We start from the raw sequence: 57,320 nt of genomic DNA on the forward strand, positions 1-57,320 counted from the left end.
CGCCACCAACCCGACCCCGCCCGCCCCACACCCACAACCCCCGAACCCCCCACAACCCCCGAACCCGACCACCCACCACACCCCACACCCCACACACACAACACCACAGCCAACGCAGCCAACTCCTCATCCGTCACCCACCCCCGCTCAACACACCACACACCACCAAAACCACCAGAACCACCCACCCCAAACCCACCAGAACCACCCATCACACCCTCCTCCACACCACACGAAGCCCGCACAACCACGGACAGGAACCCACCCAGACAACAACCCCCACCTTGCACACCCCTACACCCACCCAACCAGACACGACAGACCAACCCATTTCGGAACCCTGTATCAACCCTTCGGCAGGTAGGTCACCAAGTTCACGACGACCCGACACCCCGTTCCCGCCACGAGCAGCGCCCCGTCGGACGGGTTATGCCCAGGTTCGACGGCCGGGAGCTGCAAGGCAGTTGTCGTGGAAGGTGCTGGTTCGACGACGTTAAGGTGGCGCAGGCCCGTCGCCAGGGCCTCAAGGAGACGAGGGGTTCGGTGAGTATGGACAAGGCGGCCAGGACCGAGTGGTGGGAGAGCCTGCCGGCCGGGATCCGCGACGAGATCGACGGGTACGTCCTCCAGGACTCCCTTCTCGGGGCGGTGAAGACCATCACCGACATCGGCCTCGTTCCCCACGGCATAGGAGTTGGCACCGCTCAACTGATCGCCGCCGACCGCTACCTCCACTACGGCAACCAGATCGCCCGCAAGCCTGAGAGCCCCCTCGACCTGGACTCACTGGCGTATCGGGTGGCAGGGTGCGTCGGCCGCGTCGTGGCGATCGAGGCCGTCTGGGACGGTGACACAGTCCACGACTGGTTCGTGGATCTACTGGCCATCACCACCGCCCCGGCAGGAGAGACTCGGGTGGCCACCATCTACCAGACAACAGCCGAGCAGTACCTCGGCGAGGACAAGGACCACCGCCCACGCCACCTCGCAGCGACAGCTGCCGAGCGGGCCGGTCGCGCCCTCGCAGCCCACCTCTCGGTTCCCTTCCACTTCGCCAGCCCGGACGTCCCCGACGACGAGGCGCCGCGCTGGCATCCTTGAGTGGCAGGCGGTGCGGAGCCTCTGCCGTCCCGCCCTCTCCTCCCTTGGACTTGTCCGGTCGTTCACCGTCCCGCCCTGCCCCGACCAGATTGATCAACCCTGTTATCCGCGTTGATCCGGCATTGGCAGGTCCTACGATCGGTCCATGACTGACACTCCGGAACATTGGACTGTGCGCCATTTCTCGCAGGCCAACCCCTTCGGCCCCGGTTGCGACAACGTTCCGGCCCTCTTGCGGCGACTGGCGGACTCCATTGAGGGGTTGGGCCCGGCCGAGATCCAGGACGTGGTGATCAGGTCGGAACCGACCGAGTACGGCTCCTGGTGTTCGGGGACCGTCTACTTCCACCTGCCCGAGGACGAGAACAAGGGGTAAAACAAGGGCTGGAACAAGAATGAGGGCCGGGGCAAAGGCCAGAACTGATTCCGGCCCCTCACGAATGGAACCGGACAACGAGAGTTTCGGCGGCCTCATGCCTGGCCCGGTCGTGGACCCGTACGCACCTTCGTCGGATCAGCGAAGTGATTCGAGCCGCGCGGCAAAGCAGGCGATCTCCTCGGTGGCGCCGCGGGGCAGGTCGGCGACCGCTGCCTCCGGCAGTGTCCCGATCACGTCGCGCAGCCGGGCGCCGAGGTCCGGCAGCATGGCCCAGGCCGCAGCCGGGGCGTTGACGGCGGCGAGCAGCAGGTCGCCCTCGTAGAAGCATGCGTCGAGCAGCGGTTCCTCGAGCAGCAGGCGCACTGCGAGTGGAAGGACGTACGGCAGCGCGACCTGTTGGGAGATGAGGGTACGCAGATCCGCCGGACCGAGTGCGCACAGCGGAACGCGTCGCAGCTCATGCACCTTGCGGACCAGATGGGTTGAGTCGGCGGCAGGAGGAGCCCAGTGGGGCGGGTCCAGCTCGTCGAGCGTGCGATCGAGGTGCAACCGATGATCCATGGGATTCATTCTCCGCCTTTGACCGGTGCGTGTCTGCCGCCGCCGACCACCGCCCAGATCCGCACCTGTCCGCAGTGTTCGAAAAATCGTCCCTGTTCCGCCGTGGCCAACGATCCGGGCCATGGCCACGGGTAGAGATATGGGACAGGGACAGGGGCAATGACCGGGCACGGCCCTACAGTGAGGGCATGTCAGACAGCCAACGCCACGTGATCGTGGAGGCCGACGTCGAGGTTCCCGTACCCGCCGACGGCGAGGTCTGGGTGGTCGGAGCAGTCGTCCTCGACCGGGACGGCAGGGTCTTCGCCCAGAAACGCGGCCCTGACCGGCGGCTCTTCCCCGACTGCTGGGACATCGTCGGCGGCCACGTCGAACCCGGTGAATCATTGCTGGACGCACTTGCCCGCGAGGTCGAGGAGGAGACCGGCTGGCGCCTGCGCCGCGTCCGGCGCCTGCTCGGGATCACCACTTGGACGGGCGACGACGGTGCCGGAAAGCGGCACGAGGCCGATTACCTCATCGAAGTGGACGGCAACCTGGACCGTCCCTCCCTGGAGTGGTCCGAGCACACCGCCTACGACTGGTTCGGCCCCGGCGGCCTTTCCCGGCTCAAGGAAAACCGGGCTCCCGGCGACTATCTCATCCACGACCTGGTCGCGAAGGTCCTCCAGGTTCACCCGGACGCAACGTGGCCCCGCGAGCACGAGTCACCGGCCGATGCCGCAGAAGCCGAGAAGGGGCCGGACAAGCCTCATGAGTGGTAGAGCACCCGGACGACCATGGTGTCGGCCGGCAGGGACTCCAGGTGCTCGTTGAACATCCGGAGGTACTCGGGGCCGCCGCTCTCGATCCAGCGCCCGTCCAGGGTGAGCAGCGTGGCCGTGGGCAGCACTTCGGCCACCCGCTCGGCGGCGAACGCCTCAAGGTCCTCGCCGAAATACGCGACCGGGTCGCCGGTGAACCGGCCCTTGAGGTCCGGGGCCTCGATGAGGGCCCGGACGAGCGGCTGGTCGGTGAACTCCTCGACGACCCGCTCGCGAGGATGGGTCACCGGGTCGACGTGGGCCCTGGTCGCGAAGAACCTGTACGGCAGGGCCGGTGGGTAGCCGGTCGCGAACTCCTGGTACTCCCGCCACAGAACGCGGGCCCGTACGGCGGCCTCGTCGCGGTCCACCGCGAGGTCGAGCAGCCCGCGCGGCCCGCCGTGGCACCGGGAGGGCGGAGGATCGACCGGCGGCTCCGTCCACTCGTCGCGACGGACGAGTCTCGGGTCCTGCTCGTTCCCGGGGAGCACGGCGAACAGGCAGTCGGCACCGGACACGAACCAGTAGTCCCACTCCCCCACCCAGTCCGGGTCGGGGTGGTCCGCGCGGTTGTAGTCGAACGGGGCCATGGCCCGTCCGATGGTCCGGTGGAGGTCCTCGGGCGCGCAGGACGGGACACAGACGGTGACTCGCTGTTTGGCCATGTCTTCAGGTTCTTTCGTTCGGTGCGGGTCCGACCGGGCGGGCCGATCGGACCGAATGTCCCGTGCCCCGGGCTCAGCCGCCTGTCCGGGCGAGGCGGAATCCGAGGTCGTCGATGCGGAAGGTGGGGTGGCTCTTGCGCCGACACGATGCCCGGCAGCCCCGGGGCGGATCGTATGCGCCGCCGCCGCGGAACACTCGGTACGGACCGTAGACCCGGGGGTCGTAGAGGTCCCAGCACCATTCCCACACGTTGCCGATCATGTCGTGCAGGCCCCATGCGTTGGGAACCCGGGTCCCGATGTCATGTACCTCGCCGCCGGAGTTCCCGCGGTGCCAGGCGATCTCGTCCAGTTCTCCGTAACGGACACCGGAGGTTCCGGCTCTGCACGCGTACTCCCACTCCGCCTCGGACGGGAGCCGGTAGCCGTCGGCCTGCCAGTCGCAGATCACGTCCAGCCCGTCGCGGTCCTCGCCCGTCGTGTAGCAGGGCCGGAACCCAGCCTTCCGCGAGAGGGCGTTGCAGAACTCGACGGCTTCCTTCCAGGAGATGTCGGTCATCGGCATGCACGGCCCGGCCGAATCGCCGGGCGTCCTGCCCTGAACGGCGTGGTACAGCTCGCGGGTCACGGGGTGCGCCGCCAGCCGGAAGGCACCGACCTCGGCATTCCATTCCGTTCTCGTGCCCTCGTCACGCAGGACGATCTCCCCGGCGGGGATGCTCCTCATGTTCTCGACATCCGTCTGGTGGAGTACCGACTCCGGGCTCATCACTGCTCCTCATGTGCTCCGGCACGCTGGTCCGGTACGTCGTCGGACTGCCGGTCGTGCGAAGGCATCCGTGCTCGTGGGACGCCCGCGCTTCTTTCTCCCGAAGAGCCGACGATACAGGCAGGCCTGCCGCCGCTCGTCCGGCGCCAACGCAGTTGTTCGGCAAGGATGTTGGAGTGCTTATACCGGACCGCAGTTGGGTTTCCCGGGGCCTTCCCAAGGCTTTCACGGGGCCTTTCCCATGGGCTGCGGGCTGGAACACGCCTGCGGGTCAGCGGGCCGGCGGGCGGCAGACCGGGTACGGCTCCGGCCATGGAGCGGCCGGCAGTTGCTCATGCACCGCCGCCGGTCGGGGTGGCCCCGCCGGGGTCGATACGGCCCAGCCAGGCGTCCTGCTCATCGGCGAGCGAACGCTCCGGCGGGAATCCGGGGTCCGGCCGCCGGCATCCCGACGTGGTCGAACACCAGCACTTCGGGAACCGGACGCTCTCTGATCACGTACGCGGCGACACGGATCCTCGGGCCAGTCATGGCCGCATTCTTCCTCACCGCCGCCACGGGACATCGTCGGCCATCGATATCGATCCCGGCCGTGGTCGGTGTCGGGGCGTTGGCGGAGTGCTGTCCAACGCCCGGCGAGATGCCTTGATCAGGCCGATATACAGTCACCACATGGCATACCAGTTCGACATGGTTCAGTCGCTCGCTTCCGTTGTTCACGGCGACGGGGCGGGCGGTGTCCGGGAGTTCGTCCGCGGTTTCGCGGCGCACTGGGCAAAGCCGCTCGGTGACGAGGACGGCCTGCCCGAAGCCGACCTCGTGACGGCGGAGGAGAGGCTGGGGCTCCGGCTGCCTCCGGCGCTGCGGGAGGCGTATCTGCTGTTCGGCCGCCGCACGGATCTCACCAGGAACCACGACACCCTGCTCGGCCCGTCCGAACTGTACGTGGACAACGGTCAGGAGGCCCTGGTCTTCCGGCACGAGAACCAGGGGGCCGTTTCCTGGGGCGTCCTCCTCGAAGCGCTGGGCGAGGAGGACCCTGCCGTGTTCGTCCGGACGGACCTGGCCGACAAGAGCGCCGAACGATGGGAGCCCTGGCTGGACCGGCTCTCCCTGGCGCTCGTCGAGACCGTTCTCTCGGAGTCCGTACAGGCGGATGACGAACTCTGCGACTTCCTGCTGGACTTCGACGAACACGGCGCCGGGCTGTTGGAGCAGAAGTGCGTCCGGCTTCCCTTCCCCTCCTACCCGGCCTGTGAGAATGGGTCCGGCATTCGCTGGTTCCTCGGCCCCGACGCCCTGCTCCGCGACGACGACGGGGCGGCCCTTTATGCCCGGGGCCGGACCGAGGAAGCCCTCGACGGCATCCGCGATCTGATCGCGGGCGACTGGCTGAACGACTTCCGCGACGTCACACCGGACGACGAAGGGTAAGACGGCACTTGCCCGTTCCGGACCGAATGGCCGGAGCCGAATGGTCAGGCCCGGGACGCCATCGTCCGACTCCGGTACGGAACGGTGCGCGGCAGTCCCACCCGCAGACGGCACTCGTCGCTCGTCGGTTCCCGACCGGTGGCCGGAGCCATCGCCCGGCCTCACAGGATTCGCGCTGCCCGCCCGCGCACCAGGGCCCGCCGCCCGCACGACGGGACCTGCCGCGCGGGCGGCAGAACCCGTGTCGTGGCAGGCTCCGGGCCCACGCGAGGGCCGGCCGCGGCCGGCCCTCGCGTACCGTCATCAGGCCGTGTGCAGTGTCAGCCCGTACCGGTTCAGGATCTCGTTGATCGGCTGGTGCCATGTCTCCCCGCCGCCGGAGCAGTTGCCCCAGCCGCCCGAGGTGACCCCCTGGGCCTGGTCCCCGCTGATGAAGGAACCTCCGGAGTCACCCGGCTCGGCGCAGACGCTCGTCTTGGTCATCTGGTGGACGGCACCCTGGCTGTAGTTCACGGTTTCGTTCTTGGCCAGCACGTTGCCGCAGTGCCAGTGGGTCGTGGAACCGGAACGGCATATCGAGGCGCCGACGGGCGCCTCCGCGGAGCCCCGTACCAGCTGGTCCGAGACGGTGCCCCAGCCCAGCACGACGGGAACGGTCCACCAGCCGTTGCCCACGCCGACCCAGGCGTAGTCGTTGTCGGGGAAGGACGATCCCTGGAAGTTGCCGATGGCCGACCGGTCCCATCCGCTGACCGCCGCGCCCGCCTGGCCGCAGTGCCCCGCCGTGACGAACCCGCCGTGCACGGAGAAGCCGATGGAGCACCGGACGTTGCCCGTGTAGTAGGGGTCGCCGCCCACCGTCCCGGCGGCGAAGGTCCTGGGCGCCTCGGGCGTCCGCTTCACCAGGACGGGACCGGCCTCGCGGGCCTTGGCCACGAAGGCGCGGACATCGTTGTCATCCTGCGCCGACGCGACGACGCCGACGACGACCCGGTTGGTCTTCGGGTCGACGTGCCAGCTGCTGACGCCGGCCGGTGCGGACATCTTGTCGATCCGGGCCTTGGTCGCGTCGAGCTGTCGGGCACTGTGGCGCACCACCCGGGCGGACGCGCCCGCCGCTTCCACGGCCCCGGCCCTCCGGCTGTCGGTGACGGCCACGTTGAGCTTGCCCGTGGCCGGATCGAACCAGGAGCCGGCGTACGAGGATCCTGCGGCCCGTTGCGCCTTGCCTTGTACGGCGGTCGCGGTCTTCTCCGCGGCCAGCCGCGCCCTGGCCCGGCTTTCCGTCAGTCCGAGGTCCCTCTGCATGGCGGAGAGCAGACCGGTGGACGCCGGCTCGTCCGCAGCCTCGGCACGGGAGGTGCTGGAGGAACCAGAGGTGCTGGAGGGCTGGTCCACGGCGACGGGCGAGGCCGATGCCGTGGCGAGTCCCACGGTCGCCCAGGCTCCGACGACGAGCGTGGCGGCCAGACTCGCGCGCAGCGCAGTCATGTGTCTCAAGGGAGTGGCCCTTCTGTTGTTCCGGCATGGTGGGGGAGGAACAGGGGCATGCGAGAGGCCTCGTCTGAGAGCGCTCTCAGGAGATGCCGCATCGGACTGTAACGCAGCCCACCCATCAGGTCCATGCCAATGGACAGGTTCCGGAACCATCACTCGCGAACCCGACCGCAGCGACACGGAATCCGGCCCGACGCGACCTTCCCGAGGGATCCCCCCACCCCGCCAGGCACGGGCCGTCGACCGGCACGTCGGCCGCGACCTGTCGGGTCACGTACAGGCGTGAGTGTGAACCCGCCTCAGCAGCGCCGCCAACTGGTCCTGTTCACGCCGGTTCAAGGGGGCGAGCAGCTCCTTCTGCACCGCCAGTGCCTCGGCCTGGAGTTCGGAGAGCACCTCGCGACCGGCCGGGGCGAGGGTGACGGTCACCCGGCGACGGTCGTCGGCGTCCCTGGCCCGGTCGACGAATCCGGCCACCGCGAGGTCATCCACGATCTTGACGATGTCGCTCCGGTCGATCCCGAGCCGGGACGCCAGCTCCCGTTGCACATGGGGGCCGAAATCGGCCAGCGCCGACAGGACGGCCATGTGCCAGAGTCGCAGCCCGCGCTCGGCCAGCCGCGCCGCCAGCCGACCGCGTGCCGTCTTTCCGGTCTTGGACATCAGATAGGTCGTAAGTCCCAGGAGGCTGGGCGGGGTCTCACTCATTGACACTATCTTAGGCGCACACCAATGATAGGTTTGCACCTACTATTTTGGAGTGGTTCATGGATGCCCTGCACCCTCGGCTGCTGGTGAGCGCGTTCGCCGCCTGCTTCCGCTTCTACGACGGTCTGCTGCCGGACCTGATCGGGGCGGACCGGACCAGTGGCAGCGAGTCCGGCCCGTACGCGCACTGGGACGTCGACGGCCAGGGGGTACTGGCGCTCTTCGACCGCGGCGTGATGGCCGCCGTCACCGGTACCGCCGGGCTGCCGGCCACGGCGCCTCCCGCCCAGGACCGGTCGATGTTCGTCTGCCGGGTCTCCGACGTCGACGCCGGGCTGGCCCTGTGCCTGGAGCACGGGGCCGGCCCGGTCGCCGGGGCGTGCGACCGGCCGGACTGGGGTCCGGGGCTCCGCACCGCGCATGTGCGCGACCCCGAGGGCCATCTCATCGAGTTGCAGTCCTACTGAACGGCCCCGGACCACACTCCCCCGTGCCCTGTTCGGCAGCTATCCCCGGGCCCAGTCGCGCATGGCGCTCCGCGAGGCGAAGTCGGCGACGTCCTTGTCGAGCGGCTGGTCCGTGTACTGGTGGATGCGCCAGGACGCCTTGATCCTGGGCTTTCCGGCGGTCACGTAGTCGGCGATCCAGAGACCGTCCCCCGCGTACGAGGTGGTGTCGTGGTTCAGCCAGAAGTGACGATTGCAGTACAGCAGGACCTTGTGATGGGGCCTCAGCCGTTTGACCTCACGGATGAAGCTGTCCTTCTCCGCGTTGCTCGCCCTCGTGCCCTCGCCGTTCTCCTCCCAGTCCACCGCGAGCAGATCGCCCGCCTTCTCCGGAGCCTTGCTCACGAAGTACTCCGCCTGGGCCTTGATGTTCCCCGGCCAGAGAAAGTGGTAGAAGCCGACCACGCATTCCGCGTCCCGGGCACGCTTCACCTGTTCCGAGAGGCGTGGATTGATGTACGAACGGCCCTCGGTGGCCTTGATGAGGACGAAGTCCAGCCCGTCCGTATCGAAGGACGGCTGATGGGAACTGACGTCGACGCCATGCAGCATGGGCACCGCCTTCCACTGACCCTGGTGGTTCCGGTTCTCTCCCTGTAGGTGCCCGCCGCCGCTCGTTCCCATCCTCCGGGTGAACGGGCGAATCGTTTTTCCATCGCTGCCGCCCGCCACCGTCCGCCACCGGGCCCGGTCGGACCGAGGGCCCGGTGGCGGGCGGTCGTCCGTCCGGCGTTACCGCTCGTCGTCCGGAGCGGCCGGGAGGCTGTCCATGAAGGAGCTGACGGAGAAGACCGCGCGCCCGGGGCCGGGCGGGCCGTAGCCGGGGGGCGAGCTGAGCCCGTACTCCTCCATCGTCGCGCGGTAGGCGTCCAGCAGGCGGATGTGGTACTCCAGCGGCGCTCCGTCCGGGTTGGTCTTCCCGAGCGGGGTGGTGGGTTCCGGGCACCAGGTGGTGAACCGCGGGGTGATGCCGTGCGACATGAAGAAGCGCAGGCCCTCGGTGGTCGAGGCGATGGCCTCGTCCACCGTGGTGAAACCGAAGGGCGCGGCCATCTCCACACCGGCGACGAAGTTGGGGATGACGTTCCGGGCGCCGAAGACCTCGGCGGAGTCCAGGATGCGGCGGTGCCACTCGTCGCGGCCCACGTAACGCTCCTTGCCCGGGCAGTAGAGCTCGAACAGCCTGCGGTCCCACACCTCGTAGTTGGGGTGATAGATCTGCACGCCGTAGTCGTGGAAGCGCTGCACGTCGGCCTTGGGCAGGGCCTGGGCGACGACCTTGCCGATCCAGCGGCCGGGGAAGCGCTCCTCGATGGCCTTGGCGTACTGCCCGTAGAAGTCGGCCTCGTCACGGCCGCCGATGTGGGAGGTGATGGCGCCGCCGGTGAGCGTGTAGGCCGTGGAGGTCTTCGCGGTGTCGTACTTGTCGATGATGGCCAGCGCCTCCAGGACCTCCTCGACCGGCTTCACCCCGGTGTACGGACGGCCCGCCGCCTTGTGCTGGCGCCAGTTGTGGTTGATGTCGCAGTACTGGCACTCCTCCTTCGCCCCGAAGTACTGGCAGACCCGGAAGACCGTCAGGTACACGAGGTAGCCCCACTGGATGGTGGGTGCCACCTCCATCACGGACTTGCCGTTCTCCAGGGTGTGGCGGTAGTAGTCCGGCATGGGCGGCAGACCCACGTCGGAGATCCGCCGGCCGTCGAGGTACAGCCCGAGCACGCCGCCCTCGTCGGCCGCGACCCGGTAGGGGGACGCGGGGTTGACCCGTACCGACACCACGGTCCTGCGCAGGTCGTACGGGCCGCCGGTGAGGACGATCTCCTCCGGCGGGCGGCGGAGCGCGGCCGCGCCGAGCTCGGGGAGCGTGCCGTGGTCGAACGAGAAGATGAAGTACGACTTCGGCTTGACGTCGCCGTCCTCGTTGTCGCTGAGCGCGGACTCGTCGAACGCCACGCCGCCGCGCAGGAGGTCCTCCTTGATGACGGCTTCCCGGGGGACGTGCGGGAACTGCTCCATGAGCCGCTCCACCAGGCGGGTGCGGCTCCCGTCCCGGTGGCTCGTGTCGGTGCGGCTGCGGTCGGTACTGCTGGGCATGTGCGGGACTCCTCGGTCCGGTCGGCGACGGCGCTCCGGGTACGCCACACAGTGCAACGAATCAGACACGTCGGCAGTGCCCCGCCGTGCCGGTCGATTCGTGCCGGTGTCGCGGGCTCGGTGCCCGGTCGCCGGCTCGCGGTCCGGATCGCCCGCCGTCGACGGTACTCGCCCCGGTGCTCACCCGGTCCAGTGGGCGGGGCGGTCGAGGGACCGCGGGAGTTTCGTCGCCGCATCGCCCCTGGCCGCGTTGAGCTGGGCCTGGGTGAGGAAGAGGCTCCCGGTGAGGTCCGCTCCGGACAGATCGGCGTCCCGGAAGTCGGCGCCGATCAGGTCGGCCAGGCGGAGATCGGCACCGGTGAGGTCCGCCGCGATCAGGTACGCACCCCGCAGATCGGCACCCCTCATGTCGGCGCCGCGCAGCCGGGCCCCGATCAGGTCGGCGCCCCGGCGGTGGCGCTTCTTCCCGCGCGGCGCCGTCGCCCGTACGAGTTCGCTGGTGCGGAGCAGGAGCCGGGCCGCCTCGTCGCGGTGACCGGACACGTCGAGGCCCGCGAGTTCGTCCGCCGGAAGACGGGTGAGGCGTTCCGTGGCGTCGAGGGTGCGCCGGAGGTCACCTCGCAGGGACCGCGCCGGCTCCAGGGACAGCGCCTCCGTGAGATACCAGAGGAGTTCGTGGAGCTGCCGCATCACCGGAAACACCTGGAACATCTGCCGGGCGGTCTGCGGCGCCGAGCGCCAGTCCTGTCCGCCGTAGGTCTCTGCGGAGACCTTCTGACCGGCCCCGAAGCAGTCGTACACGGTGCAGCCGGGAAAGCCCTGTGTCCGCAGCCGGGTGTGGATGCCGCAGCGGAAGTCCTCCTGGAGGTTGCGGCAGGGCTCCCCCGCGTCCTTGTCGATCGCGAAGTCCGCGGACCGGGTCAGGGTCAGCGCGACGCAGCACAGCCCGAAACAGTTCGCGCAGTCGGCGCGCAGCCCGGCACGGTCGATGGGGGCGGTGCCGGGGCCTTGGACGTTGTCGGGCACAGTGCGTGAATCCTCTGGGGTACGGAGCTGTCGGGCGTTCGAGCCTATCGGGCCATGTCACCCGCGCACACCGATTTCATGATCGGCTGCGTGCGCCGGGCCGCCGCGGGCCGGTTACGGGACGATGCGTCACATGGCGTGCGCGGCCCCGTCCCGGTCCCGGGCGGGCCGTTGCCTCGGCGGCCGGGGCGCGGCACCCGGGTCGTTGTCAGTGGGGCGGCGCACACTGTCGGCAGTACCGCAGGGGCGAAGGGGGCACTGATGGGCACCGAGCACGAGACCGGGTTCGAGCCGGCCACCGGGGACGGTCCGCCGGCTCCCGCACCGGACCCGGGGCGCGCGGCTTCGGTACGGACCGCGTTCGAGGGGATGCTGCAGATCCGTCGGCTGACGAACACCGGGCACGCCGCCCCGGAGGGGGTTCCCGCGTCCTGGGAGACGCACCGGCCGGTGCGGGCCGTGGCCATCGCCCTGGAGGCATCGGGCCTGGCCGCCTCGGCCGTCGACGGATCGGGGATCCGTACCGCGACCGGGTACCGCCTGGAGCGGGGCGAGGCGCCGGGCGGTGTCCGTGTCGAATGGCTCGGTGCGCCCGGCAGCGGAGCGGCCCATTCGGAGGCGGACGGGTTGAACCGGTGTGCGGAGGTGCTGCGGGAGTTGGGCTGGACGGTGCTGCTGTACCGGGGAGCCCGCCGCCGAAGATTTCTGGAGGTGGAGCCGCCGCCCGCCGTCCGGCGACCGAACGACCGATAGCGCGTGTCCGCGCGTCGCCGCGTCGGGCGTTGTCGGACCCATGGGGGATGCTGGTGCGTCCGACCCCTCTGACAGGGAGATGCTGAGATGCGCGATGACGAACTCGCCGCGGCCCAGGCCTACGTCCGACTGCTGGAGGCCACTCGGGCCGCGCTCGCGGAGCCGGACGACGGCCCTCTGTACGTGCCGTTGCTCGCATCGCCGATCGCGGAGGCCGACGGCGCACTGCGGCACGCGGGGCTGCGCGGCAACGAGTCCCGGTTCTTCGACCTGGTGCGTTCGCTCCGCCCGAGCATGCCCGGCGGTCACTGACCGGGCCCGTCGAACCCGTCGCCGCGTCCGACGGCCGGTGTTCCTGTCGCCTCCCTTGACGGATACCCTGCCCGGCGGCCGGTGGGCGCCGTCGCCCTCGGGCACCGTGAGGCCCTCTTCACCCGGCCGCCCCGATGCGTCACCATGCTGTGGGCGAGTCGGCGGACCGAGCGCTGCTCCGAGGGCGCTCACGGCCTGCTGTCCCGCACCGGCCCAACCCGTCGGGGCGATCAGCTCCTCCCCCGATGCGCGCCCTTTCGCACATGCGGTGAATTGATTCAAGACGGAAGAACAACCCGACCGGCCGATTGACCAGCACTATGGGAGAACCTACCGTACGACCGAACTGAAACGATTCACACCCTCTTCGGTCCGACCGGTTCCCGGTCGCTGGATCCCCCCTTGAGAGGTACTCATGTCCGATGTGTCGACCGTCAAGGAAACCCTGAAGTCCCAGGTGATCGAGACGCCTTCATGGGGTTACGGGAACTCCGGGACGCGTTTCAAAGTGTTCGCGCAACCGGGGGTTCCGCGCGACCCGTTCGAGAAACTGGAGGACGCGGCGCAGGTGCACGCGTTCACGGGCGTGGCACCGAAGGTGTCCCTGCACATCCCGTGGGACAAGGTCGAGGACTACACCAAGCTGAACCGGCACGCCGAGAGCCTCGGCGTGCGGATCGGCGCGATCAACTCCAACGTCTTCCAGGACGACGACTTCAAGCTCGGTTCGGTCACCCACCCCGACCCCGCGGTGCGCCGCAAGGCCACCGGCCACCTGCTGGAGTGCGTCGACATCATGGACGAGACCGGATCCCCCGATCTCAAGCTCTGGTTCTCCGACGGCACCAACTACCCGGGGCAGGACGACATCGTGGCCCGGCAGGACCGGCTCGCCGAGGCCCTGACCGAGGTCTACGAGCGCCTCGGCGACGACCAGCGGATGCTGCTGGAGTACAAGCTCTTCGAGCCCGCGTTCTACACGATGGATGTGCCGGACTGGGGCACGGCGTACGCGCACTGCCTGAATCTCGGGCCGAAGGCCCAGGTGGTCGTGGACACCGGGCATCACGCACCGGGCACCAACATCGAGTTCATCGTGGCGTTCCTGCTGCGCGCCGGGAAGCTCGGCGCGTTCGACTTCAACTCCCGGTTCTACGCCGACGACGACCTGATGGTCGGGGCCGCCGACCCGTTCCAGTTGTTCCGGATCATGCACGAGGTGGTCAGGAACGGCGGCCTGATGCCCGAGACGAACGTCAACTTCATGCTCGACCAGTGCCACAACATCGAGGCGAAGATCCCGGCCGTGATCCGATCGGTCGCCAATGTGCAGGAGGCGACCGCCAAGGCGTTGCTGGTCGACGCGACGGCGCTGGCGGCGGCGCAGCGGTCCGGTGACGTGCTGGCGGCGAACGGCGTCCTGATGGACGCCTACAACACCGACGTCCGTCCGCTGCTCGCCGAGGTGCGTGAGGAAATCGGCCTGGCCGGAGACCCGTTCGCCGCGTATCTGGCCTCCGGAAATCAGGAGCGGATCGCCGCCGCCCGGGTCGGCGGCGAGCAGGCCGGCTGGGGCGCCTGACCCCCGCCCCTCCCCCGTACGTCCGGCCTGTTCCGGTCTCCTCCCCCGTACGTCCGCCCCGTTCCGCTCCTCTCCCTCTCCGGACCACGAAGGAATTCCATGACCTCCGCGACGCATCCCGAAGTCGCCGCGCTGCTGGAGCGCGCCCACCGCATCGGCTCCGATCCCCGCAACACCAACTACGCCGGCGGCAACGCCTCGGCCAAGGCCACCGAGATCGATCCGGTCACCGGCCGCGAGACCGAACTGCTGTGGGTCAAGGGGTCCGGGGGCGATCTCGGCACCCTGACCGAGGCGGGTCTCGCCGTGCTGCGCCTGGACCGGGTGCGCGCGCTGGAGGATGTGTATCCGGGGGTGGATCGCGAGGACGAGATGGTGGCGGCGTTCGACTACTGCCTGCACGGCAGGGGCGGCGCCGCCCCGTCCATCGACACGGCGATGCACGCCCTGGTCGGGGCCGCGCACGTCGACCATCTGCATCCGGACTCGGGTATCGCGCTGGCGTGCGCCGCCGACGGCGAGAAGCTCACGGCGGAGTGCTTCGGCGACAAGGTGGCCTGGGTGGGCTGGCGCAGGCCCGGTTTCCAGCTCGGCCTGGACATCGCCGCGGTCAAGGAGGCGAACCCCCGGGCCGTCGGTGTGATCCTGGGCGGGCACGGCATCACGGCCTGGGGCGAGACGTCCCAGGAGTGCGAGCGCAACGCCCTCTGGATGATCCGCACCGCCGAGGCGTTCCTGGACGAGCGCGGCAGGGCCGAGCCGTTCGGTCCCGTGTGGGCGGGCCGGGAGCCATTGGCCGAGGAGCGGCGCCGGGAGCGTGCGGCGGCGCTCGCCCCGTTGATCCGCGGGCTGGTCTCCACCGACCGTCCGCAGGTGGGTCACTTCACCGACGCGGAACCGGTGCTGGACTTCCTCGCCCGCACCGGGCATCCGCGGCTCGCCGCGCTCGGCACCTCGTGCCCGGACCATTTTCTCCGTACGAAGGTCCGGCCGCTGGTTCTCGACCTGCCCGCGGACGCCCCGCCGGCCGAGGCCGAGGCGCGGCTGCGGGAACTGCACGCGGAGTACCGGGAGGAGTACCGCGCCTACTACGAGCGGCACGCCTCGCCCGACTCCCCCGAGATGCGCGGTGCGGACCCGGCGATCGTGCTGGTGCCCGGGGTCGGCATGTTCTCCTTCGGCAAGGACAAGCAGACGGCCCGGGTCGCCGGGGAGTTCTACCTCAACGCCATCCAGGTGATGCGCGGTGCCGAGGCCGTCTCCTCGTACGCCCCGATCGAGGAATCCGAAAAGTTCCGGATCGAGTACTGGGAGCTGGAGGAGGCCAAGCTGCGTCGGATGCCGAGGCCCAGGCCCCTGGCGACCCGGGTGGCGCTGGTCACGGGTGCGGGGTCCGGCATCGGCAGGGCCATCGCGCACCGACTGGTCGCGGAGGGGGCGTGTGTCGTCGTCGCGGACCGCGACGCCGAGAACGCCGCCTCGGTGGCGCAGGAGCTCGGCGGGCCCGACGCGGCCGTCGCGGTGACGGCCGACGTGACCGACGAGCGGCAGATCGCCGCTGCGTTCGGGGCCGCCGCGCTCGCGTTCGGCGGTGTGGACCTCGTCGTGAACAACGCCGGGATCTCCGTCTCGAAGCCTCTGTTGGAGACCACCGCACAGGACTGGGACCTCCAGCACGACATCATGGCGCGCGGCTCGTTCCTGGTGTCGCGGGAGGCCGCCCGGATGATGCGGGTCCAGGGCCTCGGCGGTGACATCGTCTACGTCACGTCGAAGAACGCGGTGTTCGCGGGCCCGAACAACATCGCCTACTCGGCCACCAAGGCCGACCAGGCCCATCAGGTGCGGCTGCTGGCGGCCGAGCTGGGCGAGCACGGGATCCGGGTCAACGGCGTCAACCCCGACGGTGTGGTGCGCGGTTCGGGAATCTTCGCATCGGGCTGGGGTGCCCAGCGCGCGGCCACGTACGGCATCGAGGAGGAGAAGCTCGGGGAGTTCTACGCCCAGCGCACGCTCCTCAAGCGCGAGGTGCTCCCGGAACACGTGGCCAACGCAGTCTTCGCGCTGACGGGCGGCGACCTCACGCACACGACGGGGCTGCACATTCCCGTCGATGCCGGTGTGGCCGCGGCGTTCCTGCGATGATCCGCGCCGCCGCCCCGGCCGGAAGGAGGTCGCCGTGTCCGTGACGTCAGGGAGCGGGGCGGTCTTCGCGGCCGTGGACCTCGGTGCGACCAGCGGCCGGGTGATCACCGGCCGGGTGGGGCCCGGGGAGCTCGTCCCGTCCGAGGCGCACCGTTTCCCCAATACGCCGGTCCGTTTGCCGGACGGGCTGCGGTGGGACGTGCTCGCCCTGTACCAGGGGATGCTGGACGGGCTGCGGGCCGCCGCCCGCACGGGTCCGGTCGCCTCGGTCGGCATCGACACCTGGGCGGTCGACTACGGCCTCCTCGATGCCGACGGGGTGCTGCTGGGGCCGCCGTTCCACTACCGCGACGACCGGAACGCCGAGGCCGCCCGCCGGGTGCTGGCCGAGTGCGACGGGCGGGAGCTGTACGCCGTCGGCGGGTTGCAGCAGTTGCCGTTCAACACGGTGTTCCAGTTGGCCGCCCACCGTACGAGTGCCCAGTGGGAGGCTGCGCGGACGGTGCTGCTGATCCCCGATCTGCTGACGCACTGGCTGACGGGATCGGTGGGTGCGGAGATCACCAACGCGTCGACGACCGGTCTGTTCGACGCATCCGCCGGGACCTGGTCCGATGCGCTGATCGGCCGGCTGGGGCTGGACCGTTCGTGGTTCCCGCCGCTGCGCGAGCCCGGTGATCCTGCGGGGACACTGCTGCCGCACGTCGCCGAGTACACCGGTCTGCCCGCCGGGACGCCGGTGACGACCGTCGCCTCGCACGACACCGCGTCGGCGGTCGCCGCGGTGCCCGCGACGGAGCCGGGGTTCGCGTATCTCTCCTGCGGCACGTGGTCGTTGGCGGGGCTCGAACTGACGGCCCCGGTCCTGACGGAGGAGTCCCGGGCGGCGAACTTCACCAATGAGCGCGGGGTGGACGGCACCATCCGCTATCTCCGCAACGTCATGGGGCTGTGGCTGCTGGAGGAGTGTCGTCGGACGTGGGACCGGCAGGGCGTCTCCCCGGGGCTGGACCGGCTGCTCGCGGAGGCGGCCCGGGCCCGGCCGTTCGCCGCGGTGATCGACCCGGACGACGAGGCGTTCCTCGCACCGGGCGACATGCCGGCGCGCATCGACGCCCACCTCGCGCGGACCGGGCAGGCACCGCCGGACGGTCCCGGCGGGTACGTGCGCTGCGTGCTGGAGAGTCTGGCGCTGGCACATCGCAGGGCGTTGCGCCTGGCCGCCGCCCTCGCGGGGCGGGAGCCGGTCCGGATCCATCTCGTCGGCGGGGGGTCGCGCAACGCGCTGCTGTGCCAGTGGACCTCGGACGCCACCGGGCTCCCCGTCACGGCCGGTCCCGCCGAGGCGACCGCGCTCGGCAACATCCTGTTGCAGGCCCGTGCCCACGGGCTGGTGGGGGGCCTCGACGACATGAGACGGCTCGTGGCACGGACCCAGGAATTGCGTCACTACACCCCGCGGGGCGATCAACGGGAGTGGGACCGGGCGGCCGCACGGCTGGAGCCGGTCCGGGCGCCCGGTGTCCCGCCCTCGACAGCGGTCCGGGCGCCCACGGGGGCGGACCGGACCCGGTACGGAAGACGGAGGAAGGAAACCCATGGCTGATGTCCCGCCCGCTGTGCCGGGCTCCGCACTCACCCGCGTCACACGCCGTCGTACCCGTGTGGGTCTGGTCTCCGGCGGGCTCGGCGCGTACTGGCCGCAGTTCCCCGGTCTCCTCGAACGGTTGCGGGAATCCGCGCGCTTCGTGACCGAACGGTTCGAGGAGATGGACTGCGAGGTCGTCGACGCCGGCTTCGTCTCCGATCCGCAGGAGGCCGCCGGGGCGGCCGGGAAGCTGCGCGCGGCCGACTGCGACATCGTCGTGACGTTCCTGACGACGTACCTCACGGCCTCGATGGTCCTGCCCGTCGCCCAGCGCGCCCACGCTCCGGTGCTGGTCATCGACCTCCAGCCGACCGAGGCGATGGACCACGCGAACACGGACACGGGGGCGTGGCTGGCCTACTGCGGTCAGTGCCCGCTGCCGGAGATCGCCAATGTGTTCCGGCGCGGCGGGATCCCCTTCCGGTCCGTGTCGGGCCATCTGCGCGACGAGAACGCCTGGGAGAGGATCCGCCTCTGGATCCGTGCCGCCCGGGTGCGCGGGGTGCTGCGCCACGGGCGGCACGGTTTGATGGGCCACCTCTATCCCGGCATGCTCGACGTGTCCACCGACATGACGCTGGTCTCCACCCGGTTCGGCGGGCACGTCGAGGTCCTCGAGTTCGACGATCTGCGGGTCCGGGTCACCGCCGTGACGGACGCGGCCGCCTCCGAACGCGTCGCGCTGGCGCGTGAGGTCTTCACGCTCGACGGTTCCGTCGACGAGGACGACCTCGCGTGGGCGGCCCGGGTCTCGGTCGGGCTGGACCGGCTGGTGGAGGACTTCGGGCTGGACAGCCTCGCCTACTACCACCGCGGTCTGGAGGGCGAGATCCACGAACGGCTCGGCGCCGGGATGATCCTGGGCGCTTCGCTGCTGACCGCGCGCGGCGTCCCGATGGCCGGGGAGTACGAGCTGCGCACCAGTCTGGCCATGCTGGTCGCCGACACCCTGGGGGCGGGTGGTTCCTTCACCGAGTTCCAGGCCCTCAATTTCCGGGACCGGGTCGTCGAGATGGGCCATGACGGTCCCGCCCATCTCGCGATCAGTTCCGGGGACCCGCTGCTGCGCGGGCTCGGCGTCTACCACGGCAAGCGCGGCTGGGGCGTCAGCGTGGAATTCGACGTCGAGCACGGCCCGGTCACCACGTTCGGCATCGGGCAGGAGGCCGACGGCACCCTCACCTTCATCGCCTCCGAGGGGGAGGTCGTGCCGGGACCGTTGCTGGAGATCGGCAACACCACGTCCCGGGTCGACTTCGGCTTCGATCCCGGCGAGTGGACGGACGCCTGGTCCGCGACGGGGGTCGGCCATCACTGGACGCTGTGCACCGGCCACCGCGCCAAGGACCTCAGAGCGGCGGCCGGGCTCCTCGGCGTGCCCTTCCGTGTGGTGGACGGCCCGGGAGAACTCTGAGTCCGTGCGTGCTCCGGGGCGGGTCCGTCCTGTCGTGACGGCTCCGCCCCGGGTGCGGGCGGCCCGTACCGGCTCAGTGCTCCGTCGGGGAACCGGTGGCCGGGCCCGTCTGCTGGATGGGGGCCAGGCCGAGTTCCCGGTCGCCCAGCGGGGCGAAGAAGAGCTCCACGTCCGCGTCGGTGACGTCGGCGAGGGCCGCCGGGCTCCACTGCGGGGAACGGTCCTTGTCGATGATCTGGGCCCGCACGCCCTCCACCAGGTCGGGCCTGGTGAAGGCGGTGCACGAGGTGCGGTATTCCTGGTCCAGCACTGCTTCCAGGCTGTTGAGTCCACGGGCCCGGCGCAGCGCGGCGAGGGTCACCCTGAGCGCGGTGGGCGACTTGGCCATGATCGTCCCGGCGGCCCGTTCGGCGGCTGGGACGCCGCTGCTGCGGAGCCGGTCGACGATCTCCTCGACGGTGTCGGCCCGGTAGCAGGAGTCGATCCACTCCCGGTGTTCGGCCAGCTCACCGGCCGGTGCGGGCGAGGCGTACCGCAGCACCGCCTTCTCGATCTCCGTGGCCGTGCCGCAGCCGGCGAGGTCCGTGACGAGCGCGGTGAGGTGGTGCGACGGGACGAAGTGGTCGGCGAGCCCGCACAGCAGCGCGTCGCCGGGACCGGCCGCGTCCGCGGTGAGGGCCAGATGGGTGCCCAGTTCCCCGGGTGCCGCGGCGAGGAGGTGCGTTCCGCCCACGTCGGGGACGAACCCGATTCCGGTCTCGGGCATGGCGACGCGTGAGCGTTCGGTGACGACACGGACGTCCCCGTGGGCCGAGACTCCGACGCCTCCGCCCATCACGATGCCGTCCATGATCGCGACGTACGGCTTGGGGAAGCGGGCGATGCGGGCGTTGAGCCGGTACTCGTCGCGCCAGAAGCCCGTCGACGCGTCGTTCCCGGCGCGGGCGTCCTCGTAGATGGAGCGGATGTCGCCGCCCGCGCAGAGGCCGCGTTCGCCCGCTCCGGTGATCAGGACGGCGATGACGGAGTCGTCGTGTTCGGCCTCGGCGAGCGCTTCGTCGACGCGTGCCACCATGACGTGGTTCAGCGCGTTGAGGGCGCGTGGACGGTTGAGCGTGATGTGCCGGACGCGTCCCTCGGTGTGCAGCAGAACGGGATCCTCGTGATTCATGAATGCGCTCCGGTCAGCCCCTGTGCCGTATCGACCGCAGATCACGGACGATCTTCCGCTGCCATTCTGCGGGGGTGGGACCAGGCCCGGTACGGCAGGGGTACCGGAGCCGCCGGGCGTGGTGCGCGGGCCGGATTTCGTCGGGCATCCGCTGTGGCAGCCTGCCGGAACCGGTTCGACAATTGAGACACCCGGCACGGGCCGCGCCGCCCGGCAGCCCAGCCCGGCGACCTCGGAGCAGGAATGACCGATCACGACCAGCAACCGAGCAGATCCGTCCCGCCCCGCCTGCTGATCGACCGGACGCACAACGGCGAGACCGCAACGGCTCAGCGGCTTGCCATGAACCGGACGGGCAGCTTCGAGTGGAACGTGGGGGCCGACACGCTCGACATCGACGAGGCCGGGCTGCTGGTGTTCGGTCTGGACCCCCGGACCTTCGATTCCCGGCCCGAGACCGTGATGGAGCGGCTCGAACAGTCGGAGCGGACCCGTCTCGAAGTGGCGATCGACGAGGCGATCCAGAGCGGGCGCAGTTCGTACAGCGTGCACTTCCGGGTGCCGCTGGACAACGGCAAGGAGCAGTGGACCCATATCCAGGCCCGGATACTGCGCACCGGGGACGGTCATGTGGAGCGGATCATCGGGGTGGTGCAGGACGCCACCGCCGAGGTCACCCATTCGGCCTTCGTGCTGGATCTGGAAAAGCGTCGGCAACGCCAGACCAGCATCGTTGAACGCACAACGAGCGCCTTGTCGCGGGCGGTGACCGTGGACGACGTGACCGCTTCGCTCACCGGGCCGGGCGGGCTCGCCCGGCTCGGCGCGGACGGGCTCTCGCTCGGGCTGGTCGAGAACACCTCGATGAACGTCATCGCGCTGAGTGGCGATTCGGTGGAGGCGATCGACGAGATCCGATCCGCGGGCCTGGACCGTGACTTCCCGCTGGCCGACACGACCCTGAGCGGTCGGCCCAGATTCCTGACCTCGGTCTCCGCGCTCGTCCACCGCTACCCGGTGCTGGCCCCTCACGCCGACCGGATGGAGTTCCGTGCCGCCGCCTATCTGCCGCTCGTGGCCCAGGCGCGCTCCCTCGGCACCCTGGCGCTCTTCTACCGTGAGAGAACGGCCTTCAACGCGGACGAGCGCAATCTGTGCCTGGGGCTGGCCGCCATCGTCGCCCAGTCCCTGCAGCGCGCGAAGCTCTTCGACGAGGAGCGCGAGTTCGCCACCGGCCTCCAGTCCGCGATGCTGCCGAGGCGGATCCAGGAGATCGAGGGCGGCGAGATCGCCGTGCGCTACCACTCGGCCTGGAGCGGCCGGCAGGTCGGCGGCGACTGGTACGACGTGATCGCGCTGCCCAAGAACCGGTTCGGGATCGTGGTCGGCGACGTGCAGGGTCACGACACGCACGCCGCCGCCACCATGGGGCAGCTTCGCATCGCCCTGCGCGCGTACGCCGCCGAGGGGCACTCGCCGTCGACGGTGCTGGCGCGGGCCTCGCGCTTTCTCGCCGAGCTGGACACGGACCGTTTCGCGACCTGCACGTACGCCCAGGTCGATCTGGCGTCGGGAACCGTGCGGGTGGTCCGTGCCGGGCATTTCGGACCGCTGATCCGGCACACGGACGGCCGGGTCGGCAGCCCCCAGGTACGGGGTGGTCTGCCGCTGGGCATCTCGACCGACTTCGGGGACGAGGAGTTCCCCGAGACCCGGCTCGACCTGGTGCCGGGCGAGACCCTCGTCCTGTACACCGACGGTCTGGTGGAGGAGCCGGGGGCCGACATCGACTCGGGCGTCCGGACGTTGATCAACGAGGTGAGCGCGGGGCCGGCTGGCGCCCAGGCGCTGGCCGACCATCTGTCGGAGCGGCTCTGGGAACGCTGGGGTTCGGGGGACGACGTGGCCCTCCTGGTGCTCCGGCGCAGCCCGGATCCCGGGTCGCCGCGGGCGCCGCGGCTGCACCAGTACATCCACCAGGCCGACCCGGAGGGGCTCTCCGACGCCCGTACCATCGTGCGCCAGGCCCTGACCGACTGGGACATGGCCGAGCTCGCCGACGACGCGGAGCTCGTCACCGGCGAGTTGCTGGTGAACGTCCTGCTGCACACGGAGGGTGGGGCGGTGCTCACTCTGGAGGTGCTGCCGGAGCCCGTCCGCCGGGTCCGGCTGTCCGTGCAGGACCGCTCCAGTGCCTGGCCGAGGCGTCGCAGCCCCGGCGAGACCGCGACGTCGGGGCGGGGGCTGCTGCTCCTGGACGCCGTCGCCACCCGCTGGGGAATCGAGCCCCGAGGGGAGGGCAAGGCGGTCTGGTGCGAGATCGGCCCCCCGGTGCCGCCCGTGTCCACCGCCCGGCCCGCGACGGAACCGGTGTGACGAACCGCTCGCCCCGACCCGGTCCGGACGAGCCGGAGGGCGGGGCCTTGGCTCCGTCGGAGACGTCGGTGCTTTCAGAGAGGTCGGTGCTTTCAGAGGCGTCGGTGCATGATGTGCAGCCCGACCAGGCCGCGCTCCGGGTGGTTGAACCCCTCGGGCAGGGTTCCCAGGATCTCGAAGCCCAGCGACTGGTAGAGCCGGACGGCGTGGGTGTTCGTCTCCACGACCGCGTTGAACTGCATGGCCCGGAACCCCGCCTCGCGGGCCCATTCCAAGGTGTACTCGCACAGGGCCCGGCCCACACCCTGCCCCGAGCGCTCGGGGTCGACCATGTAGCTGGCGCTGCCGATGTGCGAGCCGTTGCCCATGTGGTTGTTGTTCATCTTGGCCGTGCCGAGGATCGTCCCGTCGCCGTCGACCGCGACAACCGTGCGGTTGGGGGACTTGAGGAGCCACCAGGATTCGGCCTCCTCCTCTCCGAGGTCGAGAGGGTAGGTGAAGGTCTCGCCCGCAGCGACGATTTCGTGGAAGAACGGCCAGATGGCGGGCCAGTCCTCGGTGGTGGCTTCCCTGATCAGCATGGCAGCCAGGATGCCCGCAGCAATCTTCGTCCGCGACCTGTTTTCCCACCCGTCGCGAGCCGCCTGGCTGCGTGAGCGACGCTTTCATCCCCTTTCGCTCCATCACGCACCATGCGGCGCACGGCCCGGCCCGGGGCGCCGACCGCGCCCGGTCCCGGACGCACGCCTGCGCAGACGGAACCGGGCGAGCAGGCCGGACGCGGGCCCCACCGCGACCGCCGGAGCCGGAGCCGCACCCGGAGCAAGCGTCGTGGCGCATCCGGGCACCGAATCCGGGCCGGGAGCCGAGCCATGCGCCAAGGGCCGACCGGGCGCCAGAGCCGGGCGCGGCATCACGACCGGGCCAGGGGCCGGAACCGGGCGCGAGTCCGATGCCGGGAGCGGGCCGGGCACCGCGGTCGGATCGGACAGCGCGGCCGGGCCCGAGACCGGGGTTCGATCCGGGACCTGCGCCGGGGCCGATACCTGATCAGGGGTTCGAAAAAGGTCCGGCATCGGTACCGGGGCGGGCACGACCTCCGCGGGCGCTGTCCCGACGCCGGACCCAGGGCCCCGTTCGGGCCCCGAGTCGGGGCCCTGGTCGGTCTCCGCGCCGAGGTCGATTCCGGCTTCGGAATCCACTTCGGAATCCGCGTCGGCTTCGGGGCGGTGCTCCTGTCGCGGAGCGGGGAAGGGACGAGGGCGAGCACTCCATCCGGCGTCCGGGCGCGGAGCCGGGCGGACCTCCCGGGCGTTGTCCAACTCCATGATCAGGCCGACCCGCCGCCACAACATCTCATCCGGCTCGTCGGCCCGCATCAGCTGCGCCACGGTTTCCCGGGCGGACGGCGACGCCGTCGGTGCGAAGGCAGGTTCCGGCCTGATCCTGGCGAGGTAGGCGCGTTCGTACGGGTCGTCGACCACCTCCGCCAGCTGCACCGGATCCAGCGTCTCGGCGACCACCGCCGCCCGTGCCCAGGGATCCTCCGTGAGGTGCAGCAGCCGCTCGACCCGGCGCGAACGCCAGTTCCGTGCACGGTGGTCGGCGCCTTCCGCCAACCGGTCCCGCACCCAGGCCGGACTCCTGCCCGTCAGGAGTTCGGGTTGCCCGGCGGCGAATCCGGCAAGTTCCTCCGCGAGGTAGAGCCAGACAACCGCCCGGTACCGGTTGACGTAGAGCGCGATCGGGGTGAGGCACCCTGCGCGGGCGAGCCGGGTGAAGCGGTCGGGGCCGATGCCCAGCAGTCGGGCCCCTTCCGCGGTCCCCACCGCGCGCACCTTTTCCCGCAGCGCTTCCGGGAACCCTCCCTGGGACCGGAGCCGTTGGACCTCCGCGTGGTCGATCCTGGGCCTTCCCCCGCCCTGTCGCACCGTCAGCCGGATCAGTCCCAGATGCACCGCGATGGCGAACTCACCGCGCTTCAGCAGGAGTTCCCGCGCCGCCGTGCCCATGGCCATCGTGTCCGCGACGCCGACGGCGGCACCGGTGCCCGTGTCCCGCGCGCCGCCGACCCCGGTGCGCACGCCTTCTGTAACAGTCATGATGCTCTCCCCCGTACGGATCGATCACTCTCTGTGACCACCGTAACGCGGAGGAGGAATCACCCGCCCAGCCTGTGGATAACCTCGTGGCCGGGTCAGATCCCGTCGTCCTCCTCGCTCCCCGTCTGCCTCGCGGCAACACCGAGATGCTCCCCGACCCTGTTCACCAGCAGTGTCATCTCGTACGCGACCTGGCCGACATCGACCTCCGCCTCGCTCAGCACGCACAGACAACTGCCGTCCCCGGCCGCCGTCACGAACAGCATCGCCTCGTCGAACTCGACCATCGTCTGCCGGGGCTTCCCGGCCCGGAAGTGGCGCCCCGATCCGCGGGCGAGGCTCTGGAGCCCCGACGCGACCGCGGCGAGGTGTTCCGCGTCCTCGCGCGCCAGGTCCGTGCTCGCGCCCGTCACCAGTCCGTCGTTCGACAGCACCAGCGCATGCCGTATGTACTCGACCCGGCTCGTGAGGTCGTCAAGGAGCCAGTCGAGTCCCCTGTCAAGCGCCATTTCCCCGCTCCTCCCCGCTCATGCGTTCCCCGTGCCCCGTGCGCGTAAGCCTTGCGCACCGGTCACGCAGGGGCAAGCACTCCTTTGCCATGTGGCTGGGTCCGGGCCCCCTTGGGGGAGTTCGTCCCGCAGGGGCCGGAAGCGGTTTCGTCCGGGTGCGCCGAAGGGGCGGAACGGGGGGTCGAATCGTATGCCGAATCACTCGAATCCCCTGGTCACTGCGATCACGGCCGCCCGTTCGGCTCGTCCGTGCAGCCGGCCGGATCCCCCGCCCCGGCGAGGAGTTCCTCCGTTCACTGTGGCCGGATCTCATCGAAAGCGCTCAGCAATTGTCCGGCGCCTACACTGAACCCTTCGGGTGCGAGGAATCGGCCACGCGGACAGGGAGAGCAAGAGTGTCGACAGCTGCCGACGGCGGTTTCGAGGATCCGCCCGCCGAGGTACTGGCGGAGGCCGCGGCGGCCTTCGGCCTGCTGGCGACGCCCGCACGGCTGCACATCGTGTGGGCCCTGTCCCAGGGCGAGAGCGATGTGACGGGCCTCGCCGACCGGGTGGGCGGCACGCTCCCCTCGGTGAGCCAGCATCTGACGAAACTGAAACTGGCGGGCCTGGTCCGCTCGCGGCGCGAGGGCCGCCGCCAGGTGTACCTGGTCGACGACCCCGATGTGGTGACCGTCGTCCGGCTGATGGTGGGCCAGCTCACCGAACGCGCCGGCCACATGCCGGTACGGTCCATGCGCCTGCGTGAACTGGGCGCCTGAGAACGACGCCGGTGGGGACGCGGCGCGCCTGTCGTCGCACCGTGTCCCAGCCCCCGTTCCTTACCCACCCGGCGCAGTGCTCCCGCGCCCGCACCCGGTGGGAGGTCAGCCGTACGAGAGGTTCGCGCACGGGTCGTCGTCGGCCGACCGCACCTCGTCGGCGACGGCGGACGGGACACCGGAGGATGCCGGTTTCTCCGATGCGGCCGAGGGGTTGGCCGCGTAGGAGCTGCCGAGGATCACCTGGATCCCGGGGATGTCGGATGCCGTCGCCCTGGCTCCGGCGAAGAGCCGCGCCGTGGTCTCCGCCTCGTCCCGCAGTCCCGGTCCGTACTCGACGACGGTCGTGGCATGGTCCTGCCTGCTCGCCGTGGCCGTGGTGGTGACGGTGAAGTCCCGGGAGCGCAGGAGTTCGGCGGCGCGGGCCGCAAGTCCGGTGACCGTGGTGCCGTTGTAGACGGCGACATCGATGCCCTTGCCGGAAACCGGGGCCGCGGGCGGGATCGATTCCTTGTCCGTCTTTTCGTCCTTGCCCGATCCCTTGCCGCTGGCGTCCTTGCCGTCGACCGTCCGGTCGGCCTTCAGGGTGGCCCACAGCGCGTCGGCGTCCGGCTCGACGATCGCGACGCGCGCACCCTCGTAGCGCCAGGGAACCGTCACGAACTTGGTGTTGTGCAGGTCGACGTTCTTCATCGACATCGCGAACGACAGGAGCCGGTCGGCCGAGCCGAGCCCGGGGTCGACGGTCATCGCGTCGGTCGCCGACTTGGCCAGGGGCAGCAGCGTCGTGGGGTTCAGCCCCTGGGACTTGATCTTCTTGACGAGGGAGGCGACGAACGCCTGCTGACGCTTGATACGCCCTATGTCCGAGCCGTCACCGATGCCGTGCCGGAGCCGGACGTAGTCGAGCGCGCGCTGCCCGGAGACGGACTGCGGCCCCTTCGTGAAGATCAGGTCGCCCCGGGTGGGCCGTTTCGGGCTGAGGTCTCGCTGATAGATGTCCTTGGGCAGGCACACCGGCACTCCGCCGACGGCGGAGGTCAGTGCCGAAAATCCCGCGAAGTCGATGACCACGGTGTGGTCGACGCGCAGGCCGGTGAGCTGCTCGACCGTGTTCTGCGTGCAGGCGGGGTTCCCCTCTGGCGTCTCCCCCACCGAGAACGCCCCGTTGAACATCACGTCGTGCTGCGGCGCCGTCCACTCGCCGCCCGGCTTCTTGCAGGCCGGGATGTCCACGAGGGCGTCGCGCGGGATGGACACGGCGACCGCGTGCTTGCGGTCGCCGTACACATGGAGCAGGAAAGCGGTATCGGAGCGCCCCACCGTCCCCGTGCCGCCGCCCAGTTTGACGTTGTCGCCCGAGCGCGAGTCCGATCCGATGACCAGGACGTTCTGTCCGTTCGACGAGTCGGGCGGCCGGTTGTCGGAGATCCCGTCCGCGCTGAAGGTGGCGATGCTGCCGCCGAGCTTGAGGTAGCCCCACCCGACACCGGCGACGAGCAGCACGAGGAACGACAGCCCGAACATGGCTGTCCGCCGCAGGCGACTGCCCCTTCCCCTGCGCGTTCCCGCTGTGCGACTTCCCGTCATCGGCCACCCCATCCGTCCGGCTTCCACGGGGTATGACGTGCTCCGCCACCCCATGGTTGTACAGTTGCGCAATGTAGCAAGCATTGATGTTCGGGCGGATCCCCCGACCTGTCCGCAGTCACCCTGAAGCACTGTCCGCGGACGCCGAGCGGAAACGCCGGCCGAAGCACCGAAAGGAAGGGCGACACGCACATGTTGCGCAACGGCCTCGAACCCTGGCACCTGTTGATCGTGGCGATTGTGATGATCGCGCTGTTCGGCTCGAAGAAGTTGCCGGATGCGGCCCGGGCCCTGGGCAAATCCATGCGGATCCTGAAGAGTGAGGCGAAGGCCATGAAGGAGACCGATGCGCAGGAGCCCCGTACCGACTCACGTGTCCAGGGCGCCGGTTGACCAACGTACGTCACCTCGCCCCGACGTTCACTTCAGGGCTTGCGCAATTGAGGGAACCATGGCTGTCACGTCGTCGTTCCCTCCGGTGACGGCCGAAGGAAGCGCTGTTCACCACATCACCGAATCGCTGGACCAATTGATCGTTGGAGGATGTTCATGGGTGTGACCCTGGCCAAGGGCGGCAACGTCTCCTTGTCGAAGGAGGCACCCGGCCTGACCGCAGTGACGGTCGGCCTGGGCTGGGACGTGCGGACGACGACGGGCGCCGATCACGACCTGGACGCGAGCGCGCTGCTGTGCTCGAACACGGGCAAGGTCCTCTCCGACCTGCACTTCGTCTTCTACAACAACCTCACCAGCCCGGACGGTTCGGTCCAGCACACCGGTGACAACCTGACCGGTGAGGGCGAGGGCGACGACGAGTCCATCAATGTGGAGCTGTCGACGGTCCCGGCGGATGTGGCCAAGATCGTCTTCCCGGTCTCGATCCATGACGCGCAGAGCCGTGGGCAGAGCTTCGGCCAGGTCCGCAACGCGTTCATCCGTGTGGTGAACCGGGCGAACGGCGTCGAGCTGGCCCGTTACGACCTCAGCGAGGACGCCTCGACCGAGACCGCGATGGTCTTCGGCGAGCTGTACCGGCACGGCGCGGAGTGGAAGTTCCGGGCCGTCGGTCAGGGGTACGCCTCGGGCCTGGCCGGTATCGCGTCCGACTACGGCGTCAACGTCTGATCCGGAGGCGGTACGGACGACGGATGCGGGCCCTCCCGCCCCGGTACCGGGTACTCGGGAGGGCCTGCCGGGCCGCGACCGGGAGGGGACGCCGGTCCTCGTCGATGCGGCTCACCCGCCCTTCGGGGCACAGGCGTTCGACGCGGTGCTCGCAGCCTGGCCGGTCTCTCGCCTCTCGCGCCCCGGCCCGGTCCCGCCGTACTCATTCCGCCGGGGCGGCGGGACGGCGGTCGTGCGGGACCGGGCAGCCGCCGGCTCCCGGGCGCGGAAACGTACCGAGCGCGGAGAGCTCGTAGCCGTTCGGGTATCCCTTGATCTCCGGGTTCTGCCTGGCGTAGTGCGGTGCGGTGCGCGGCGGCAGGAGGCGTACCGCCCGGGCCCGCAGGCGCAGGGCTCCGTGGACGAGGCCGCAGGTCGCGGGCCCCGGACGTTCGTACCGGAATGCCCTCAGCAGCGAATCGTCGAGGAGCGCCAGGGCGGCCTTCCGTGCGGCGGGGGCGAAGGGGCGGGGATACCAGGAGGCCATCAGGTCGAGCGTGGCGTCGGAGACCCGGCGCCCTCCCTCGTCCCAGCCGAAGTGCTCGGCCTCGTAGGTGTCGAGGGTGTCCTCGAAGTCCTGGTACGACTGCGGCAGATCCTTGATGCCCATGTGGGTGCCCAGGGTCCGGTAGTAGGCGGCGCACGCCCGCAGTTCGTGATCGGACAGCCGGCGCCAGCCGTAGTCGTCGATCCACCGCTTCGGGGTGACGACGAAGGTGCACAGGACGTATCGCATGTCGTCGTTGGTGATGTCGTAGCTGCGGTGCATCTGGTTGATCCGGCGCAGGGCCGTGCGTCCCGGGTCGCTGTCGAAGCCGTGCTCCACGACGGCGTCGAGGAGCAGCGCGGTGTCGTCGTAGCGCTTCTGCGTGCGGTCCGTCATCTCGGCGGTCCGGGCGAGGAGGCGGCCGATGCTGGGCACGGCGTACGTGCGGTACAGGGCGAGTTCGAGAGCACGGGCGATGTCCCAGGGGAATTCGTACGTCGCCGTGATCCGGTAGATCCGGAGGAAGTCCCGTTCCGGATCGAGGCGCTGGATCTCCTTCAGCCGGTCGTACCGCTTCACTGCGCTGCCCCCTCGGCTCGGTCCGAAGGTCCAAACGTATCGCTGACGGGTGCACCACGAATACGTTCCGGCCAGTCATGCGTGCTCACGGTTCCATCGGGGGCGGTCCGTTCCGGAGGAGCCCCTTCACGGCCCGCTTCCTCCTTTGTCAGGGCCTCGACGAGCGGGTTACCGACTGGTTAGGGTGCGCCGACGGACAGGGATGACGGACGAGGAGGGTGCCGTGACCGGGACGACCGACACAGTCGCCGATGACGACGCGCTGTATGTGCTGACCGCGGCGCTGCTGACACCGGCGCAGTTCCCGAGCCTCCTCGGCGACGACTACCCGGCCGCGTGCGCCGCGTTCGCCCTCGAACCGTACGCCGAGGGCTACGGACTCGTCCTCGGCCAGGACGGCGCCGGCGCGCGGTGGACCGTCGTCGTCGAGGACGTGTCCCTGGTCGCCGTCGCCATCGCGGCCTGGGACTGCGGCATGGAGTACGACCTCTCCCCCGACGACCGTTCGGTGGTCTGCGCGCTGCCCGGCTGGCCCCTTCCGGTGGCGGTCGCCGCCCCGGGCGTGGCGGCCCCGCACGACCCGTTGCCCGACCCGGAGGCCGAGGGCACCGACCCCACGCCGTTGGCACCGCCCGACACGGATTCGTGGGGGCCCGCCCAGCGGCGCATGGGAGCGGACGAGATAGCTCACCAGTGGACCGCCTGGCGCGAGCAGCTCGACGGCGACCCGGCCTTCGGCACCCCGGCCGGAGCGGAAGCGGATTCCGTTTCCCCGCCCGATGCCGACGCCGAAGCCGGCTCCGACACCGACGGCGTCGGTTCCGATGCCGGAGCCGTTGCGGAGGCCGGAGCCAAGTCCCGGGCCGATGCCGGACCCTCCGAGTCCGCCGGGGCCGGCGTCGGCCCGGACCCACGGGCCGACGCCGCCGCCGGGGAACCGGCCGGTGAAATCCCCTCGGGGGCTCATCCCGGTGTGCGGCGGGCGCTCGCGGAGGCCCGTGGCTACCTCGATGCCCCGCCGCCGCCCGGCCGTGTCCGGTCCTCCTTCGCCTCGGGCGATGCCCGGATGCTGCGCGCCGACGGTCCCGGCTGGTCCCTGGTCGCCCGGACCGACGACATCGCGTTCATCCTGCTGGACGAGGAGCCGGGCGAGGTTCTGCCGGTCGGACGCGGCACGGAGCTGCCCGGCCTGCTGAAGGCCCTGGACGCGCTCGCGGTACGCCCGGCCTGAGCTCGGCTACGGGCACCCGGGCGGAGGGCCGGGACAGAAAGTCGGGGTCGAAGGGCCCGGGGGCTCGGACTTCCCGGCCCGTCGTACCCCTCGTCCCCGCACGCGCTCCAGCGCCCGATGCGGCCCCGTGGGCAGTTCGACCTCGATCGGGTCGCCCGGCCGGACCACCCCGCCGACCGTGACGACGCCCATGATCCCCGCCCTGCGCACGATCCGGCCCGATTCGTCGCGGCCCACGACATGCTTGAGAAGTCCGTCGCGGAAGTTGTCGATCTGCGGGCAGGGGTTGCGCAGTCCCGTGACCTCGACGACCGCCTCGTCACCGAGGCGCAGCAGGGCCCCGACGGGAAGGGCGAGAAAATCGATCCCCCTGGTGGTGACGTTCCCCCCGAGGTCCCCCGGGGAGACGTCGAATGCGGCTTCCCTCAATTCGCCGAGCAGTTCCTCGTGGATGAGGCGGACCTGGCGCAGATTCGGCCGGGTGGGGTCCCGCGCGACCCGGGAGCGGTGCTTGACCATGACCCCGCGTGCACGTCTCCCTCCACACCGAGTCCGGCGAGGAGCCTGATGCTCTCCCGGTTCGGTTTGGTGAACGAGTACGCCTCGTTCCTGCTCACCGTCGTCGCTGTCCCGCTCAATGCGGAACCCTTCTTGGTCCAGCCTTGTTCAGCGCCCTATTTCCTTGCGGGTGATCCTGCGGAGCCTGCGTCGCTGGGAGGGATCCAGCAGCAGGTACGCGACGGCCGGAACGCCGATCAGGACCAGCAACGACAACCAGAAACCGATGAACGGCATCAGGATCACCGCTACGACGACTCCCCCGATGGCGATCTTCGCGCTGTTCGACATCGTCCACGCCTCCTTCGCGGCCCTGAGCCGCTCCTGCTGTGAGAACGCCTCCGCGCGCCGATCGGTTCCGGCCCGCCCGGGGTGCTCCGCTCCGGGCCGGGGCCTCACCGCAGGGGCTCGCCGACCTCGTGCATGTGGCGCAGGGCCTGCCGGTAGGACTCGATCAGCCCGGTCTCCGTGTACGGCATGCCGAGCGCCTTGCAGTGGGCACGCACCATGGGCTGTGCCAGGCGCAGGTGCGGGCGGGGCATGCTCGGGAAGAGGTGGTGCTCGATCTGGTAGTTGAGCCCGCCGAGGAACCAGTCGGTGAGGATGCCTCCGCGTACGTTGCGCGAGGTGAGAACCTGGCGCCGGAGGTGGCCCCAGCGTTCGCCGTCGGGGTCGGGCATCTCCATGCCCTTGTGGTTCGGCGCGAAGGCCATGCCCAGGTGGAGCCCGAACAGCGCGTGGTGCACGAGTGCGAAGACGACGGCCTTCCCCGGGGACAGGACGGTGAGCAGCAGCGCCGCGTAGAGGCCGAGGTGGGCGACCAGGAGCAGCGCGGAGAGCGCGCGTTCCCGGGCGGGCTGTCGGCGCAGGTACTGGAAGCCGGAGATCTTCAGCGCGATGCCTTCGAGGAGCAGCATCGGGAAGAAGAGGCGGGCCTGGTTGCGGGTGAGCCAGCGGGCGAAGCCCTCGCGCTGGGCCGCCTGCTTCTGGGTCCAGACCAGGGCTCCGACGCCGACGTCCGGGTCCTTGTCGATGTGGTTGGGGTTGGCGTGGTGGCGTACGTGTTTGTCGTTCCACCACGCCTCGTTCATGCCGAGCAGCAGGTTGGCGTGGAAGAGGCCGATGGCCCGACCCGCCTTGCGGGCACCGGTTATCTGGGCGTGCCCGGCGTCATGTCCGACGAACGCGACGCGCGACCAGAACAGTGCCAGTGGCAGCGCGAGCGGCAGGGTCCACCACGTGTCGCCGAGAAGGAACATCCCGGTGACGACGGCACCCAGCGCGATCAGATCGGTAACTATGCGCACCACGTACCATCCGGTGCGCCGTTCCATGAGCCCTTGCCCCTTCACCGCCCGCAGCAGGGGTGCGAAGTCGCTTCCCTGGGCCGGGGCGGCCCCGCCGCCATCGGTGTCCGCGGTGCTTCCTCCGCTGTCACGGGTGCCTTCCACGACGGCGGCTACGGCCTGGGACATGAGGTCTCCGGTCTCTGAAAAGCTGGATTGACCTGTAGAAACGTAGGCCCGCCACGATGTGGCGACCATGGCGCCAGCACCCGGACCGTCCGGGGACAGCCCCCGGCGCCGCAGGGGGGCCTGCCCCACCTCCGAAGGGTGGTTGCACCCCCGGACGGTGTATGTCCGGGGGCCGGGCCCTACGAGGAGGAGCAGTCGGACATCCCGGAAGTGATGTGGATCACGACGATTCGTCGCGCGGCGGCGGTCATCGATGGAGTACCCTCGGCGACTCGACTGCCCACTAGTCAAATTTGAGGAACTCGGCGTCACTGTGCACAGACTTCCTGCGGCAACACTTTCGGAGATCTCCGTTCTCTCCTCCTGCTCCGTGGTCTTCCTGCCCGGCGATCCCGCGCGTGCCGGCCGCCTCGCCTTCTGGCATCCGGACGGCAGTGCTCCGCCGGACGCCCCCGGTTCCGTGGAGGAGCTGGACGTCGTCGGTGCCGATGCCAGGGTGTACTCCGTGCCCGCGCGGATGGTCCCGGTCCGCGACGCGCTGCCCGTGCTGACGCGGGCACGGGTCGCGGCGCACGCCTCCGACGCGGCGGCGTTCTGGGGCGCGGCGACGCTCCTCGCCCTCCACATCGCGGCCCGGGGGCTGCTGTTGCCGGGGCTCAGCGCCACGGACCACGACGCCTGGCGGGTCGGACCGCTGACCGCCGACGACCAGTCGCAGATCCGTACCCTCGCGGCGTCGATGCCTCCCACCGCCCACGCGGTACCGCTCGACGGGGACACCGAGCCCGTTCTCCTGCCCGAACCCGAGGTGCTGCTGCGGGCGTTCCTCGACGCCGTGGCGGACGGTCTGCCGCGCTCCCCCGCCGCGGTGTCCGCGGGCGGCGGTCCGGCGTTCACCGCCGACGAGCCGCAGCGCCTTCCCGACCAGCGTGCCTGGGTCGCCGATGTCGCGGCCGGGCACGACGCGGGCGTCCGGCTGTCGCTCCGGGTCGAGGTGTCCGGGCTGACGGCGCCGGACGGGGACGACGAGGAGTCCGCCGGACCCGCCTTCCGGGCCGTCCTGCAGATCCACAGCGTCAGCGACCCGGCGCTGGTCGCCGATGCCGCCGAGGTCTGGTCGGGCGGTGCGGGCGCCGCGGCGCTCGGTCCCCGGGCCCGGATGGACACCCTGCTGGCGCTGCGCCGGGCCGCCCGCGCCTGGCCCCCGCTGTCCCCGCTGCTGTCCGCCGCCGTGCCCGACTCCGTCGAGCCCGCGGACGACGAACTCGCCGATCTCCTCGGCCCCGCCGGGCGGGCGCTCGCGGCGACCGGGGTCCAGGTGCACTGGCCCAGGGAGCTGGCCCGCAAGCTCACCGCACGCGCGGTGATCGGCCCGGCCGGCGACGGGGACGACGAGGAGCGCGAGGGGTTCGTACCCACCGGTTCCGACGCGCCGTCGCTCATGTCGGCCGACGCGCTGCTGGCGTTCGACTGGTGGTTCGCCCTGGGCGACCAGAAGCTCAGCCGGGCCGAGCTGGACCGCCTGGCCGAGGCCAACAGGCCGGTGGTGCGACTGCGGGACCAGTGGGTGCTGATCGATCCCGAGGAGGCGCGGCGTGCCCGCGAGACCCAGGACCGGAAGATCGCTCCGATCGATGCGCTCGGGGCCGTGCTGACCGGTTCCACCGAGGTCGACGGCCGCCGGGTGGAGGTCCGGGCCACCGGTTGGCTGGAGCGGCTGCGCCGGCTGGTCGCCGACCCGGAGGCGGCCGGGGAGCAGGACGGGGCGCAGCCGGTCGGCCAGCCCGCCGCGCTCGCCGCGACGTTGCGCGACTACCAGCTGCGCGGGCTGAACTGGCTGCACACCATGACCTCACTCGGTCTGGGCGGCTGCCTCGCCGACGACATGGGGCTCGGCAAGACCATCACGCTGATCTCCCTGCATCTGCACCGTCAGGGCACCGAGGAGGCCGCCGGGCCGACCCTGGTGGTCTGCCCGACGTCCCTCATGGGCAACTGGCAGCGGGAGATCGAGAAGTTCGCGCCGGGCACACCGGTTCGGCGCTTCCACGGCGCGGCGCGCAGCCTCGACGCCCTGGAGGGCGACGGGTTCGTCCTCACCACGTACGGCACGATGCGGCTCGACACGGCACGGCTCGCGGAGGTCCGGTGGGGCATGGTGGTCGCCGACGAGGCGCAGCACGTGAAGAACCCGTACTCGGCGACGGCCAAGCAGTTGCGGACGATCGGCGCGCGGGCCCGGGTGGCGCTCACCGGCACCCCGGTGGAGAACAACCTCTCCGAGCTGTGGGCGATCCTCGACTGGACGACGCCCGGTCTGCTGGGGCGGCTCGGGACCTTCCGCACCCGTTACGCGCGCACTGCGGAGGGCGGTGACCCGGCGGCCGCGGAGCGGCTCGCCGCGCTGGTGCGGCCGTTCCTGCTGCGACGGCGCAAGTCCGATCCGGGCATCGCCCCGGAGCTGCCGCCGAAGACCGAGACGGACCGCACGGTGTCGCTGACGGCGGAGCAGACGGGACTGTACGAAGCGGTCGTGCGCGAGACGCTGGAGGCGATCTCCGGTGCCGACGGTTTCGCCCGGCGCGGTCTCGTCGTCAAGCTGCTGACGGCCCTGAAGCAGATCTGCAACCACCCGGCGCAGTACCTGAAGGAGGAGGAGCCCCGGATCACGGACCGTTCGGGAAAGGTGGAGCTGCTCGACGAGCTGCTCGACACGATCCTGGCGGAGGGGGCGAGCGTGCTGGTGTTCACCCAGTACGTGCAGATGGCCCGGCTGCTCGAACGGCATCTGGCCGGGCGCGGGGTGCGCACGCAGTTCCTGCACGGCGGTACCCCGGTCGCGGAGCGCGAGGCGATGGTGAACCGTTTCCAGGCGGGCGAGGCCCCGGTCTTCCTGCTGTCGCTGAAGGCTGCCGGAACCGGCCTCAACCTCACCCGGGCGGGCCATGTCGTGCACTTCGACCGTTGGTGGAACCCGGCGGTCGAGGCGCAGGCCACCGACCGTGCGTACCGGATCGGCCAGACCCAGCCGGTGCAGGTGCACCGGCTGATCGCCGAGGGCACGATCGAGGACCGGATCGCCGACATGCTGGCCCGCAAGCAGGGACTGGCGGACGCGGTGCTCGGCTCCGGCGAGGCCGCGCTGACCGAACTGACCGATGCGGAACTGGCCGATCTGGTGGAGCTGCGAGGGGGCACGCGATGAGTGACGGTTACGACGGGGACCGGTACGACGACGGCACGTACGGGGACGACGAGGGCGGTGCGCCGGGACAGGAACGCACCTTCGCCCCGCTGCCGCCCGCGCACGGCCGGGGATTCGCCGGTTCCTGGTGGGGCCAGGCGTGGCTGAAGGCGCTGGAGGACACCGCGCTCGACAACCAGCACCTCAAGAAGGGCCGCCGGTTCGCCCGCGAGGGCCGGGTGGGCGCGGTCACCGTGCGGCCCGGCCGGATCACCGCGGTGGTCCGGGACGGGGACTCGTCCACGTACCGCAGCGACGTACTGCTCCAGGAGCTCGACGAGGCGGACTGGGAACGGTTCCTGGCGATGGCCGTCGAACGGTCCGGGCACATCGCGGCGCTCCTGGACCGGGAGATGCCGCCGCACCTGGTGGAGGACGCGGCGGCGGCCGGGGTCGAGCTGCTGCCGGGCATCGGCGACCTGGATCCGGAGTGCACGTGCGAGGCGTGGGACCACTGCCCGCACACCGCGGCCCTGTGCTACCAGGTGGCGCGGCTGCTGGACCAGGACCCGTTCGTGCTGCTGCTCATGCGGGGGCGCGGTGAGCGGCGGATCCTGGACGAGCTCCAGATCCGCATCGCGGCCCGCGCCGAGGGGCACGGGGAGCCCGGTCCGGCCGCGGCCGACGGAGGCGGTGTCCGGGGCGTGCGGGCGGACGAGGCGTTCGCGGCGCGGGACATCCTGCCCCCGTTGCCCGCTCCCCCGCCGCTGCCCGCGGAGCCCGGCGCCGCGCCGTCGCTGGACACGGAGACCGAACCGCGTCCCGGTGTCGACCCGGCGGCCCTGGAGGTGCTGGCGACGGACGGCGCGGCGCGCGCCCACCGGATGCTGGCCGAGGCGCTCCGCGCCGGGCACGGGGAACAGCCGCCGACCGCGGGGCTGACGCCGGAACAGGACGCCGTTCGGCTGGCCGCGGAGGCCCGCCCGGAGCCCCGGATCATGGCACGGCTGGCCACCGGATCGGGGCGGCGACGGGCCGAACTCGACGCGGCGGTGCGTGCCTGGCAGCACGGCGGGGCCGCCGCGCTCGCCGTGCTCGACGAGGAGTGGACCCCCGACCCGGAGTCCCTGGCACGGGCGCGGGCGCGGCTCGCCGGGGCGTGGGAGGAGGGCGAACAGCCCCGGCTGCGGTCCGCGGGCAACCGCTGGACCGCGGTGGACGAGGGCGTACAGCTCCGTTACGGGCCGGACGGGCGCTGGTGGCCGTACCGGAAGGAGGGCGGGCGCTGGATGCCGGCGGGTCCGGCGGACGACGATCCGGCGGCCGCGCTGGGCGGCTCGGCCGCCTCGGACGGCTGACCTGCCGTTCGTCCGGCCGGTTCGGCGGTGGGCGGTGGGCGGGGCCGCGTGCTCCCGCCCCCGCCCGTCGTCGCGTTCTGCCCTCCCGTTCAGCTGGACGTCACCATGCGTTGACGAGGAGGGCGGAACCTGACGGCCGTCAAGCAGTTCCGCGCCACAGGAGGCCCCATGTCCGCTCGTGTTGTCCGTCGTTCCCTCGCCGTCGGGCTGCCGCTCGCGCTGCTCGGCACGGTGTGCGTCGCCGGGACGGCCGCCGGGGCGCAGGACCGGCACGGGCATCCGGAGCGCACGGCGCGGGTCACCGGGAGCGCGGTGCTCGGCGACATCCCGCTGGCCGGGTTCAGCAACCGGCTGCTGCCCGGGACGGTCGCCGACGACCGCGGGGTGAAGCTCGGCGGCATCGGCAGCGACATCTACCCCGCGGGCCGCAAGGGCGAGTTCTGGACGGTGACCGACCGCGGCCCCAACGGACAGATCAAGATCGACGGGAAGAAGCGGCGCACCTTCCCCGTGCCCGGCTTCGACCCGGCGATCGTCAAGGTCCGTGTCAGCGGGAAGCACCTCCGGGTGGTGCAGGCCATCCCCCTCACCACCCGTTCCGGCAAGCCGGTCACCGGTCTGTCGAACCAGAGCTCCCGCGACGAGGCGCCGTACACCTACGACGCGAGGACGCCCCTCTCGTACGACCCGAACGGCCTGGACACCGAAGGCATCGTCCGCGTGGCCGACGGCACCTTCTGGCTCGTGGACGAGTACGGGCCCTCCCTGGTGCACGTCTCGGCCCGGGGCCGGGTGCTGGCCCGGTACGTCCCGCAGGGGCTCGGGCTGACGGGCGCCGACTACCCGGTGGTGGAGGCGCTGCCGGGAGTGCTGCTGCACCGCAAAAGCAACCGTGGTTTCGAGGGGCTGGCACTGCTCCCGGGCGGCGACCTGGTGCTCGCGGTGCAGAGCCCGCTGTCGCTGCCCGACCAGGACGCGGGCGAGTCCTCGCGCAATGTGCGGCTGCTCCGCTTCTCGACGAAGAAGCACGCGGTCACCGCCGAGTACGCCTACCGGTTCGACCCGGTGGACGTCGTGGACCCGGGCGAGGACGACACCTCCGAGCTGAAGATCTCCTCGGTCGTGGCGATCGGCCGCGACGACCTGCTGGTGGAGGAGCGCACGGACAAGGCGGCCAGGCTGCACCGGGTGTCGCTGCCGCACGGCTCCGGCATCCTGGGCTCCGCCTGGGACGACCCGACGACGTCCCCGTCGTACGAGGAGCTCACCGACCCGTCGGCGTCGGGCGTGCCGGTGCTCCGCAAGCGTCTGGTGGTCGACCTGGGCAAGGTCGCGGGCGTGCCCGGGAAGATCGAGGGCGTGGCGGTGACGGGCCGGGACACGCTCGCGCTCATCAACGACAACGACTTCGGGATGACCGACGGCGCCGAGGCGTTCGACGAGAACGGCCGACTGGTCGACAGCGGCGTCAAGACGTCGGTGACGCTGCTGAAGCTGCCGCGCCCCCTGCGCGACTGACCCTCAGTTCCCCGGCGTACCAAGGAAGTTCGGCACATCCGGTCCCACGCGGATGCTTTTCGCTGCAACTCCCGTATATATGCAGGAAGTTGACCTGATCCGGACCGGCCCTCGGTACGCGCTCGTCCCGAGGCCCGGTCCGGACCGGGCCGCATCGCCGTCGCCGTCGCCGTCGCCGTCGCGACATCGTCGTACATTCCGGTGTTCTCCCCGTCCGCGGAACCGATTTCGTTCCCTGCCGTCTTCCCCCCGCCCTCGCCGCGCCCGTACGGTAGGGCGCGCAAGACGCTCGGCCGTACTTCGGACAACGCATTCCGGTCAGCGGACAGAGGGAGCCACAGAGTGTCGGGGGATTCGGACAGCGGGCTGCTGCGCGACGCCATCGGGCTGCGCGAGGTCCTTTTCCAGAGCATCACGGCGATGGCACCCGCCGCCGCCATCGCCGCGTCGATTCCGGCCGGTGCCGCGTTCGCGGGCGGCAGTCTGCCGCTGTCCGTGGTGGTGGCCCTGGTCGCATGCCTGTTCACCGCGTCGTGCGTCGCGGAGCTGGCCCGCCACCTGCCGGCCGCCGGGTCCGTCGCCACCTACTCCGCCCAGGGGCTGCACCCGGCCGTCGGCTTCCTCGTCGGCTGGGGCTACGTCTTCGTCGAGGCCCTGGTGCCCGCACTGCTGCTGCTCCAGCTCGGTTTCACGACGGCGGGCACCCTGCACCAGGAGTGGTCCTCCTACCCGGCGGACCTGTGGTGGCCGTGGTCGCTGCTGGGCGCCGTGGTCATCGCGCTCGCCGGATACTTCGGTGTGCGGGCCTCCGCCCGGTTCGGCACCGTGCTCGGCGTCTTCGAGGTGCTCGTCTTCGTCGTCTTCGCCGTGCTGCTGATCGGGCAGGCCGGCTCGGACAACACCCTTTCGGTGTTCGGCACCTCGCACACGGCGGACGGTTTCGACGGCATCAGCGGAATCTTCGCCGGATCGGTCTACACGGTGCTGGCCTTCGCCGGCTTCGAGGCCGCGGCCCCGCTCGCCGAGGAGACGAAGAACCCCCGGCGCACCATGCGGCGCGCGGTGCTCGGCGCCGCGGTCTCCATCGGCCTGGTGTACGTCCTCACCACGTACGCGATGTCCGTGTACTTCGGGCCCGACGAATTCGCCGGATTCGGCGGTTCGGGGGCGGCCTCCTGGGAAGGGGTGGCCCGTGCCTCGTTCGGGCTGTTCTGGGTGCTGCTCTTCCTCGCCGTCGTCAACTCGACGGTGGCCAACGCCAACGCGTCCGCCAACGTGTCGACCAGGACGGCGTTCGCCCTCGGCCGCATCGGGGTGTTCCCCCGGGCCTTCGCGAGGCTCCACCCGCGCCGCCGCTCCCCCGTCGCCGGAGTGGCCGTGCAGTTCGTGATCGCGGTCGGCGCGGCGCTCGGGCTGGGCTTCGGCTACGACCCGGTGACGGCGTTCGTGCTGCTGGCCACCGTGATCGTCACGGTGATCATCGGGGTGTACATCGTCGTGAACCTGGCCTGCGCCGGGTACTTCCTGCGCCGACGGCGCGACGCGTTCAACCCCGTGCTCCATCTCGTTTTCCCGGTGCTGGGCATCGCGGCGTTCGTGCCCGCGCTGCTGACGGCCGCGGGCATACCGGCCTTCGACTTCGTCTCCGAACTCAGCGCGCCGGTCTCCTACGCCGGTCCGGTCGTCGGCGTCTGGATGCTGATCGGGATCGTCGTGCTGGCGGTGCTGCTGCGCCGGCATCCGGAGCGGGTGGCGCAGACCGGACGGATCCATCTCGACGACGACCCGGCGCCCGCCGGGCAGCTCGGACAGGAGCAGTGCAACGATGAGTGACCCCCGTGTCCTGACCGTCCGCCCCGAGGACGGCGAGTACGCCTGGACCTTCGGCGGGGCGGCACCGATCGCCCGCATCGAGCCTGGGACCTTCCTCGACCTGTACACGGAGGACTGCTTCGCCGGCCGGGTCCGCTCCGAGAGGGACCTGGTCTCCGAGGTCTGCGAGTTCCCCTTCCTCAACCCGCAGACTGGCCCGTTCCACGTGGTGGGCGCGGAGCCCGGCGACACCGTCGCGGTGCACTTCGTGTCCATCGAACCGGCCCGGGACTGGGCCGCTTCGACGACCGTTCCCCTGTTCGGGGCGCTCACCTCCACCCACACCACCGCCTCGCTCCAGCCCCCACTGCCCGAAGTGGTGTGGATGTGGCAGCTGGACCGGGCCCGCCGCACCTGCCTGTTCAGCGCCCGGGACAGCGACATCCAGGTGGAGCTGCCGATGGATCCGATGCACGGCACGGTCGGGGTGGCCCCGGCCAATCTGGAGGTGCGGTCCGCGCTGGTGCCCGACGCGCACGGCGGGAACATGGACACGCCGGAGATGAGGGCGGGCGTCACCTGTTACCTGGGGGTCAACGTCGAGGGGGCGCTGCTGAGCCTGGGGGACGGCCATGCCCGCCAGGGCGAGGGCGAGACCTGTGGCGTCGCCGTGGAGTGCGCCATGAACACGGTGGTGCTGGTCGAGCTGTTGAAGGGCGTCACCACGCCGTGGCCGCGCATCGAGTCCGACACCCATCTGATGTCGACCGGTTCGGCGCGCCCGCTCGAGGACGCCTTCCGCATCTCGCAACTCGACCTCGTGCAGTGGCTGGCGCGGGACTACGGGCTGTCCGAGCTCGACGCCTACCAACTGGTCAGTCAGGCCGGTGAGGCACCGCTGGCCAATGTGTGCGACACCAACTACACCTGTGTGGCGAAGATCCGCAAGGAATGGCTGCCCGCGGGTGATCCCCATCGCGGGCTCCACCGCCATCTGAGGGAGACCGCGGCACCGCTGTCCCGTCCCTGACCGCATTCCCCGTCCCCCACACAGGAGTGTTCATGCACCGCAGAAGGATCCTCCAGGGCGCCGCCGCGACGGCCGCCGCCGCCCTGCTCCCGGCCTCCGCCCGCGCCACGGCCGCCACCGCCGCAGGCGACACGGACTACCCGCTCGCCCACTGGAACCCGGCCTCCACCTCCAACTACACGACGTCGAGCCGGCCTTCGTCCTATCCGGTCCAGTACGTGATCATCCACGTCACCCAGGAGACGTACTCGGACACGATCGGGATCTTCCAGAACCCGGCGAAACAGGTCTCCGCGCACTACGTGGTGCGCTCGTCGGACGGCTACGTCGCGCAGTGCGTACGAGAGAAGAACATCGCCTGGCACGCGGGCAATTGGGACTACAACACGCGCAGCATCGGCATCGAGCACGAGGGCTGGGTGGACCGGCCGTCGTACTTCACCAACGCGATGTACGAGAAGTCGGCCCTGCTGACCGCCTCGGTGTGCGACCGGTACGGGATCCCGAAGGACCGGGCCCACATCCTCGCCCACTCCCAGGTCCCCGGCAGCGACCACACCGACCCCGGTCCGAACTGGGACTGGGTGCGCTACATCCGCCTCGTCAATCTGTACTCGGCGGGCTGACGCGCCCTCGCCGCCCGGGCCGATCGTCCCGCGCGCCGGAGTTGTCGCGGCGGCCGACTGCGACGACGATGGGGGGTTCACGACGCCCCTGGACGGGAGGGTGAGTTGACGGATCCCTGGGTGGCACTGGCGGCCGATACGGATCCCGGCGAGCGGATCGGCCAACTGCGCCGCGCGCACGAGGTGTTCACCACGGCGGGCCGGCTGGAACGGCCGGTGAGACCGGTCGTCGGCGAGTCGTGGCGGCGCTCGGCGCGGGCCAGGGTCAGCCCGGACGGTGCGGCCCTGGTCGAGCTGGGCCCGGACGACCTCGGGCCGTACCGGGACGGGCACCCCCTGGCCTCCGCCATGCCGGTGATCCGCGAGCTGATGGGCGCCTACGCGACGGACGGGGAGCACCTGCTCGCGGTGTGCGACGCACAGGGCAGGCTGCTGTGGGTCGAGGGGGCCGCGGTGACCCGGCGGGCCGCCGACCGGATGAACTTCGTGGAGGGCGCCCGCTGGGCCGAGGCGGCGGCCGGGACCAACGCGCCGGGGACGGCCATCGCCGTGGACCGCCCGGTGCAGGTCTTCGCCGCCGAGCACTTCCTGCGGCCGGTGCAGCAGTGGACCTGCGCGGCGGCGCCGCTGCACGACCCGCACACGGGCCGGGTCCTGGGTGCCGTGGACATCACCGGCGGGGACAGGCTCGCGCATCCGCACAGCCTGGCGTTCGTGCAGGCGGTGGCGCGCGCCGCCGAGTCGCACCTCGCGCTGCTCGCCCCCGCGCCGACCGGCGGGAACATGCGACTCAGCGCGCTGGGCCGGGACGAGGCGCTGCTGGTGGCGGAGGGCCGCAGGATCCGGCTCGGCAGACGGCACAGCGAGATCCTGGTGGCGCTGGCCCGCCGCCCCGAGGGCATCGGCGGCGACGAACTCCTCGTCGAGCTGTACGAGGACGAGTCGGTGACCCCGGTGACGTTGCGCGCCGAACTCTCCAGGCTGCGGCGGCTGCTCGGCCCGGACCTCCTGCTCTCCCGTCCCTACCGGCTCTCCGCCCCGGTCGACGCGGACTTCGACACGGTGGCGCGCAGACTGGCGTCGGGTGCGGTGGCGGCGGCGCTCGGCGCCTACCCGGGGCCGCTGCTCCCGGCCTCGCGGGCCCCGTCCGTCGTCCGGCTGCGGCACCGGCTGGAGGAACAGCTGCGGGCGGCGCTCATCGCGCGCGGCGACCCGGGGCTGCTGGCCGACTGGGTGTACAGCCCCTGGGGCGAGGACGACCTCCCGGCCTGGCGGGCACTCGCCGCGGCCGCGCCCGCCTCCCGGCGCCCGGCGCTGCTCGCCAGGGTCCGGACGCTGGACGCCGAGCAGCGTTAGCCGCTCCACGACTCGTGCAACGGGGTTGCAACGTACCGCTGCCTACCCTCGGCGCCGAGGGCCGTCCAACGGCGGACGGCACCGGATCCGGGAGGCCACAGAGATGACCCGCTACGCCGCGCCGGGTGCCGAGGGCGCCATCGTCTCGTACGAGTCCCGCTACGACCACTGGATCGGCGGCGCGTATGTGCCGCCCGCCCGCGGTCAGTACTTCGAGAACCCCAGCCCCGTCAACGGCCGCCCCTTCACCGAGATCGCCCGCGGCACGGCCGAGGACGTCGAACTCGCCCTGGACGCGGCGCACGCCGCCGCGCCCGCCTGGGGAGCCACGTCGGCAGCCGACCGCGCGAACGTCCTCAACCGGATCGCCGACCGGATGGAGGCCCATCTGGAGGAGCTCGCGGTCGCCGAGAGCTGGGACAACGGCAAGCCGGTCCGGGAGACCCTGGCGGCCGACATCCCGCTGGCCATCGACCACTTCCGTTACTTCGCCGGTGCGTTGCGCGCCCAGGAGGGCTCGCTCGGCGAGATCGACGACGACACGGTCGCGTACCACTTCCACGAGCCGCTCGGCGTCGTCGCGCAGATCATCCCGTGGAACTTCCCGATCCTGATGGCGACGTGGAAGCTGGCCCCGGCGCTCGCGGCGGGCAACGCGGTGGTCCTCAAACCGGCCGAGCAGACCCCCGCCTCCATCCACGTATGGCTGAAGCTGGTCGCCGACCTGCTGCCGCCGGGCGTCGTCAACATCGTGAACGGTTTCGGCACGGAAGCCGGCAAGCCCCTCGCCTCCAGCCCGCGCGTCGCGAAGATCGCCTTCACCGGCGAGACGACGACTGGCCGGCTGATCATGCAGTACGCCTCCGAGAACCTCAGGCCGGTGACCCTGGAACTCGGCGGCAAGTCGCCCAACATCTTCTTCGACGACGTGTGGAACGAGGACGACGACTTCCGCGACAAGGCCCTCGAGGGCTTCACCATGTTCGCCCTCAACCAGGGCGAGGTCTGCACCTGCCCGTCACGCGCGCTGATCCAGCGCGGACTGTACGACGAGTTCCTGGAGGCGGGCATCGCCCGCACCGAGCAGATCGTGGCCGGGCACCCGCTGGACACGGACACGATGATCGGCGCGCAGGCCTCCGACGACCAGTTGCAGAAGATCCTCTCGTACCTGGAGATCGGCCGGGAGGAGGGCGCGAAGGTCCTCACCGGTGGTCAGCGGATCGAGTACGACGGGGAGCTGGCAGGCGGCTACTACGTCCAGCCCACCGTCTTCGAGGGCAACAACCGGATGCGGGTCTTCCAGGAGGAGATCTTCGGCCCGGTCGTGGCGGTCACGCCCTTCTCCGACTTCGACGACGCGATCGGGACCGCGAACGACACCCTGTACGGCCTCGGGGCCGGCGTGTGGACGCGTGACATCAACACCGCGTACCGGGCGGGCCGCGCCATCCAGGCGGGGCGGGTCTGGACGAACTGCTACCACGCGTACCCGGCGCACGCGGCCTTCGGCGGATACAAGCAGTCCGGGATCGGCCGGGAGAACCACAAGATGATGCTGGAGCACTACCAGCAGACGAAGAACCTCCTCGTGTCGTACTCGCCGAAGAAGCTGGGCTTCTTCTAGACGCACGGAAAAAGGCGCCTGACCTGGGTTTTCATCCGTCAGGCGCCTTTCGCTGAGTCCGCTCTCGACGCTCGCGTGCCGCCGTCAGGTCGTGTGTCGCGCCGGGCAGCGCGGGTGAGGCCCACAGCAGCCGGCCGAACGGATCGGTCAGCACCTGGACGTTCATGCCGTGATGCCGCTTCTTGCCGGAGCAGTGGGGCCGGTCGGCGGCGATCCGGTCGATCGGCGGCACGGTGCCGTCGAGGATGACGTACGCCTTCGTGCGGGCCGTCGCCATCGCTTCGTCGAGCGTCGGTGCGAGCACGGCCAGGACGTCGATCGCCTCGCGGACGTAGCGGTGGACGGTAGCGAGCCCGATGCCGAACCCGGCCGCGAGCTGGGCGCAGGTGTCACCGCACCGTAGGCGCGCCAGGGCGAGCAGGGCCTGACGGCCCGTGGTCAGCCGCCTCCACCGCATGCCGATCTCCCGCCTGCGGGAGGCGAGTTGCCCGGCCGGATACCGCAGAGTGCGGGTGGACAGATCGATCGAATGGGGCCTCCCCCGCTCGAGCGAAGCCGAGAGGTCGGGGAAGGACAGACAAGCAAGCAAAGCTCCTGGTGGGACACGGTGGATCTTGGTCGAGACACCGTCCACCAGGAGCTTCTTCATATTGCAGGACCGGCCAACTGCCAGACCTCACCGACAGGCTGGAAGACCCTCACTGATCTGACACACCATTTTCAGCAGGGACCGCCCGCCTATTTCCTCGCATTCCAGCGGGGAACCGCCGTCCAGCAGAAAGCGCACGCTGTCGGACCAACGGACCGGCTGCACAAGCTGATCGCAGAGCGTCCGGACGATTTCGCTCTCCCGGTACGGGAGTCCGTTGGCGTTGGCGATCACCGGTGTGTGGAGTTCCCCGAACGCGAAGGTCTTCAGATACTTCTCGAATTCGATACGGGCCGGGTCCATGTACCGCGAGTGGAACGGCCCGCCGACCCGCAGCGGGACGAAGCGCACCCCCCGGCGTGCCAGCGCCGCGTGTGCGGTGCGCAGTGCCTCGGCGGGGCCCGCGACGACGGTCTGGGTGTCGGTGTTGAGGCCGGCCAGGTCCACCGCCTCGACCCCGTCCTGCCGGAAGACGTCGAGAAGCTTCTCCACGGGTAGGTCCAGTACGGCCGTCATACCGCCGCCGGAGGCCGCCGCCATGAGTTCACCGCGCTTTTTGACCAGTCGCAGACCGGTCTCGAAGTCGAAGGCTCCGGCGGCCAGCAGGGCGTTGTACTCGCCGAGGCTATGCCCGAGGTAGCAGTCGGCCCGGCGCTCCTCCCGGCGCTCCCTCTCGAAAAAGTGCAGGGCGTTGACGACGAAGAGCGCGGGCTGGGTGTACTCCGTCCGCGAGAGGACGTTGTCCGGGTCGTCCCGGCAGAGCGCGACGAGGTCGTATCCCAGGAGGTCGCGGGCGAACTCCGTGAGTCCGGGATAGCGGTCGAATAAATCCCCGCCCATTCCCCGGGCCTGCGCCCCCTGCCCGGGGAAGAGAACTGCAAATGGCATAGCGTCTCCCAGAACAGAATCCGCCGAACTACCCGTCACGGCGGTACATCGGCCGAAAAACCCGATCGGCTTTTCGGAAACATCTTTTCCTGGTGGCGACAAGGGTGGTCTCCACCGGATCTCCGAGGCGTCCTCGGTCTCACGTCCCCGATGCCGGTGCGGCAACGGCGTACGACCATGCCCGGGACCCGCTGTCCGCGGTGGTGGCGAGGGCGGCGGGGCCGAGTACGTCGAACAGCAGTAGCGCGCTCTGCAACCGCAGGCAGTTGTCCTTGACCGGCCGGCCCAGGAGGTGTTCCGCCTTCCGCATCCGGTAGGCGACGCGACTCTTGGCGATGTGCAGCCGGCCGACGGCGGACATACCGCGTTCCGTGTCCAGGTAGCACTTGACGGTGGCCCTCGGTTCGGACATCCCGTCGTCGGCCAGCGGTCCGAGTTCACGGTGGCCGGACGCGGCGCTGCGATCCCGCAGCGATCTCAGCAGAATGACCAGCTCCAGATCGGCGTAGTTGTACGGCGACGACCGGACGACGGCGCCGGGACCGGCCGCGCGGATCAGCTCGGCCGTCTCGCCGGCCTGGCGGTGACTGGTCCGGAATTCCTCGGTCCCCTCCCCCGGCAGGCCCGCCGCGATGTGCGCCCCCGCGTGCCCAGGACGTCCGGGGCGCCGCGGCGCGGCGCGACCGCCGGAGCAGCAGGGGGTCTCCGCTGACCTTCGACCCCCGGGCCCACAGGGTCGAGAGACCCACGGGCAGGTTCTGCCGGATGCACTCGCGGACGGACTGGCCGATGACGTCCGGAAGGTCGTCGATCGGAAATCCCGCCAGGGATCGGAGGAAGGGGAGCGCGAGCGCCTCAGCGCAGCGGGCGGTCAGATCGTCGGGGATCCTGGACGGTCCCGCGGACCGGGCCGGGGCGGTCGCGTCCGTCGGCCGGGCGGTCTCCATCGCCCGGCCGACGGCGCCGACGCCGATCTGGAGCCGGGCCTCGCGGAGAGTGGCCTCGTCGCTGACCGCGGCGACGAGCACGGACGTGTCGCGGGACCGTAAGCGCCGGACCCACGGATGTTCCACCATGAGCCTGTGGCTCGCCGGGACGCCGCTCATCGGTCCACCGCTCACCGTGTCCACAGGGATGCGGGTGTGTCGTCCGGGCCCGGCTGCGGGGTCACGTCGTAACCGACCGAGATCACCGAGCGCAGCACGCTGAGGAATGCCTTGGCGCGACCGCTCATGGCGGATCCGGGCATGATGCCCACACCGAGGGACGACGAGGCCAGGTCGTCGACGATGTCGACCGCGCGGACCCTTCGGCCGTCGAACGTGGTGACCGGCGAGGCGCGTTGGTACATCAATGCGAATCCGAAGCCGGCGGCCACGAGCCCACGCATGGTCTCCTGCGTCGTCGTCCTGATCACCGGGGGCATCGCGACGCCCGCGTCGACGCACAGCTTCTCGAAGTGGCGGAGGAGCGGTGGGGAGTCCAGGGTGACAAGGGGCCGGGCGACCAGTTCGCCCAGTGAGACCCGACCGTCATCGGCCCCGGGACCGTCCTCGGCCACGAGGGCATGGACCGGTAGCTCGACGAGCGGGTGGAAAACGGATTCCTCCGCCAGGAAGTCGTAGGTCACGATCATCTCGCATCGGCCAGCCCGCAGGAATTTCAGGATTTCCTCGGCGGATTCCTCGTGCACGTTCAACTGGAGCACCCCATGGCGTTTTTCGATCAGCCGGCAGACCAGCGGCCGGAGGAACGGGGCGATCGGATAGAAGAAGCCGACATCGAGGGGACCCGTGATATCGCTCGCCAGGGAGTCGCTCTGTGCCTTGAGGCTTCTGGCCTGCCTCAGCAGTAAATGGGCTTCGTGCAAGAGGTGGCGCCCGCTGGGGGTGAGGCTCACCCCCCGGGCATGGTGGCGAAGCAGCAACTGGACGCCGAGATGGCGTTCGAGGCGGCGTACGGCCGACGACACCGTCGACTGCGAGGTACAGAGTCTCTCCGCAGCCTCGGATATGTTGCCGAGTTCGGCGGAGACCACGAAGTACTGGAGTTGGGTGAGACTGAATCCCAACTGATCGGTCATAGCACGCATCCGGCGAAAACCTCCTGGAGGGTAACACTCGAACTTGGGTGCAGATCTTCTGAGAGTGCTGTCGATCAGTCGGTGGGTATGGTCTGGTCGCGTTAACGCGTCTGGTGGTTGCAGATGAACTCCTGCTGCTGGCAGAGGCACCTCTTCCACCGTCTCCCGCGCGATCTGCAGCCGCGTCAGCTGCTTCTCCGCGCGCGACAACTCCTCCGACAGACCAGCGATCTGCTCACGCAGCCGCTCGGCCTCGCCTGCGCCTCAGCCCGCCTGGCCTCCAACGCCTCCATCGACGACGGCACACCGCACCCCTCTGGCTCAGCATCGGCACGTCTCACGGCTGGCTCGGCCCCGGCGACGGCAGAAGTCGGCACGACCGGCCACATCCCGAATCTCTGCGAATCACCCTAACGAGGCGCCCTCAAAAGATGTGTGCACCTTTTCGGACTTTACGTCCAGTCATTTTCTTCCTGCGAGGGACTCAGGGGCAATCGGCTCCCGGGGCTTTCGACCGCCTGGAAGTCCCCGGGCCTGTCAGCTATCTCCTCGCCGCCGCCAGAACCGCCCTGTGCCTCTCGCTGCTGGGGACGGCCGCCGCGCTCGGCGTCTTGTCCGGGGCGGGCCACCCGCTCGCCCATCCGGCGCAGACGGTCATCGTGGCCGCAGGTGACACCACCGCCACGGACCACGGGACCGAGTGGCTCCGAGCAGCGGACACCGCTTCCGTGCGGCCCGGACCCCCGCCGGGCCGCACAGAAGTTCTCAGAGCAGGCCGTGCAGCCGTAGATCCGTGACGTACTTCCGGATCAGGTCGGCCGACAGATGGGGGATGTCCCCGTCGGATCCGACCTTTTCGGCGCGTACGGCGGCGCGGAACCGCTCGGCGGGAAGTGCTGAACCGCCCGGCGGCGTCTCCGGCTCGGCGAAGGCGTGCAGCAACGGGAGCAGCGAGTGCCTGCGCTGACGTTCCGGCAGGGCCCGGAGCGCGACCGTGCAGCGGGTGAGCCACTGGGCGTGGTCATCGATCCGCTGGACCGGATGGCCGGCCTCGATCAGCCATTCGACACAGGTGTCCAGCGAGACACCGTCGTCGTGCGGGTTGACCACGTTGAAGATCCGGTAGCCGTAAGTGGCCGGCGCGCCCAGCACGGTGACGGCCTCCGCGGTGAAGTCGACGGGCAGTCCGCCGTAGTGCGCGCGTGCGCCGCCGCCGTCGCCGTCGCCGTAGAACGAGCCCGGCGCGACACCGGTGGCAAGCAGGCTCAACATCAGACGGGTGAAGGTGTCGGACACATTGAGCTGCCCGGGGTGTGTGCTGTGCGCGAGGATGTTGTCGGACCGGAAGACGGCGACCGGCAGACCGCACCGGTCGTACGCCTCCCGGAGCAAGACCTCACCGGCCCACTTGCTGGTGGCGTAGCCGCCCGCGTAGCTCTCGTCGAGGTGCCGTACCGGCCTGATGTCTCGGATGTCGGCGTCCTCGTCCAGGGAACCGCCTGCGGTCCCGAGGCCCACGGCGACGGTCGACACATAGGAGACGGGCTTCAGCCGTGCGGTGAGGGCGAACCGGATCACCTCGGCCGTGCCGGCCACATTCGGGCCGAACAACTGGCTGTAGGGCAGCAGATGGTTCACCAGGGCGGCCGAATGGACGACCAGGTCCACGGTCTCGGCCAGGGTGCGCCAGGTGTTCTCCTCCAGTCCCAGCAGCGGCTCGCCGACATCCCCCGCGAGGACGTCCAGGGTTCCCTCGGCCAGGTCGCGGAAGCGCCGGGACAGTTCGGTGTCACCGCTGCCGAAGCTCTCCTCCAGCCTGCGTCGGGCGGCGGCCGGGTCGCCGCCGCGCACGACACAGACGAGCCTGCCGCCCGCGGGCGCCAGCCGGCCCAGCCACTCCAGGCACAGGAACCGGCCGAGGTAGCCGGTGGCTCCGGTCAGCATGACGGTCCTCGGGGGGCCGTCGGAACGCGGCAGTTCCGCCGCCCCGGCCAGTGTGGCGGCGTCGATGAACTTCTCCAGGGTGAGGTCGGCGGCGCGGACCTCGGTGCTGTGCTCGCCGTGCACGGTGGCGAACGTGGGGCACCCGGCGCGGGCGCGGCGCCGCGCCTCGATGTATCCGGCGACCCGTCTCAGATCGTGGGCCGGGCTGATGATCACCCCGACTGGAACCTCCACCTGGAAGATCTCCTCCAGCAACCGGGAGAAAGAGAGCGCGGACAGCGAGTCCCCGCCCAGGTCGGTGAAGTGGGTGTCGGCGCTCGGCTCGGCGTCCGCGCAGCCCAGCAGCGCCTGGGCGGCCCGGCTGACGGTCTCCGCCACCGGCCGGTCCGGCCCGCACCGCCGTACCTCGCGCAACTGCTCGGCGTGCCCCTCGGCCAGCTCGTCATACAGGCGTTCGAGAGTGGCACCGTAGCGTTCCTTGAGCCGGACGCGCGGCAGTTTGTGACTCTCCGTGTAAAGACCGTTCTCGATGCTGAAGGGCTCGGCCTCGATCAGGAAGTCCCTGGGGATCTCGTACGAGTCGAGGCCGGCCTCCTTGGCGGTCCGCCGGAGCGATTCCGCGAGCAGCGACTTGAGGGACGCGAGGTCGCCTCCGCACCCGGCCAGCGCGTCCGCGGTGGGTACCACCACCGCGAGCAGATAGGCACGCTCACTGTTGCCGTACACATAGATCTGCCGGATCAGCGGGCCGCCCACGAAGACCGCCTCCAGGCGGGAGACGGCCACGAACTCCCCCTGGGACAGCTTCAGGGTGTCCTTGGTGCGATCGACGTAGATCAGCCGGTCGGGCCCGGTCTCGGCGAAGACGTCGCCGGTCCGGTAGTAGCCGTCCTCGTCGAAGATCGAGGCGGTCAGCTCGGGGCGCTTGTAGTAACCAGGAATGAGTGTCTTGGACTTGAGCAGCAGTTCGCCTCGCGGATACGGCAGGTCGGTGCTGTAGTAGCCGAGTTCGGGAACGTCCGCGAGCTTGTAGTCGATGACGGGCGGGCGCTGCACCACCGTGTCCAGGAGGACCCCGCCGGCCTCCGTGGAGCCGTAGCCGGTGTACAGGTGGAAGCCGAGACAGGACTCGACGAAGGACGCGATCTCGCCCGAGACGGGGGCAGTCCCGACGAACGCCTTGGCGACCCGGCCGCCGAGGAAATTCTCCCGGAGGTCCTTTCTGACCGCCGCCTCGACATCGCCGGGCTCCCCGGCCCGCCGGTCCAGTTCGGCGCGGTACCGCTCGAACAGCATGTCGCAGATCCGGGGGACCGCGGTCAACTCGGTGGGACGCACCAGCGCGATGTCCTCGAACAGCGTGGACAGGTCGCTGCGCGCGGTGAAGTAGCCGACACCGCCCTTGACCAGGGAGCCCATCAGCGCGTAGCGGCCGGCCAGATGGCTGTGCGGCATATAGAGCACGCTGACCGGAGGCGTGTCCGCCGCCCCGTAGCTGAACCCGTACCAGGCGGTGCCGACCAGCCGTTGGGTGTACATGGCGCCCTTGGGGGCGCCAGTGCTGCCGGAGGTGTAGATGAGCAGGGACAGCGGGTCCTCGCCGGGGGCGGCGGTGAACAGGGGCGCGGGCGGCAGTCGGCGTCCGCGGTCGATCACCTCGGCCAGGGTGTCCACAGCCACCGGCCGGCCGGCCTCGGCGAGGCGCCGCCGGGCGGCCTCCAGCGCGTCCCGCCCCTCGGGTCCGGGGCGCTGATCGAACACGGTCAGCCGCTGGACGGAGGGCGCCGCCAGGACGGCCGGGACCGCGACCTCCAGATATTCGGCGCTGACGGCGAGGACACGCGGTTCGGTCTCCGCAATGATCGGCCCGAGCTGCGACAGCGGCGCGCTGGACTGGAGGGGGACGGGTACCACACCGGCATGGATACAGGCCAGGTCGAGGGTCGCGTAGTCGACACCGGTGAAACCCAGGGTGCAGATACGGTCGCCCGGCCGCAGCGGGTACTCCGGGTCGTGGTGCCACCGGCTCGCGACGGCGCGGACCCGCGCCCACAGTTCGCGGTAGGTGAGGGTGTCGAAGCGCGGCAGCAGCTGTCCGGTCGCCGGGTCCACGGCGCGTTCGCCGAGGGCCGGGAGGTCCCCGTGGTTCTCGAAGATGGCCGCCATGACCTCAGCGAGCGCCTCGCCCAGGTCCACGGACGCCAGAACCTCGGCGAGTCCCCGGCCCGGCTCGGATGCGGCCGCGGTGCTCGCGTCCTGTGGTTCTGCCATGAACAGCTCTCCCTTGGCGTTGCGGCGAGGTCGCCGGGTCATATGCGAGCGGGTGGGCGCCGGGACGTCCCGGCGGTGCGCCCCTGCCGAAGCCGGCTCCGGCACATGTCACGGTGCCGGGCGCACGGCGGGGTGTCTCACCAGCCGACCGGAAGTGCGGCCACGCCCCGAACGAGGCGCTCGGTCCGCCAGGCCAACTGGTCGGACTCGACCGCGAGATGGAGTCCGGGCAGCCGCCGGACCAGGACTTCGAGCACCACGTTCAGCTCCATCCGGGCCAGTTGGGCACCGAGGCAGTGGTGGATGCCGAATCCGAAGGTGACATGGGGGACCCGCTCGCGCCCGAAGTCGATCTCCTCGGGGCGTTCGAACACCTCGGGGTCGCGGTTGGCCATGCCCAATTCGGCGACCACCGCGTCACCGGCCCGGATGATCTGCCCGCCCAGTTCCACGTCCTCGGTGGCGATCCGGGTGAAGCCGGCGGTGGCGCTGATCGGGATGAACCGGGAGAGTTCCTCGACCGCACCGGGGATGAGCACGGGATCGTCGACGAGCCGCCGCCAGAGGCCGGGCCGGGTCAGCAGGGTGTAGACGAAGTTACCGATCTGGTTGGCGGTGGCCTCCTGACCGGCGGAGAGCAGGCTCACTCCGAGGCCGACGAGTTCACCCTCGCCGAGCGGTTCTTCCTCCTCCCCCGCGACCAGCTCGCCGAGCAGGTCCTCGGTGCGGGCCGTACGGCGCCGCGCGATCAGATCGGCGAGGTATCCACAAAGCTGCTCCCGGGCCGCGGCGGACTGCTCCGGGTCGGAGAGCATCAGCAGGCCGTCCACCCACTCGGTGAACCGGTCGTGGTCGGCCTTGGGCACGCCCAGCATCTCGCAGATCACGGTGATCGGCAGCGGCCAGGTGAGGGCCTGGGTAAGATCCGCATGGCCGCCGGCGGCCACCATGGTGTCGAGCAAGCCGTTCACGATCTCCTCGACGCGCGGGCGCAGTGTCTTCAGCCGGCGGGTGGCGAACGCGTTCGCCACCCGGCGGCGCAGCCGGGTGTGATCCGGCGGGTCCATGCTGAGCATCGAGGTGGCGGGCAGTCCGACCGCGACCGTGCGGGGCACATGGTCGCCCACGGCGGCGGCCCGGCTGAAGCGCGGGTCGGCCAGCACGGTCCGGACATCCGCGTGCCGGGTGACCAGCCAGCCGTCGCCGCCGAAGGGCAGACGCACCCGCAGCACAGGCTGCTCACTGCATATCTCGACCAGATTCGGGTCGATGTCGAGTCGGGTTATCGGTCCGAACGGATACGCCCGGAGGCCGCCCGCAGCTGTCTCGGTCATGGTGTCGGTCCTTCCAGGACTACGTGTGCTGAGGTCGGGTTTCTCCGGCGCACGGACGGGCCGGTTCCCCGCCTCTAAAAAAGCTGGTCGGATTCCTTCATCGAGGAAAGGAAGGGGCGGATTCCTTTATTCGCGAATGACGGGGCAAGATCCCGGCGTTCAGGAAAGTCCGGCCGTCTTTCCGCCGTCAATGACGATATTGCTTCCAGTGATCCATGAAGCGCGTGGGGAGACCAGGAAACCGACCGCTTCGGCGATGTCCTCGGCCGCGCCGAGCCGCCCCAGCGGAATTTCCGCAGCCCAGTTCCCGGCGAGGGCTTCGAGGCCGGCCGGGTCGGCCACGCCGCCGAAATACTCGACCGCCTGTCCGCGCGCGATCTTCGAGGCGGGTGTCTCCACATTGCCCAGGCACACGGAGAGGACCCGGATGCCGTCCGTCGCCAGCTCGGCGGCCAGACCCTTGCTGTACGTCTCCAGCGCGGCCTTGGCGGCGGCGTAGTGGTAAAGGATCGGGTAGGCCGCGATGGTGGCGATGGAGGAGACATGCAGGACGACCCCGCCGCCGCTCTCGCGCAGCGAGGGCACCAGGGCCGCGTTGAGCCGGACCGCGGCCAGGAAGTTGATGTCCATCGTGTACTGCCAGTCCTTCTCCAGGTCCAGCACACTGTGGAAGGAACGGCAGCCACCCGCGTTGTTGACCACGATGTCCACGCCGCCGAGCGTCTCCAGCGCGGCGTCGGCGAACTCGCGCACCCCGTCGGAGGTACTGAGGTCGGCCTTGACGAAGGTGACGCCGGACGGCGTCCCCTCGTCCGGGTTGCGAGCGGAGGTGACCACGGTGGCACCGGCATCGAGGAGGTTGCGCACGATCGCGGCGCCGATCCCGCGGCTGCCGCCGGTGACCACGGCCCGCTTGCCTTCCAGCTCCCCAACGGGCGGCGCGAGAGAACGGCCATGGCTCGTCATACGGGTTCCGCTCTTTCTTTCTCGGGCAGCCCTGGGAACAGCACGCATCGTGCCGGAATTCCCTGGCTGCGATAACGAAATAAGTAGCGCACCAACTGCCCCCGTGATGCAAAGCCACGGGATCAACTGTCGTCGCCCTCGTGCACCGGGTCAACCCAATAATTTCGTTGCAGTGCATCGCATCATGCAATGCAGGAGTCCGCTCGTGCAGATCTGTTATTTTCCATCAGGGCGGTGTGGCCAAAGACGCCGTCGATCGGGCACTATCCAAGCGTGACCGAAGTACTTCCCCACCGGAAATCCTTCGTCGGTCCGCATTCGACTCGGAAGGAAACGATGGCCAGTCTCGATGAACCGTTCACCGTGGGCAGCCTCACGGTCCCCAACCGGATCGTCATGGCCCCGATGACCAGAACCGCGTCCCCCGACGGGGTGCCGGGTCCCGATGTGGCGGAGTACTACGCCCGGCGGGCTGCCCACCAGGCCGGACTGATCATCACCGAGGGCACCTACATCGACCGCCCCGCTGCCGGGGCCTACGACAACGTGCCCGACTTCCACGGGGAACGGGCGCTGACCGGCTGGGCCCATGTGGTACGCCGGGTGCACGAGTCAGGCGGAAGGATCATTCCGCAGCTCTGGCACACGGGGCTCACACGTACCGCCACCGAGCCGCCCGCCGAGGGCCCGTCCGGCATAGGGCTGGACGGCGGGCCGGCCGGTGTGGCCATGGCCCGGCGGGACATCGACGACACCGTCGCCGCCTACGCGGAGGCCGCGCGGACCGCCGAGCGGCTCGGGTTCGACGGCGTCGAGGTACACGGCGCCCACGGCTATCTGATCGACAGCTTCCTGTGGAGCGAGACCAACCGGCGTACGGACGGCTACGGCGGCAGCCCCGCCGCCCGCGTTCGGTTCGGCGCCGAGGTGGTACGGGCCGTCCGCGCGGCCGTCAGCCCGGGTTTCCCGGTCTTCTTCCGCTTCTCCCAGTGGAAGCTGGGCCGTTACGACGCCCGTAACGCGCGGAACCCCGGCGAGCTGGAGCAGTTGCTGGTGCCGCTGGCCGAGGCCGGGGTCGATGTGTTCCACGGCTCCAGTCGCCGCTACTGGCTCCCCGAGTTCGAGGGCAGCTCCCTCAACCTCGCGGGCTGGGCCCGCAAGCTCACCGGGAAGCCCGCCGTCACGGTCGGCTCGGTCGGCATGGTCCGGCAGTACGGCGATGGCGACTTCACCTCGGGCTTCACCACGCCGTCCGACACGACCGGCATCGA

The 57,320-nt window shown here is 70.5% G+C and carries 45 protein-coding genes and 5 pseudogenes (1 of these 50 running past the window's edge); 25 read left to right on the plus strand and 25 right to left on the minus strand.

From position 1 onward, the window contains the following. Positions 1-549: 549 nt before the first annotated feature. Entirely contained in the window at positions 550-1,101 is a 552-nt protein-coding gene (locus ABZZ04_RS27710) for a hypothetical protein (RefSeq protein WP_356935010.1), read from the plus strand. Between the two features lie 145 nt (positions 1,102-1,246). Continuing rightward, positions 1,247-1,477 (plus strand): hypothetical protein, encoded by a 231-nt coding sequence (locus tag ABZZ04_RS27715; RefSeq protein ID WP_356934945.1) that lies wholly within the window; start codon positions 1,247-1,249, stop codon positions 1,475-1,477. Positions 1,478-1,615: 138 nt separating this feature from the next. On the opposite strand, the gene ABZZ04_RS27720 is transcribed toward ABZZ04_RS27715, so the two are convergent. After that, a complete protein-coding gene (locus tag ABZZ04_RS27720; protein WP_356934946.1) occupies positions 1,616-2,041 on the minus strand; it encodes a contact-dependent growth inhibition system immunity protein in 426 nt (141 codons plus the stop codon). A 188-nt stretch (positions 2,042-2,229) separates the two neighbouring features. Between ABZZ04_RS27720 and ABZZ04_RS27725 the strand changes: the two genes are divergently transcribed. After that, positions 2,230-2,805 carry an NUDIX domain-containing protein gene (locus ABZZ04_RS27725; protein ID WP_356934948.1) on the plus strand — a complete coding sequence of 192 codons (576 nt, stop codon included), beginning with the start codon at positions 2,230-2,232 and terminating at the stop codon, positions 2,803-2,805. Here the strand turns inward: ABZZ04_RS27725 and ABZZ04_RS27730 are convergent. From ABZZ04_RS27730 to ABZZ04_RS27740, 3 genes and pseudogenes are all read right to left on the minus strand, one after another. Next, positions 2,793-3,509: a hypothetical protein gene (locus tag ABZZ04_RS27730; RefSeq protein ID WP_356934949.1), complete on the minus strand. Its 717-nt coding sequence runs from the start codon at positions 3,507-3,509 to the stop codon at positions 2,793-2,795. The genes ABZZ04_RS27725 and ABZZ04_RS27730 overlap by 13 nt on opposite strands. Before the next feature lie 73 nt (positions 3,510-3,582). Continuing rightward, positions 3,583-4,278, minus strand: a complete 696-nt coding sequence (locus tag ABZZ04_RS27735; RefSeq protein WP_356934950.1) for an SUMF1/EgtB/PvdO family nonheme iron enzyme — start codon at positions 4,276-4,278, stop codon at positions 3,583-3,585. Between the two features lie 414 nt (positions 4,279-4,692). Then, positions 4,693-4,809 (minus strand): annotated as a pseudogene (locus ABZZ04_RS27740) (DNA mismatch repair protein MutT); the annotation flags it as partial. Between the two features lie 141 nt (positions 4,810-4,950). Here ABZZ04_RS27740 and ABZZ04_RS27745 point away from each other — a divergent pair. Beyond that, on the plus strand, positions 4,951-5,712 hold the full coding sequence (locus tag ABZZ04_RS27745; protein WP_356934951.1) for an SMI1/KNR4 family protein: 762 nt from the start codon (positions 4,951-4,953) through the stop codon (positions 5,710-5,712). A gap of 303 nt (positions 5,713-6,015) precedes the next feature. Here ABZZ04_RS27745 and ABZZ04_RS27750 read toward each other — a convergent pair whose 3' ends face one another. Both ABZZ04_RS27750 and ABZZ04_RS27755 read right to left on the minus strand, forming a co-directional pair. Continuing rightward, positions 6,016-7,203, minus strand: a complete 1,188-nt coding sequence (locus tag ABZZ04_RS27750) for a S1 family peptidase (protein ID WP_356934952.1) — start codon at positions 7,201-7,203, stop codon at positions 6,016-6,018. 276 nt (positions 7,204-7,479) lie between these two features. Further along, positions 7,480-7,917 carry a MarR family winged helix-turn-helix transcriptional regulator gene (locus tag ABZZ04_RS27755; protein ID WP_356934953.1) on the minus strand — a complete coding sequence of 146 codons (438 nt, stop codon included), beginning with the start codon at positions 7,915-7,917 and terminating at the stop codon, positions 7,480-7,482. Positions 7,918-7,976: 59 nt separating this feature from the next. Between ABZZ04_RS27755 and ABZZ04_RS27760 the strand changes: the two genes are divergently transcribed. Further along, the gene (locus ABZZ04_RS27760; protein WP_356934954.1) at positions 7,977-8,384 is read left to right on the plus strand and encodes a glyoxalase/bleomycin resistance/extradiol dioxygenase family protein; all 408 of its coding nucleotides are present in this window, start codon (positions 7,977-7,979) and stop codon (positions 8,382-8,384) included. A 39-nt stretch (positions 8,385-8,423) separates the two neighbouring features. Here ABZZ04_RS27760 and ABZZ04_RS27765 read toward each other — a convergent pair whose 3' ends face one another. The 3 genes from ABZZ04_RS27765 to ABZZ04_RS27775 all read right to left on the minus strand — a co-directional run bounded on the left by ABZZ04_RS27765 (position 8,424) and on the right by ABZZ04_RS27775 (position 11,546). Further along, a complete protein-coding gene (locus ABZZ04_RS27765) occupies positions 8,424-8,975 on the minus strand; it encodes a glycoside hydrolase family 25 protein (protein WP_356934955.1) in 552 nt (183 codons plus the stop codon). A 180-nt stretch (positions 8,976-9,155) separates the two neighbouring features. Continuing rightward, positions 9,156-10,520 (minus strand): radical SAM protein, encoded by a 1,365-nt coding sequence (locus ABZZ04_RS27770; RefSeq protein WP_356934956.1) that lies wholly within the window; start codon positions 10,518-10,520, stop codon positions 9,156-9,158. A gap of 180 nt (positions 10,521-10,700) precedes the next feature. Then, the gene (locus ABZZ04_RS27775) at positions 10,701-11,546 is read right to left on the minus strand and encodes a pentapeptide repeat-containing protein (RefSeq protein WP_356934957.1); all 846 of its coding nucleotides are present in this window, start codon (positions 11,544-11,546) and stop codon (positions 10,701-10,703) included. A 261-nt stretch (positions 11,547-11,807) separates the two neighbouring features. On the opposite strand from ABZZ04_RS27775, the gene ABZZ04_RS27780 reads away from it, so the two are divergent. The 6 genes from ABZZ04_RS27780 (at position 11,808) to ABZZ04_RS27805 (ending at position 19,400) form a co-directional block, all read left to right on the plus strand. Then, the gene (locus ABZZ04_RS27780) at positions 11,808-12,299 is read left to right on the plus strand and encodes a hypothetical protein (protein ID WP_356934958.1); all 492 of its coding nucleotides are present in this window, start codon (positions 11,808-11,810) and stop codon (positions 12,297-12,299) included. Positions 12,300-12,386: 87 nt separating this feature from the next. Next, the gene (locus ABZZ04_RS27785) at positions 12,387-12,611 is read left to right on the plus strand and encodes a hypothetical protein (protein WP_356934959.1); all 225 of its coding nucleotides are present in this window, start codon (positions 12,387-12,389) and stop codon (positions 12,609-12,611) included. Positions 12,612-13,026: 415 nt separating this feature from the next. Next, complete coding sequence (gene rhaI / locus ABZZ04_RS27790; protein ID WP_356934960.1) at positions 13,027-14,193, plus strand: L-rhamnose isomerase; 1,167 nt, start codon at positions 13,027-13,029, stop codon at positions 14,191-14,193. A gap of 99 nt (positions 14,194-14,292) precedes the next feature. Continuing rightward, a complete protein-coding gene (locus ABZZ04_RS27795) occupies positions 14,293-16,338 on the plus strand; it encodes a bifunctional aldolase/short-chain dehydrogenase (protein ID WP_356934961.1) in 2,046 nt (681 codons plus the stop codon). A 34-nt stretch (positions 16,339-16,372) separates the two neighbouring features. Next, positions 16,373-17,944 (plus strand): FGGY-family carbohydrate kinase, encoded by a 1,572-nt coding sequence (locus tag ABZZ04_RS27800; RefSeq protein WP_356934962.1) that lies wholly within the window; start codon positions 16,373-16,375, stop codon positions 17,942-17,944. Continuing rightward, positions 17,937-19,400 carry an L-fucose/L-arabinose isomerase family protein gene (locus tag ABZZ04_RS27805; RefSeq protein WP_356934963.1) on the plus strand — a complete coding sequence of 488 codons (1,464 nt, stop codon included), beginning with the start codon at positions 17,937-17,939 and terminating at the stop codon, positions 19,398-19,400. The genes ABZZ04_RS27800 and ABZZ04_RS27805 overlap by 8 nt, the downstream gene beginning before the upstream one ends. A 73-nt stretch (positions 19,401-19,473) precedes the next feature. Here ABZZ04_RS27805 and ABZZ04_RS27810 read toward each other — a convergent pair whose 3' ends face one another. Continuing rightward, positions 19,474-20,571, minus strand: coding sequence for an enoyl-CoA hydratase/isomerase family protein (locus ABZZ04_RS27810; RefSeq protein WP_356934964.1), 1,098 nt, complete (start codon positions 20,569-20,571; stop codon positions 19,474-19,476). Between the two features lie 243 nt (positions 20,572-20,814). Between ABZZ04_RS27810 and ABZZ04_RS27815 the strand changes: the two genes are divergently transcribed. Then, on the plus strand, positions 20,815-22,947 hold the full coding sequence (locus ABZZ04_RS27815) for a SpoIIE family protein phosphatase (RefSeq protein WP_356934965.1): 2,133 nt from the start codon (positions 20,815-20,817) through the stop codon (positions 22,945-22,947). A 92-nt stretch (positions 22,948-23,039) separates the two neighbouring features. Here ABZZ04_RS27815 and ABZZ04_RS27820 read toward each other — a convergent pair whose 3' ends face one another. From ABZZ04_RS27820 to ABZZ04_RS27830, 3 genes and pseudogenes are all read right to left on the minus strand, one after another. Next, the gene (locus ABZZ04_RS27820) at positions 23,040-23,528 is read right to left on the minus strand and encodes a GNAT family N-acetyltransferase (protein WP_356934966.1); all 489 of its coding nucleotides are present in this window, start codon (positions 23,526-23,528) and stop codon (positions 23,040-23,042) included. Positions 23,529-24,230: 702 nt separating this feature from the next. Further along, positions 24,231-25,049 (minus strand): annotated as a pseudogene (locus tag ABZZ04_RS27825) (DUF6397 family protein); the annotation flags it as partial. Between the two features lie 95 nt (positions 25,050-25,144). After that, positions 25,145-25,558 carry a roadblock/LC7 domain-containing protein gene (locus tag ABZZ04_RS27830; RefSeq protein WP_356934967.1) on the minus strand — a complete coding sequence of 138 codons (414 nt, stop codon included), beginning with the start codon at positions 25,556-25,558 and terminating at the stop codon, positions 25,145-25,147. A gap of 395 nt (positions 25,559-25,953) precedes the next feature. Between ABZZ04_RS27830 and ABZZ04_RS27835 the strand changes: the two genes are divergently transcribed. Beyond that, on the plus strand, positions 25,954-26,319 hold the full coding sequence (locus ABZZ04_RS27835; RefSeq protein ID WP_356934968.1) for a metalloregulator ArsR/SmtB family transcription factor: 366 nt from the start codon (positions 25,954-25,956) through the stop codon (positions 26,317-26,319). 105 nt (positions 26,320-26,424) lie between these two features. Here the strand turns inward: ABZZ04_RS27835 and ABZZ04_RS27840 are convergent, their stop codons facing one another. Beyond that, on the minus strand, positions 26,425-27,846 hold the full coding sequence (locus tag ABZZ04_RS27840; RefSeq protein ID WP_356934969.1) for an LCP family protein: 1,422 nt from the start codon (positions 27,844-27,846) through the stop codon (positions 26,425-26,427). A gap of 255 nt (positions 27,847-28,101) precedes the next feature. Here ABZZ04_RS27840 and tatA point away from each other — a divergent pair. Both tatA and ABZZ04_RS27850 read left to right on the plus strand, forming a co-directional pair. Further along, positions 28,102-28,260, plus strand: a pseudogene (gene tatA / locus ABZZ04_RS27845) (Sec-independent protein translocase subunit TatA); the annotation flags it as partial. 198 nt (positions 28,261-28,458) lie between these two features. Then, positions 28,459-29,034 carry a TerD family protein gene (locus ABZZ04_RS27850; protein ID WP_356934970.1) on the plus strand — a complete coding sequence of 192 codons (576 nt, stop codon included), beginning with the start codon at positions 28,459-28,461 and terminating at the stop codon, positions 29,032-29,034. A gap of 202 nt (positions 29,035-29,236) precedes the next feature. Here the strand turns inward: ABZZ04_RS27850 and ABZZ04_RS27855 are convergent, their stop codons facing one another. After that, positions 29,237-30,139, minus strand: a complete 903-nt coding sequence (locus ABZZ04_RS27855; protein ID WP_356934971.1) for an oxygenase MpaB family protein — start codon at positions 30,137-30,139, stop codon at positions 29,237-29,239. A 223-nt stretch (positions 30,140-30,362) separates the two neighbouring features. On the opposite strand from ABZZ04_RS27855, the gene ABZZ04_RS27860 reads away from it, so the two are divergent. Beyond that, the gene (locus tag ABZZ04_RS27860) at positions 30,363-31,370 is read left to right on the plus strand and encodes a hypothetical protein (RefSeq protein ID WP_356934972.1); all 1,008 of its coding nucleotides are present in this window, start codon (positions 30,363-30,365) and stop codon (positions 31,368-31,370) included. 99 nt (positions 31,371-31,469) lie between these two features. On the opposite strand, the pseudogene ABZZ04_RS27865 reads toward ABZZ04_RS27860, so the two are convergent. The 3 genes and pseudogenes from ABZZ04_RS27865 to ABZZ04_RS27875 form a co-directional block, all read right to left on the minus strand. Continuing rightward, positions 31,470-32,008: pseudogene (locus tag ABZZ04_RS27865) on the minus strand (MOSC domain-containing protein); the annotation flags it as partial. A 28-nt stretch (positions 32,009-32,036) separates the two neighbouring features. Next, the gene (locus tag ABZZ04_RS27870; protein WP_148832927.1) at positions 32,037-32,219 is read right to left on the minus strand and encodes a hypothetical protein; all 183 of its coding nucleotides are present in this window, start codon (positions 32,217-32,219) and stop codon (positions 32,037-32,039) included. Positions 32,220-32,323: 104 nt separating this feature from the next. After that, the gene (locus ABZZ04_RS27875) at positions 32,324-33,403 is read right to left on the minus strand and encodes an acyl-CoA desaturase (protein ID WP_356934973.1); all 1,080 of its coding nucleotides are present in this window, start codon (positions 33,401-33,403) and stop codon (positions 32,324-32,326) included. 313 nt (positions 33,404-33,716) lie between these two features. Here ABZZ04_RS27875 and ABZZ04_RS27880 point away from each other — a divergent pair, with 313 nt between their 5' ends. From ABZZ04_RS27880 to adh, 8 genes are all read left to right on the plus strand, one after another. After that, on the plus strand, positions 33,717-36,608 hold the full coding sequence (locus ABZZ04_RS27880; protein ID WP_356934974.1) for a DEAD/DEAH box helicase: 2,892 nt from the start codon (positions 33,717-33,719) through the stop codon (positions 36,606-36,608). Further along, on the plus strand, positions 36,605-37,945 hold the full coding sequence (locus ABZZ04_RS27885) for an SWF or SNF family helicase (protein ID WP_356934975.1): 1,341 nt from the start codon (positions 36,605-36,607) through the stop codon (positions 37,943-37,945). The genes ABZZ04_RS27880 and ABZZ04_RS27885 overlap by 4 nt, the downstream gene beginning before the upstream one ends. A 168-nt stretch (positions 37,946-38,113) precedes the next feature. Beyond that, positions 38,114-39,463: an esterase-like activity of phytase family protein gene (locus ABZZ04_RS27890; protein WP_356934976.1), complete on the plus strand. Its 1,350-nt coding sequence runs from the start codon at positions 38,114-38,116 to the stop codon at positions 39,461-39,463. A 342-nt stretch (positions 39,464-39,805) separates the two neighbouring features. After that, on the plus strand, positions 39,806-41,296 hold the full coding sequence (locus ABZZ04_RS27895) for an APC family permease (protein ID WP_356934977.1): 1,491 nt from the start codon (positions 39,806-39,808) through the stop codon (positions 41,294-41,296). Continuing rightward, a complete protein-coding gene (locus ABZZ04_RS27900) occupies positions 41,289-42,305 on the plus strand; it encodes an acetamidase/formamidase family protein (protein WP_356934978.1) in 1,017 nt (338 codons plus the stop codon). Before ABZZ04_RS27895 ends, ABZZ04_RS27900 begins: the two co-directional genes overlap by 8 nt. A 32-nt stretch (positions 42,306-42,337) precedes the next feature. Then, complete coding sequence (locus tag ABZZ04_RS27905) at positions 42,338-42,931, plus strand: peptidoglycan recognition family protein (RefSeq protein WP_356934979.1); 594 nt, start codon at positions 42,338-42,340, stop codon at positions 42,929-42,931. A 105-nt stretch (positions 42,932-43,036) separates the two neighbouring features. Further along, entirely contained in the window at positions 43,037-44,287 is a 1,251-nt protein-coding gene (locus tag ABZZ04_RS27910) for a GAF domain-containing protein (RefSeq protein ID WP_356934980.1), read from the plus strand. Between the two features lie 103 nt (positions 44,288-44,390). Then, positions 44,391-45,914, plus strand: a complete 1,524-nt coding sequence (gene adh / locus ABZZ04_RS27915; RefSeq protein WP_356934981.1) for an aldehyde dehydrogenase — start codon at positions 44,391-44,393, stop codon at positions 45,912-45,914. A 70-nt stretch (positions 45,915-45,984) separates the two neighbouring features. Here adh and ABZZ04_RS27920 read toward each other — a convergent pair. The 7 genes and pseudogenes from ABZZ04_RS27920 to ABZZ04_RS27950 form a co-directional block, all read right to left on the minus strand. Then, positions 45,985-46,419, minus strand: a pseudogene (locus ABZZ04_RS27920) (transposase family protein); the annotation flags it as partial. A gap of 171 nt (positions 46,420-46,590) precedes the next feature. Next, a complete protein-coding gene (gene fabD, locus ABZZ04_RS27925) occupies positions 46,591-47,451 on the minus strand; it encodes an ACP S-malonyltransferase (protein ID WP_356934982.1) in 861 nt (286 codons plus the stop codon). 139 nt (positions 47,452-47,590) lie between these two features. After that, positions 47,591-47,812, minus strand: a complete 222-nt coding sequence (locus ABZZ04_RS27930) for a hypothetical protein (protein ID WP_356934983.1) — start codon at positions 47,810-47,812, stop codon at positions 47,591-47,593. Between the two features lie 756 nt (positions 47,813-48,568). Next, entirely contained in the window at positions 48,569-49,534 is a 966-nt protein-coding gene (locus ABZZ04_RS27935) for a LysR family transcriptional regulator (RefSeq protein WP_283855567.1), read from the minus strand. Between the two features lie 765 nt (positions 49,535-50,299). Further along, entirely contained in the window at positions 50,300-53,749 is a 3,450-nt protein-coding gene (gene car, locus ABZZ04_RS27940) for a carboxylic acid reductase (RefSeq protein WP_356934984.1), read from the minus strand. A gap of 137 nt (positions 53,750-53,886) precedes the next feature. Further along, positions 53,887-55,083, minus strand: coding sequence for a cytochrome P450 (locus ABZZ04_RS27945; protein WP_356934985.1), 1,197 nt, complete (start codon positions 55,081-55,083; stop codon positions 53,887-53,889). A 159-nt stretch (positions 55,084-55,242) separates the two neighbouring features. Continuing rightward, complete coding sequence (locus ABZZ04_RS27950) at positions 55,243-56,049, minus strand: oxidoreductase (RefSeq protein ID WP_356934986.1); 807 nt, start codon at positions 56,047-56,049, stop codon at positions 55,243-55,245. Between the two features lie 336 nt (positions 56,050-56,385). Here ABZZ04_RS27950 and ABZZ04_RS27955 point away from each other — a divergent pair, with 336 nt between their 5' ends. After that, positions 56,386-57,320, plus strand: the 5' portion of a protein-coding gene (locus tag ABZZ04_RS27955; protein ID WP_356934988.1) for an NADH:flavin oxidoreductase. 154 nt of this gene lie beyond the right edge of the window; 935 of the gene's 1,089 nt are visible here — the first part of the coding sequence; the start codon lies at positions 56,386-56,388; the stop codon falls past the right edge of the window.

The sequence above is a fragment of the Streptomyces sp. NPDC006435 genome (genome assembly GCF_040612315.1).
In the GTDB taxonomy this organism is placed as follows: Bacteria; Actinomycetota; Actinomycetes; order Streptomycetales; family Streptomycetaceae; genus Streptomyces.

Excerpts from the sequence above, each read along its gene's own strand:
- ABZZ04_RS27710 (WP_356935010.1), top strand. The coding sequence starts at position 550 with ATGGACAAGGCGGCCAGGACCGAGTGGTGGGAGAGCCTGCCGGCCGGG.
- ABZZ04_RS27715 (WP_356934945.1), top strand. The coding sequence starts at position 1,247 with ATGACTGACACTCCGGAACATTGGACTGTGCGCCATTTCTCGCAGGCC.
- ABZZ04_RS27720 (WP_356934946.1), bottom strand. The coding sequence starts at position 2,041 with ATGGATCATCGGTTGCACCTCGATCGCACGCTCGACGAGCTGGACCCG.
- ABZZ04_RS27725 (WP_356934948.1), top strand. The coding sequence starts at position 2,230 with ATGTCAGACAGCCAACGCCACGTGATCGTGGAGGCCGACGTCGAGGTT.
- ABZZ04_RS27730 (WP_356934949.1), bottom strand. The coding sequence starts at position 3,509 with ATGGCCAAACAGCGAGTCACCGTCTGTGTCCCGTCCTGCGCGCCCGAG.
- ABZZ04_RS27735 (WP_356934950.1), bottom strand. The coding sequence starts at position 4,278 with ATGAGCCCGGAGTCGGTACTCCACCAGACGGATGTCGAGAACATGAGG.
- ABZZ04_RS27745 (WP_356934951.1), top strand. The coding sequence starts at position 4,951 with ATGGCATACCAGTTCGACATGGTTCAGTCGCTCGCTTCCGTTGTTCAC.
- ABZZ04_RS27750 (WP_356934952.1), bottom strand. The coding sequence starts at position 7,203 with ATGACTGCGCTGCGCGCGAGTCTGGCCGCCACGCTCGTCGTCGGAGCC.
- ABZZ04_RS27755 (WP_356934953.1), bottom strand. The coding sequence starts at position 7,917 with ATGAGTGAGACCCCGCCCAGCCTCCTGGGACTTACGACCTATCTGATG.
- ABZZ04_RS27760 (WP_356934954.1), top strand. The coding sequence starts at position 7,977 with ATGGATGCCCTGCACCCTCGGCTGCTGGTGAGCGCGTTCGCCGCCTGC.
- ABZZ04_RS27765 (WP_356934955.1), bottom strand. The coding sequence starts at position 8,975 with ATGCTGCATGGCGTCGACGTCAGTTCCCATCAGCCGTCCTTCGATACG.
- ABZZ04_RS27770 (WP_356934956.1), bottom strand. The coding sequence starts at position 10,520 with ATGCCCAGCAGTACCGACCGCAGCCGCACCGACACGAGCCACCGGGAC.
- ABZZ04_RS27780 (WP_356934958.1), top strand. The coding sequence starts at position 11,808 with ATGGGCACCGAGCACGAGACCGGGTTCGAGCCGGCCACCGGGGACGGT.
- ABZZ04_RS27785 (WP_356934959.1), top strand. The coding sequence starts at position 12,387 with ATGCGCGATGACGAACTCGCCGCGGCCCAGGCCTACGTCCGACTGCTG.
- rhaI (WP_356934960.1), top strand. The coding sequence starts at position 13,027 with ATGTCCGATGTGTCGACCGTCAAGGAAACCCTGAAGTCCCAGGTGATC.
- ABZZ04_RS27795 (WP_356934961.1), top strand. The coding sequence starts at position 14,293 with ATGACCTCCGCGACGCATCCCGAAGTCGCCGCGCTGCTGGAGCGCGCC.
- ABZZ04_RS27805 (WP_356934963.1), top strand. The coding sequence starts at position 17,937 with ATGGCTGATGTCCCGCCCGCTGTGCCGGGCTCCGCACTCACCCGCGTC.
- ABZZ04_RS27810 (WP_356934964.1), bottom strand. The coding sequence starts at position 20,571 with ATGAATCACGAGGATCCCGTTCTGCTGCACACCGAGGGACGCGTCCGG.
- ABZZ04_RS27815 (WP_356934965.1), top strand. The coding sequence starts at position 20,815 with ATGACCGATCACGACCAGCAACCGAGCAGATCCGTCCCGCCCCGCCTG.
- ABZZ04_RS27820 (WP_356934966.1), bottom strand. The coding sequence starts at position 23,528 with ATGCTGATCAGGGAAGCCACCACCGAGGACTGGCCCGCCATCTGGCCG.
- ABZZ04_RS27830 (WP_356934967.1), bottom strand. The coding sequence starts at position 25,558 with ATGGCGCTTGACAGGGGACTCGACTGGCTCCTTGACGACCTCACGAGC.
- ABZZ04_RS27840 (WP_356934969.1), bottom strand. The coding sequence starts at position 27,846 with ATGTTCGGGCTGTCGTTCCTCGTGCTGCTCGTCGCCGGTGTCGGGTGG.
- ABZZ04_RS27850 (WP_356934970.1), top strand. The coding sequence starts at position 28,459 with ATGGGTGTGACCCTGGCCAAGGGCGGCAACGTCTCCTTGTCGAAGGAG.
- ABZZ04_RS27870 (WP_148832927.1), bottom strand. The coding sequence starts at position 32,219 with ATGTCGAACAGCGCGAAGATCGCCATCGGGGGAGTCGTCGTAGCGGTG.
- ABZZ04_RS27875 (WP_356934973.1), bottom strand. The coding sequence starts at position 33,403 with ATGTCCCAGGCCGTAGCCGCCGTCGTGGAAGGCACCCGTGACAGCGGA.
- ABZZ04_RS27885 (WP_356934975.1), top strand. The coding sequence starts at position 36,605 with ATGAGTGACGGTTACGACGGGGACCGGTACGACGACGGCACGTACGGG.
- ABZZ04_RS27890 (WP_356934976.1), top strand. The coding sequence starts at position 38,114 with ATGTCCGCTCGTGTTGTCCGTCGTTCCCTCGCCGTCGGGCTGCCGCTC.
- ABZZ04_RS27900 (WP_356934978.1), top strand. The coding sequence starts at position 41,289 with ATGAGTGACCCCCGTGTCCTGACCGTCCGCCCCGAGGACGGCGAGTAC.
- ABZZ04_RS27905 (WP_356934979.1), top strand. The coding sequence starts at position 42,338 with ATGCACCGCAGAAGGATCCTCCAGGGCGCCGCCGCGACGGCCGCCGCC.
- adh (WP_356934981.1), top strand. The coding sequence starts at position 44,391 with ATGACCCGCTACGCCGCGCCGGGTGCCGAGGGCGCCATCGTCTCGTAC.
- fabD (WP_356934982.1), bottom strand. The coding sequence starts at position 47,451 with ATGCCATTTGCAGTTCTCTTCCCCGGGCAGGGGGCGCAGGCCCGGGGA.
- ABZZ04_RS27930 (WP_356934983.1), bottom strand. The coding sequence starts at position 47,812 with ATGTCCGCCGTCGGCCGGCTGCACATCGCCAAGAGTCGCGTCGCCTAC.
- ABZZ04_RS27935 (WP_283855567.1), bottom strand. The coding sequence starts at position 49,534 with ATGACCGATCAGTTGGGATTCAGTCTCACCCAACTCCAGTACTTCGTG.
- car (WP_356934984.1), bottom strand. The coding sequence starts at position 53,749 with ATGGCAGAACCACAGGACGCGAGCACCGCGGCCGCATCCGAGCCGGGC.
- ABZZ04_RS27945 (WP_356934985.1), bottom strand. The coding sequence starts at position 55,083 with ATGACCGAGACAGCTGCGGGCGGCCTCCGGGCGTATCCGTTCGGACCG.
- ABZZ04_RS27950 (WP_356934986.1), bottom strand. The coding sequence starts at position 56,049 with ATGACGAGCCATGGCCGTTCTCTCGCGCCGCCCGTTGGGGAGCTGGAA.